Below are 56067 nucleotides of genomic sequence, written 5' to 3' on the forward strand. Positions count from 1 at the left end.
ACGCTCGGCCTCGTCCCGTTCCAGATCAACCCGCACTACCTGGACCCGGACCCGGACAGCACCCACAAGGGCGAGACCCGTGAGGAGCGGCTCACCGAGTTTCTGGAGGAGAACGACGTCCCGGTGCTCGGCCTGCGCGAGGGCTCATGGCTCCGGGTCAACGGGCGCCAGGCCCGGGTCCAGGGCGCCCGCCCCGCCCGGCTGTTCACCCGCGGCGCGCAGCCGCAGGAACTCCCGGTGGGGACGGACGTCTCTCACCTGCTCACGACCGCGTCGCGGTTCGACGCTCCGGTGCGCTGACCATCAGCACCAGATCGGTCTCGGACTGCGGTCCGTTCGCCGGGTACGACGCGGGCCGGGCCCGCGGCGCGTATCCGGCGGCCGATCCGGCCAGGACGAAGTTGCCGTCGCCGGGGGCGGCGAGCGCGTAGCGGCCCTCGGCGTCCGTCGTGGTGAGCCCGGCCTGCCGGCCGTGCCGGTCGATGAGGGTGACGTTGGCACCGGCCACCGGTGTCCCGTCCGCCTCCCTCACCCGGCCGTGGAAGCCGGCGGAGCCGGTGAAGGGGTGCGGAACGGCGGGGAGCGGGCGTCCGGCCTCGCGCGCGGCGGTGTCGCCCGCGCTGCTCGCCAGCAGCACCGGCGCGGAGGCCTTCCGCTGCGACGGCAGGAACGCCGCCAGCACGAGGCCGACCAGCACCGCACCCGTCGCGATCATGAACGACGTCCGGAACCCCTCCATGCTGGGCACCGAGACCGGGCCCATCCGCACCGAGGTGTTCGCCAGCACCATGCCGATCACCGCACTCGACACCGAGGTGCCGATCGAGCGCATCAGGGTGTTGAGCCCGTTGGCCGCGCCCGTCTCCGAGGCGTCGACGGCCCCGATGATCAGCGCGGGCAGCGAGGAGTACGCGAGTCCGATGCCGGCCCCGAGCAGCACCGCGATCAGGATGGTCTGCCAGGCGGCGCTCATCAGGCCGAGCCCGGCCCCGTAACCGATCGCGATGACCAGCATGCCGATCATCAGGGTCACCCTGGGGCCGTACCGGGCGGAGATCCGGGCGTACACCGGGGCGACGAACATCATCGTCAGGCCGAGCGGAGCCACGCACAGGCCGGCGACCACCATCGACTGGCCGAGCCCGTACCCCGTGGACGTCGGCAGCTGGAGCAGCTGCGGAAGGACCAGCGAGACGGCGTAGAACGCGACCCCGACCATGATCGAAGCGAGGTTGGTGAGCAGCACCTCGCGCCGGGCCGTGGTGCGCAGATCGACCAGCGGCGCGTCGCTGCGCAGCTCGAACAGGCCCCAGAGGACCAGGACGACCAGGGCGGCGGCGATCAGGCCGAGCGTGGTGCCCGAGGTCCAGCCCCAGTCGCTGCCCTTGGTGATGGGCAGCAGCAGGAGGACCAGGCCGAGTGAGAGGCCGAGCGCGCCCGTGACGTCGAACCGGCCCGGGGCCCTGAGCGAGGTCTCCGGCACCGCCAGCACGGTCAGGCCCATGGCCAGCACGCCGAGGCCGGCCGAGCCGAAGAAGAGGGTGTGCCAGTCGGTGTGCTGGGCGACCAGCGCGGCGGCGGGCAGCGCGAGTCCGCCGCCCACCCCGATCGAGGAACTCATCAGGGCCATCGCCGAGCCGAGCTTCTCGCGCGGGAGCTCGTCACGCATGATCCCGATGCCCAGCGGGATGGCGCCCATGGCGAAGCCCTGGAGCGCACGGCCCACGATCATGATCACCAGGTCGTCGGTGAACGCGCATATCAGCGAGCCGACCACCATCACGGCGAGGCTGGCCAGCAGCATCCTCCTCTTGCCGTTGAGGTCCCCGAGCCGCCCCATGATCGGGGTGGAGACGGCTCCGGCGAGCAGGGTCGCCGTCATCACCCAGGTGGCGTTCGACGGGTCGGTGTGCAGAAGGGCGGGCAGGTCCTTGATGACGGGGACGAGCAGGGTCTGCATCACCGCGACGGTGATGCCCGCGAAGGCGAGCACGGGGACGATCCCGCGGCCCGTCTTCGATGTCCGTGGATCAGGAAGCTCCGCGGCGGGCTGTTCATGCGTCGTTCGTGGCATACGTGCGGCCTCCGGGCAGCGGAAGAGAAGGGGCGGGGGCGGGAGCGCGGTCCCTGCGGCGGGCAGCGGTGACCACCAAGTGCGTGCATGGTGAAACCTTCCGCACGACCGAGGTATTCCGGTGAATTGGGCAAGAACAGGTCAAGGCGGCCCGCCCGGTTCGGCGCCCGCCGCAAGTCGGTGCCCATCTGACCTTCCGTCAGATTGGAACGTGTTCTACTCTTGCGCCGTTCCAGTGGCTGCGACCGGCGAGGATCCGCATGGGCATCGGAATCACCGAAGAACACGGGGCGCTCGCGCAGTCCGTACGGGGATGGCTGGCGCGGGCCGTACCGCCCGGGGAGATCCGCAAACTGCTCGACGCGGACGCCCCGACCGCACCCGGCGCACGCCCCGCGTATTGGGGCGGACTCGCGGAGCAGGGGCTGCTCGGTATCCATCTGCCCGAGGCGTACGGGGGCGGAGGCGGCGATCTCCTCGACCTCGCCGTCGTCCTCGAAGAGGCCGGCCGTGCCGCGCTGCCGGGCCCCTACCTGGCGAACGCCCTCGCCTCCGCCGTCCTGCACGCCTCGGGCGCCGGTGACCTGGTGCGCGAGCTGGCCGCCGGCGCGCGCATCGGGGCCGTCGCGCTGGGCCCGGGCACGCTCACCGCCGTCGAGCACGAGGACGGCCACCTCCTGGACGGTGAGCTGCCGCCGGTGCTCTCCGGCGCCGAGGCCGACCTGCTCCTGCTGCCCGCCGCCTCGGCCACCGGCCCGCGCTGGTTCGCCGTCGACACCGCCGCGCAGGGCCTGACCGTCCGCCCGCACCGCGCCGCCGACCCCACCCGGCCCACCGCGGCCGTCCGCGCCGACGGAGTCCTCGTCCCCGCCGCGCGTGCCCTGCGCACCGACACCTGCCTCGTCCGCGACCTCGCCGCCGTCCTGCTCTCCGCCGAGGCCTGCGGCACCGCGGCCCGCTCGCTGGACACCGCCACCGAACACGCCAAGGTCCGCGAACAGTTCGGCCGCCCCATCGGACGGTTCCAGGGCGTCAAGCACCTGTGCGCCGACATGCTCGTCCGCGTCGAACAGGCCCGCGCCCTGGCCTGGGACGCCGCCCGCGCGGCGGGCGAGCCGGAAGGCGTACGGGGCCTGGGCGCCGCGCTCGCCGCGGGAACCGCCCTGGACGCCGCGTACAGCTGCGCCAAGGACGCCATCCAGATCCTCGGCGGGATCGGCTTCACCTGGGAACACGACGCGCATCTGTATCTGCGCCGCGCCCTGGTGGCGCGGCAGCTGCTGGGCGCCGGGGACGACCACCGGCTGCGAGCCGTCCGCCTGGCCACCGGCGGTGCTCGCCGCGAACTCACCCTGGAACTCCCGGCACGGGCCGCGCCACACCGCGCGGCGGCCCGCGAGGCCCTCGCCGCCGCCCGCGGCCTCGACCCGCGAGCCGCCCGCCGCGCCCTCGCCCCCACCGGCTACGCCGCACCCCACCTGCCCGCTCCCTACGGCCTGGGCGCCGGGCCCGTACAACAGCTGGCCGTGCAGCAGGAGTTGCGCGAACAGGGCGTGAAGCTGAGCGATCTGGGGATCGCCACCTGGGTGGTGCCCTCCCTCATCGCGCACGGGACCGCGCAGCAGCAGGACCGCTACCTCCTGCCCACCCTGCGCGGCGAACTCCTGTGGTGCCAGCTGTTCTCCGAACCCGGCGCCGGCTCCGACCTCGCCTCGCTGACCACCCGGGCCGAACGGACCTCCGAGGGCTGGCGGATCACCGGCCAGAAGGTGTGGACGAGCGCCGCGCAGTGGGCCGACCACGGAATCCTGCTCGCCAGGACCGACCCGGACGCCCCCAAGCACCAGGGGCTCGGCTACTTCCTCGTGGACATGAAGAACACCGAGGGCATCGACATCCGCCCCCTGAAGGAGATCACCGGCGACTCCCTCTTCAACGAGGTGTACTTCGACGACGTCCTGCTGCCCGAGGACGCCCTCGTCGGCGAGGCCGGCGGAGGCTGGAAGGTCGCCCGCAACACCCTGGGCAACGAACGCGTCCACATGGCCGACCAGTTGACCTTCGATACCGGACTGGAAGCCCTGATCGGCCGCGCCGAAGGACTCGACGGCGCCTGCCGGGCCCGGATCGGGGCACTCGCCGCCGAGGCGCACGCACTGGCCTGCATCACCCTGCGCACCACCCTCCAGCAGGTCTCCGGACTGGAACCGGGCGCGGGAGCCTCCGTACGCAAGCTCGTCCAGACCGCCCACCAGCAGAAGGTCGCCGAACTCGCCCTCGAACTCCTCGGTCCGGACGGGGCGGTGTGCGAAGGGGCGGGGGAGCGGGCGGTGCACGGGTTCCTGATGTCCCGCTGCCTCACCATCGCGGGCGGCACCACCCAGGTTCAGCTCAATGTCGTCGCCGAGCGCATCCTCGGCCTCCCGCGGGACTGATGAAAGGGGACACCCCCATGAAGGCGTACATCGTCGGCGTCGGGATGACGAAGTTCGAGAAGCCCGAGACCCGCGACTGGCAGTACTGGGACATGGCCGCGGAGGCCGGCAACGCCGCCCTCACCGATGGATCGGTCACGTACGAGGACATCGGGCAGGCCGTCGTCGGCTACTGCTTCCAGGCCTCCACCGCCGGGCAGCGCGCCGTCTACGGACTCGGACTGACCGGAGTACCCGTCTACAACGTCAACAACAACTGCGCCACCGGCTCCACCGCCCTGATGATGGCCCGCCAGTTCGTCGAGGGCGGCGGCAGCGACTGCGTCCTCGCGCTCGGCTTCGAGAAGATGGCGCGCGGATCACTCGGCGGCGGCGGGTCCGACGGCGGCGCGGGCGACTTCAAGACATCCCCCGTCGCACGGCACTACGGGATCATGGCCGCCGCGCACGGCTTCGAGATGACCCCGCCCACCGCTCAGATCTTCGGCAACGCCGCCCGGGAGCACATGGAGCGGTACGGCACGACGGAGGCGCAGCTCGCCGCCGTCGCCGCCAAGAACCACCGCCACTCGGCGGGCAACCCGTACGCCCAGTTCCAGGACCCGTACACGGTCGACGAGGTCCTCGCCGCCAAGCCCATCCACCGCCCCCTGACCCGGCTCCAGTGCTCCCCGACCTCGGACGGGGCCGCCGCGGCCGTCGTCGTCTCCGAGCGCTTCGTCGAGCGGCACGGCCTCGGCGACCGGGCCGTCGAGATCGCCGCCCAGGCCATGACGACCGATACCGAGGCCTCCTTCGCCTCCGGGACCTGCATCGACGCGGTCGGACTTCCCATGTCGCGCGAGGCGGCACGGCAGGTGTACGAGACGGCGGGCGTCGGCGCCGACGACCTCGACGTCATCGAGCTCCACGACTGCTTCTCCATCAACGAACTCCTCACCTACGAGGCACTCGGGCTGTGCGGCGAGGGCGAGTCCGGGGCGCTCGTCGAGTCGGGCGCCACCACCCACGGCGGCCGCTGGGTGGTCAACCCGTCGGGCGGGCTGATCTCCAAGGGGCATCCCCTCGGCGCCACCGGAATCGCGCAGGCCGCCGAACTCACCTGGCAGCTCAGGGGCGAGGCCGGGGCCCGGCAGGTGCCGGACGCCCGGACCGGGCTCGCCCACAACATCGGGCTCGGCGGAGCGGCGGTGGTGACCCTCCTGCGCCGCTGAGGACCGGGCGGAGCCCCGGGTCCTACGCCGCTGGACCGATACCGGTACGGCCCGGAAACCGATGTACGGGTCGCGGGGCGGCTGGGAGTATGACGTCCATGGTTGATGTCTCGACGCCCACACGCCGCAGCGGCGGCACCCGGACCCGTACCTGGGCGGTCGTGCTCGCCGCCTGCACCGGCCAGTTCCTCGTCGTGCTCGACGTGTCCGTCGTCAACGTGGCCCTCCCGTCCATGCGCACCGACCTGGGGCTGAGCGCCGCGGGGCTCCAGTGGGTGCTCAACGCGTACTCGATCGCGTTCGCCGGATTCATACTGCTGGGCGGGCGGGCCGCAGACCTCTACGGCCGCAAGCGGATGTTCCTCGTCGGCCTCGGCCTGTTCACCGCGGCCTCGCTCGCCGGCGGCCTCGCCCAGGAGGGCTGGCAGCTGCTCGCCGCCCGCGCCGCGCAGGGACTCGGCGCCGCGGTGCTCGCCCCCGCGACGCTCACCCTGCTCACCGCGGCCGTCCCGGAGGGGCAGGCCAGGACCAGGGCCATCGGCACCTGGATGGCCGTCGGCGCGGGCGGCGGCGCGGCCGGTGGGCTGGTCGGCGGGGTGCTCACCGACGCCCTGTCCTGGCGGTGGGTCCTGCTCATCAACGTCCCCATCGGCGCGCTCGTGCTGATCGGCGCCGCACTCAAGCTCGCCGAGGGCCGGGCCGGTGGGCGCAGCCGCATCGACCTCCTGGGCGCGCTGCTCGTCACGGCGGGCCTGGCCTCGGTCGCGTACGGCATCGTGCAGACCGAGGCATCGGGCTGGACCGCGGCCGCGACCCTGCTGCCGCTGCTGGGCGGAGTGGCACTGCTCGCCCTGTTCGTCCTGGTCGAGGCGCGCACCGCGAAGCCGCTGATGCCGTTGCGGGTGCTCGGGGCGAGGGCGGTGGCGGCGGCGAACGTGGCGATGTTCGTGATCGGATCGGCCACGTTCTCGATGTGGTACTTCATGACCGTGTACGCGCAGAACGTGCTGGGCTACTCGGCGCTGGAGGCCGGCCTCGCCCTGATGCCGACCTCGGTGGCCGTCGTGGTCGGCTCCACGTGCGCGCCCCGGCTGATGGTGCGCACCGGAGCGAAGAACCTGGCGCTGGTCGGTACGGCGGTGGCGGCCGCGGGCTTCGGCTGGCAGTCCACGATGACGGCCGACGGCTCGTACCTCACCGCCGTGTGCCTGCCCGGCGTGCTGATGATGGCCGGCACCGGCCTCGCGGCCACCCCGCTCGCGACCCTCGCCACCTCGGGCGCGGCACCCGGCGAGGCGGGCCTGGTCTCGGGCCTCGTCAACACGTCCCGCACGATGGGCGGCGCCCTCGGCCTGGCCGTGCTCTCCACCGTCGCCGCGGCCCGGACGGACGGCTCCTCGGGCGCGGTGGAGCTCACGGCCGGCTACGCGCTGGCCTTCCGGACGGCGGGCGGGGTGCTGCTCGGCGGACTGCTGCTGATGGTCCTCTGGCTGCCGCGCCACGTGTCGGCACGGGACTGAGAGGCGGCGCACCGCACCCTCAGAGCCACCCCTGCTGCCGGGCCGCCCGGACCGCCTCCATCCGGTTGCGCGTGCCCGTCTTCCCGATCGCCGCGGACAGGTAGTTGCGGACGGTCGACTCCGAGAGGTGCAGCTTCAGCGCGATGTCGGAGACCGTCGCCCCGTCCACCGAGGCGACCAGCGCGTCGCGCTCCCGCGCGGTCAGCGGGCTCGGCCCCGCACTCAGTGCGGCGGCGGCCAGCGCGGGGTCGATGACGGTCTCCCCGGTCAGCACCTTGCGGATCGCCACCGCGAGCTCCTCGACCGGGCCGTCCTTCACCAGGAACCCCGCCGCACCGGCCTCCATCGCGCGCCGCAGATAGCCGGGCCGGCCGAAGGTGGTGAGGATCAGCACCCGGCAGTCCGGCACCTCATCCCGCAGGTCGGCGGCCGCGTCCAGGCCGCTGCGGCCCGGGAGCTCGATGTCCAGGAGCGCCACATCGGGCCGCGACGTCAGTGCGGCCGCCACGATCTCGTCGCCCGCGCCCACCTGGGCCACCACCTCGATGTCCGGCTCCAGACCGAGCAGCAGGGCGAGCGCGCCGCGCATCATGCCCTGGTCCTCGGCGAGCAGGACTCTTACGCACCTGGCCGGGCGGTGGTCTTGCGGCATCTCGTCCATGAGGAACAGGTTATGGGCGGTGGCCTGTTGGGGCAGCGCGGCGGACGCCCGGCACGCCCGTGGGTCCCGTCCGCCACGGGGCATACGCGCCGCGGTGGGCGGGTCAGCTCTGTGCGGTGTCGTCGTCCGTCTGCCCGGCGCCGTCAGCCGCGTCCTCGGTCGCCCCGGCGGCCCCGCCGGTCTTCTCGCGCATCTTGCGCACCAGCTCCGCCTTCTGGTCGGCGGCACCCTGGCGGTCACGGTTGCGGTGCGGTCCGTTGTTCTGGCGCTCGGCGCGGGACAGCCTCTTGCGCGGGCCGCCGCCCATGCCCACGGGGTTGTTGATGTTCTTGCTGTCGGTCACGGGTTCTCCCGGCGATGAGGTGAAGTGTCTACGGATCCGTCGGCAGGGGACGGGCGGCGACGCCGGAGGACGTCAGCGGGGGCCCGTCGCGCTCTCACTCGTGGATCGGCGTCTGGAAGAACATGGCAAAGACGTTACCCGGTTCCGTCGGCCCCGCACACCAGCCCGAGGGCTCACCCGCGCTCGACGAGCGGCGCCCGCACGGAACCGGGCCGGTCCGGCAGGGCCGGGGGACCGGCCGGACGCCCGGGCGGGAAAGGCCCGCGAGCCGTCAGCCGTTCAGCCGGCACCGGCCTCGCCGCCCGGTGTGGCGGCCGTGTCCGCCGGCAGCTCCGCCGTGACCACGAAGCCGCCTGCCGGTCCGGGGCCCGCCTCCAGTGAGCCGCCGGCCGTGGCGAGGCGTTCGGTGAGGCCCTTGAGGCCGGTGCCGCCGATGCCCGGTGTCGGCGGGGCCGCCGGGGTCCGGCCGTCGTCGGTGACCGTGAGGCGGACCCGGTCGGGGGTGCCCTGGACCACGAACGCGCAGGTGGTGGCGGTGGAGTGGCGGACGACATTGGTGACGGCCTCGCGGACCACCCAGCCCAGCAGCGCCTCCGTCTGCGGGGCGAGCGGGGGCCCCGAGCGGCGGACCGAGGGTTCGATCCCTGCGGCGGTCAGCGCGGACCTGGCCCGGTCGAGCTCGGTGGCCAGGCTGCCCTCGCGGTAGCCGGTGACCGCCTCGCGGATCTCGGTGAGTGCCTGACGCCCGACCGACTCGATGTCGGCGACCTGCGAGAGGGCCGCGTCCATGTCGCGCGGCGCGAGCCTGCGCGCGGCCTCCGACTTGACGACGATCACCGAGAGCGTGTGGCCCAGCAGGTCGTGCAGGTCGCGGGAGAAGCGGAGCCGCTCCTTCTCGACAGCGGTACGGGCCAGTTCCTGCCGGGTGGCGCGCAGCTCCATCACCGTCTCCGACAGGGTGAGGATCGCCGCCGTCACCGCGCCGGAGATGAAGGTTCCGTACCCCAGCGTCCACGGGGTCGACGCGCTGTCGTCGCGCCACACCGCGATCAGGCAGGCCGCCACGGCGAGACCGAGCAGCCCGACGGCGAGCAGACGGTGGCGCAGGATCGTCCCGCAGGCCAGGGAGAGCAGCGGGAAGAAGAGCAGCCAGCTGCCGCCGTAGCCGATCGCCAGCCCGAAGGTGATGGCGGCCATCGCGGCCAGCAGGACGTACGACACCGGACTTTCGCGCTTCTCCTTGACGAACCCGCGGAACACCACGGAGATGTAGAGGGAGTTGAAGGCGAGCAGTCCGATGCCGCCGATCCAGGGGCTGGGCGTCTCGCCCTGGAAGAGGTTGGAGAAGGAGCCCAGGCCCATCAGTAGCCAGGGCAGCAGGGCGTACGGTCCCGGCGGGCCGGGGCGGCGCCCCTCCTTGCGCAGCCGGCGCCGTTCCTTCCGCGCCTGTCGTGCGTTCGCCGGCGCTTGTCCTGGCATGGTCACTCCCGTCACACGGTCCGTGCGGACCGACGGTACGAGATCACGGCGTACGTGCCGAACAGCAGCAGCCACGAGCAGAGCACGAGGAGGGTCGTGGCGCCGGGTGCGTGGCCCTCGGTGGTCGCCCATCCCAGGTCGGCGAACCGGTTGGCGGGAGTGAACCTGCCGACGGACCGCAGCCACTCGGGCAGGAGCTCCAGCGGGAACCACAGCCCGCCGACGACACCGAAGCCCATCAGGCAGGCGACGTTGACCACTCCGGTGCCCTGCGGGGTGAGCCGGTAGCCGTTGCCCAGGCCGAGCAGGGTGAAGGGCAGCGCGCCGATCCAGAGCAGCAGGACCAGGACGATCCACTGCCAGCCCGCCATCCGTACGCCGTTGAGCAGCCCGCCGGCCAGCAGCACCGTCAGGATCGTCGGCAGCACGGTCACCGAGCCGCTGACCGCCCGGCCCACGACCGCGTGCGTGGGGGAGAGCGGGGTGACCCGCAACTGCTGGAGCCAGCCGAGCGACTTGTCGGAGGCGACCCCCGTACCGATGGCCATGGCCGAGCCGAGCGCGCCGTACGCGGCCATGCCGACCATCGAGCTGACCTTCCAGCCGTCGGATCCGTCGTCGCCGCCGATGTTGGTGAAGATCAGGTACATCATCACGGGCATTCCGGCGCCGAAGACGAGGAAGGTGGCGTCGCGCAGGGTCCGGCGGATTTCGAGCACGATGTAGCGGAACATCAGACGGACTCCTCGGCGGGAAGCGAGGCGCCGGCGGCCGGCGCGGTGAGGGAGAGGAAGGCGGCCTCCAGCGTGGCCAGGGAGACCTGGAGGCCCCGGACCAGACCGAGCCGGGCGAGCTCCACGACGGTGGCGTCGGAATCGTCCGTGTGCAGCACCGCCCGGTCCCCGGTCACCTCGACGGTGACGACACCGGGCAGCAGCTCCAGGCCCGCGGTGGGCCGCCCCGCGAGGTCGAAGGAGACCTGGCTGTGGCCGGCCGCGGCCTTGATGGTCTCGCCGCTGCCGTCCGCGACGATCCGGCCGCGGTCGACCACGACGATGCGGTCGGCGTTCTCGTCGGCCTCCTCCAGGTAGTGCGTGGAGAAGAGCACGGTGTTGCCGCGCCGGGCATAGGCCCGCATGGACTCCCAGAACGCATGCCGCCCCTCCACGTCCAGGGCGGCGGTCGGCTCGTCCAGCACGATCAGCTCCGGACCGCCGGCCAGCGCGACGGCGAACCGGACCCGCTGGATCTGGCCGCCGGAGAGCTTGTCGATCCGCCGGTTCGCGTACTCCGCGACCCCTGCCAGATCCAGCGCCTCGGCGACCGGCAGCGGCTTCGGGTACGTGGAGGCCACGAAGGTGATCAGCTCGCGGACGGTCACCCGCTGGATGGGGCGGCCGTCCTGGAGCATGGCGCCGACCAGGCCGGCCCCCACCGCCCGGTCGGGGGTGCGGCCGAACACCCGCACACGGCCGGCGTCCGGCTCGTTCAGCCCGAGCAGCAGGCTGATCGCCGTGGACTTGCCGGCGCCGTTGCGCCCGAGGAGGGCGACGGTCTCACCCCGCGCCACGGTCAGGTCGATCCCGTCCACGGCCCGCACGCGCTGTCCGGCCCGTCCGAAGGCCTTCACCACCCCGGTGAAGGCCACCGCCGTCCCGTTCCCCGTCGTCTGCTTCATGAGGACCACGCTACGGAGCGTGAGCACGCTCCGGCAGATGCGCATGTACGGACTCGGCGATGACAAATGTCATGGCCCCCGGAGCCCGGTGATCGGGGGCGAACGAGCCTCCCGGCAAGCGATCTGACGAGACGTCAGCAGTCTTCACAAGTGCTGTGCGCTGCGTTATACATAGGGCCAACCGGCTAGAACGCGTTCTAGAACGGGCGTGGTCTCCGGTCCCCGCACGACCTCGGTGCGGCCGACGGTGCGGACGGCCGTGCCGAGGTCTTCCACCGTCGAGGAGCAGCTTCCCCATGCCCATTGATGCCGAAAAGGCTCTCGCTGCCGAACCCAGGACCAGCCGGATCAGCTGGGACCACAAGGACGTCCAGCTCTACCACCTCGGGGTCGGCGCAGGTGTCCGCCCCGACCTCGCCGACCCCGCCGTCGACCCCGGCGAGCTGCGCTACACGCTGGAGTCCCGGCTCCAGGTGCTGCCCTCCTTCGCCACGGTCGCGGGTGCGGGCACCGCCATGGCGGGCGGGCTGTCCGCGCCCGGTGTCGACGTCGACCTCGCGGCCGTCCTGCACGGCGGCCAGAGCGTCAGGGTGCACCGGCCGGTCCCGGTGAAGGGCGGCGCCGTCGTGACCTCGAAGATTGCCGCGGTGTACGACAAGGTCAAGGCGGCCGTGCTGGTGCTGCGGACCGAGGCGGCCGACGACGACGGCCCGCTGTGGACCAGCGACTCCCGGATCTTCGTGCGCGGGGAAGGCGGATTCGGCGGTGAGCGCGGTCCGTCCGAGCGGACGGCCCCGCCCACGTCCGCCCCCGACCGCGTCGTGGAACGGCCGGTCCGCCCCGACCAGGCGCTGCTGTACCGCCTCTCCGGGGACTGGAACCCGCTCCACGCCGACCCGGACTTCGCCGCGAAGGCGGGCTTCGACCGGCCGATCCTGCACGGACTGTGCACCTACGGCATGACGCTCAAGGCCGTCACCGACACCGTCCTCGGCGGCGACGTGACCCGTATCCGCTCCTACCGCACCCGGTTCACCGGGGTCGTCTTCCCCGGCGAGACCCTCCGCATCGAGATGTGGACCGCCGAGAACGAGGTGCGGGTCGAGGTGAAGGCCGTGGAACGGGACAACGCCACGGTCCTCGGCGACACCTTCGTCGAACACTCCTGAACCCGAATCCGAACCCACTCCACAAGCACCGCAGGCCCGTGAGGGGAGCCGCACCATGCGCGCAGCCGTACTGCACGAGATCGGCCAGGACAAACTCGAAGTACTCGACGACGTCGAGGCGGTGGGCTTCGGGCCCGGAAAGGTCAGGCTTCGCGTCCGGGCCACCGGGCTGTGCCACTCCGACATCTCCGCGATGAGCGGGGTGCTGCCGCAGCCCGCCCCCTTCATCCCCGGCCACGAGGGCGCCGGCGAGGTCATCGACGTCGGGGACGGCGTGACCGGGCTGAGCGCGGGGGACCGGGTGCTGGTCTGCTGGCTGCCGGCCTGCGGCACCTGTCAGGCCTGCAAACGCGGCCAGACCCACCTCTGCCTGGCCGGCTTCATGAACGCGGGCACCCCCAACTTCAAGCGCCCCGGCGGGGATGTCTTCGGTTTCGCCGGCACCGGCACCTTCACCGAAGAGGTCGTCGTCGGCGCGGGCTGCGCGGTGCCGATCCCCGACGACGTGCCGTTCGAGATCGCGGCGCTGATCGGCTGCGGGGTCACCACCGGTCTCGGCGCCGCCATCAACACCGCTCAGGTGGAGGCCGGTTCGTCGGTCGCCGTGATCGGCTGCGGCGGTGTGGGCATCTCCACCATCCAGGGCGCCAGGGTGCAGGGCGCCGCCCAGATCGTCGCGGTGGACCCTGTGGCCTCCCGGCGCGAGGCGGCGCTGCGTTTCGGCGCGACGGAGGCGGTCTCGCCCGACGAGTTCGCCGACGCCAAGCAGCGGATCACCGCGGGCGAGGGCTTCGACTACGTCTTCGAGGTCGTCGGCAAGTCCGCCACGGCCCGCACCGCGTACGAGCAGACCCGGCGCGGCGGCACCCTCTGCATCGTCGGCGCGGGGGCCATGGACGACAACTTCCAGGTCAACATGTTCGAGCTCTTCTTCGACGAGAAGCGGATCCTGCCCTCCATGTACGGAGGCGGGGACGTGCTCCGGTCCTACGAGCGGGCCATCGCGCTCTGGCGGGCCGGCCGCATCGACCTGGAGTCGATGATCACCCACCGGGTGCGCCTCGACGGCATCAACGACGCCCTCGACCAGATGCGGACCGGCGAGTCGCTGCGTACCTGCATCGAGCTCTGAACCACAGCCCCCTCCTGAGAGGACCCCGAGAACCGATGTCACTTCCCCTGGACGGACTGTCCGCGATCGTCACCGGAGCCGGCCGCGGCCTCGGCCGGGCCGAGGCGCTGGAACTGGCGCGGCTCGGCGCGGCCGTCGTCGTCAACGACTACGGGCAGCCCGGCCGCGACGGTTCGGGCGAGGCGTCGGCCGCACCCGCCGAGGAGGTCGCCGAGGAGATCCGCTCCGCCGGCGGCCGGGCGGTCGCCCACCTCGGCGACGTCTCCGACCACGAGCAGGCCCGCGCCCTGGTGGCACTGGCCGTCGAGACGTACGGCCGGCTCGACATCCTGGTCAACAACGCGGGCATCCTGCGCGACCGGATGATCTTCTCGATGACCGAGGACGAGTGGGACTCGGTCCTGCGGGTGCACCTCAAGGGCCACTTCAACACCACGCACTTCGCCGCCGCCCACTGGCGGTCCCGCTCCAAGGAGTCCGGCGGCCCGGTCTACGGCCGGATCGTCAACACCTCGTCGGAGGCCTTCCTGGCAGGTTCGGCGGGTCAGCCGAACTACGCGGCGGCCAAGGGCGGCATCGTCGGACTCACCACCTCCACCGCGCTGGCCCTGGCCAAGTACGGCGTCACCGCCAACGCCATCTGCCCGCGCGCCAGGACCCGGATGACGGAGGACGTCTTCGCGGGCTTCGAGGAGCCGCAGGACGGGCGGCTGGACGCACTCGCACCCGAGCACGTCTCGCCCCTCGTCGGCTATCTGGCCTCCCCGGCGGCAGCGAAGGTCAACGGGCAGCTGCTCGTGGTGCACGGCGGGATGGTCGCGATCGTCGAACGGCCCAGGGTGGCGGCGAAGTTCGACGCGGCGAAGGAGGCGTTCTCCTTCGACGAACTGGACGAACTGATCACCCCGTACTACGCGGACCGGCCGCCGAACGAGACCTTCGCGGCGGCGGAGGTGCTCGGCCTCAAGCGCGGCTGAACGGAGGAGGGCCCCCGCAGCCGGCCGGCTGCGGGGGCCCTCCTCTCCCTCGTTCGTTCTCCCTGGGCGGCGGTCAGGCCGCCCTGCTGCCACCTTCGGAGGGGCGGCGGTGGCGGCCCTGCGGTTGCGCCGCAGAGTCGTCCGTCGCCACACCCCCTCGGTGCTTTCCGTAGCCGCCGGCTTCGGCCCGTTGCGCGTCCGCCCCCGGCGGACGCGTCTGGGTCGTGTCGGATCGCGCCTCAGACATCTGGGAAGTCACCCCGTTGTGATCGCTTGCGTGTTGGTCTCCGGGGCCCTCGCACCACCGCCCGGGAACGGTCACCGTCGGCGACCGCGGTGCGCGATTGCGTGAGATCCCCGGCCCAACTCTAGTCAGGTGTCGTACGCCCCACGAGAGGCGCCTGCCCCAGGGGAACGGGTCTGCACACAGGAAGATGCGCCAGGGTGGCGGAGGGTTGCCTACCACTTTCCGCGCAGCCCGCCGCGGCCGTGTGCCAAGCCGGCTCCTCGTCGGAGGGGGCCGTCAGGAGAGCCACCGCGCAGGGCGTGTCCGCGTTCGCGTACGGCAGTCCGAGTACGCCGTCGCGCGACCAGACGCCGCTGCCGGCCAGCCAGCCCTCGGGCGCGGCGAGGTGATGCAGCCGACGTCCCGACGGGCGCCAGATCCCGGCCCAGCTGCCCGCCGCCCCGTCGATCCGCAGGGCCACCGCGCAGCTCTCCGGCATCAGCATCTGCCCCGGCTGGACCGCGAACGGCGTCACGGTGGCATCCGGCAGGCGCAGGCACTCGGGGAAGCGCACCGGCAGACAGCTGCCCAGCACCCCCCAGCCGATCCGCTCGTGCCCCGGCGCGTCGGAGCGGATCAGCAGCAGACCGCTGTCCGGATCGGCGAGCAGCAGCCGGTCGTTGCTGTCCGGTGCGATCTGGAGCAGGGGCGTCATCTCGGCACCGCGCCCCAGGTCCACGGCGACCGCCTTCACCGGGCCGCCGCCCGCGGGCTCCCGGTCCAGGGCCAGCAACCGGCCCGCCCGGTCCAGCCAGACCCCACCGGTACAGCGCCCCGGCAGGTCCGCGATGTGCTCCGGCCCGAACGTGCCGCCCGCCACCAGCCAGAGCCCGGTGGAGTACGCACCGGCGGCCAGGGCGTACACGCTGACGCCGTCCGGTGAGGGCGGCAGCAGGGTCAGTTCGGCGCATTCGACGGCGCCCAAAGGGAGTTCACCGGTGCCGGGCCCGGTCGGGTAGAGCAGCGAGAAGGCGTGGCGGCCGGCGACCCGGCGCCGGATCAGCACGCGGCCGTCGGCGAGCGGCAGCACCTGCGCGTCGGCCTCCTCCGGGTGGTCCACCGGAAGCGGTACGGCATACGGCTCGGGGCCGTCCAGCGTCCAGCGCTCCGCGTACCAGCCCGTCCGGTCTCCCGCCCCCGCTTCGGCGGCGGCGTCACGGGCGACCGTGAGCCGCGCGGCGTAGGCGCCGTCGGCGGTGATCGTGAACGCGGGCAGGACCGTTTCGTCAGGGACCGGCTCCAGCGCTGCCGCCGAAGCGTCCGGGTCCGGCGGTGCCGTCGGCACGTCGGGGTCCGGCGGTGCCGACGGCGAGACCGGTTCCCGTGGTCCCGTCGATGCGGCCGGTTCCCGTGGGGCCGTCGACGAGACCGGGGCCGGTGAACCGGCCGACGCACTCCGCTCCGGCGGCTCCGGCAGAGCCGCGCCGCTCCCGGCCGGGGCCGGGTTCGGGTCCGGTACCTCCTCGGCTTCCGCCGACTCGTCGGACCCCGGCTCCACCGTCTCTCCGGTTCCGGCCGCCTCAGCGGTCCCGTCCTCGATGGCACAGGCAGTCATCGACTCATCACCTCCGGCAACCGAAGCTAGTTTTCGCACTCCCTGCCGAACAACGCGAGCCATGGCACTTCACACATAAGGGTGGCGATGCCCGGATTCGCCTGAGAAGACGGGGGTGGTTGTGCTCACAGAGGTGAGAGGTGTCTAAGGTTAGGCATTCCTAAGAACTACCTGTGTGATCCTCGACTGGAGCAAGTGATGTCCCTTCGTCGCCGCGGCACCGCCGCAGTCGGCCTGGCCGTAGTGGCCGCCCTGTCCCTCTCGGCCTGCGGGAGTGACGACGGCGGCTCCGGTGCCTCCGGCAAGTCCGAGGGCGGCGCCGACAAGAAGGCCGCGGTCGCGACGGGCGGCAAGGACTTCGGTGACGCGGCGAAGAAGACCGCGGCGTACGGCACCGACGCCCCGGCGGGCACGTTCCCCCGTACGCTCACGCACGCCATGGGCAAGACCGAGCTCAAGGCGGCTCCGAAGCGGGTCGTCGTGCTCGACGTTGGCGAGTTCGACAACGTCGTGTCGCTGGGTGTGAAGCCGGTCGGTTACGCCCCCTCCGAGGGCGACGCGGCGATCCCGTCGTACCTGAAGAAGGCCGCGGGCGACCCCAAGAACGTCGGCACGATCAACAACCTCAACCTTGAGGCGATCGCCGCACTCAAGCCCGACCTGATCCTCGGCAGCCAGCTGCGCGCCGCGGACAAGTACGACGAGCTGTCCAAGATCGCGCCGACCGTGTTCTCCATCCGCCCGGGCTTCACCTGGAAGGAGAACTACCTCCTCAACGCCGCGGCGCTGGACAAGACCGCCAAGGCGAAGTCGGCGCTCGGCGCCTACGAGGCGAACGCGAAGAAGCTCGGCGAGGACATCGGTCCGAAGAAGCCGACCATCTCCATGGTCCGCTACCTGCCGGACAAGATCCGCCTCTACGCCAAGGCCTCCTTCATCGGCACCATCCTCGACGACGCCGGCCTGCCGCGGCCCGAGAACCAGCAGATCGACGAGCTGGCCGCGGAGATCAGCCCGGAGAAGATCGACGAGGCGGACGCCGACTGGATCTTCACCGGTGTGTACGGCGACGTGAAGGCCACCAAGCGCGACACCACCCAGGCCAACCCGCTGTGGAAGAACCTGAAGGCCGTCAAGGAGGGCCGGGCGAAGAACGTCTCCGACGAGACCTGGTACCTCGGTCTCGGTGTCACGGCCGCGAACCTGGTCCTCGACGACCTGCGCGCGGACCTCGTCAAGTAACGACGGCCTGCGCGCGCCGGGCTCTCGTGAGGGAGTGGCGGTCCGCGCTCCCGGCCCCGGTCGGGAGGCGCGGCCCGCTCGCCGGACCTGGCCGGGTACGCGCCGGCCCGCGCCGGCCCGCGAGGGCCCGCCCGGGCGCGGTGGTGCCGAGCTGGGTGTGCACGAGTACGCGCCGGCCCGCGAGGGCCCGCCGGCGCCGCGCGGCTGTCCGGCGCGGCGCCCGCGTAACGATTCATGACCGGCCGGCCACCCGATGCCCCGGGTCCGACCGGCCATGGGATGCGGGGCACGGAGGCCAGGTAGCCTTTCCTCTGTGCCCCGTCTGTCTGAAGTCATTGCCGAGCTCGACGCCCTGTGGCCGCCCGAGCGGGCCGAAGGATGGGATGCGGTCGGCACCGTCTGCGGTGATCCGGACGCCGAGGTCCACCGGGTGCTCTTCGCCGTCGACCCGGTCCAGGAGATCGCCGACGAGGCGATGAAGCTCGGCGCCCAGCTGATCGTCACCCACCACCCGCTCTACCTGCGCGGTACGACGACGGTCGCCGCCGGCACCTTCAAGGGCCGGGTCGTGCACACCCTCATCAAGCACGACATCGCGCTGCACGTCGCCCACACCAACGCCGACTCCGCGGACCCCGGCGTGTCCGACGCCCTGGCCGGCGCCCTCGACCTCCGCGTCGAGCGGCCCCTTGTCCCGGACCCCACGGACCGCGCCGGCCGCCGCGGCCTCGGCCGGATCTGCACGCTCGACCACCCCGAGACCCTCGGCGCGTTCGCCGCCCGGGCCGCCGCCCGGCTGCCCGCCACCGCGCAGGGCATCCGCCTCGCGGGCGACCCCGAGGCCCTCGTGCGGACCGTCGCCGTGAGCGGCGGATCGGGCGACAGCCTCTTCGACGAGGTGCGCGCCGCGGGCGTGGACGCCTTCCTCACCGCGGACCTGCGCCACCACCCGGCCTCCGAGGCCGTCCAGCACTCGTCGCTCGGCCTGGTCGATGCCGCACACTGGGCCACCGAGTGGCCGTGGTGCGAGCAGGCCGCGGCACAGCTCGACGCGATTTCCGACCGCCACGGATGGGACCTGCGGGTCCACGTCTCGAAGCAGGTCACCGACCCCTGGACCACCCACCACTCTTCTGGAGCCCCCAACTGAACGCCGCGCCCGCCGACCAGATCCGACTCCTCGACGTCCAGGCCCTCGACCAGCGTCTCTCCCAGCTTGCCCACCGGCGCAACTCCCTGCCCGAGCACGCCGAGATCGAGTCGCTCACGGGCGACCTCGCCCAGCTCCGTGACCTCCTCGTCGCCTCGACGACCGAGGAGAGCGACACCGCCCGCGAGCAGACCAAGGCGGAGCACGACGTCGACCAGGTGCGCCAGCGCGCCGCCCGCGACCAGCAGCGCCTGGACTCGGGCGCGGTCACCTCGCCCAAGGACCTGGAGAGCCTCCAGCGCGAGATCGTCTCCCTCGCCAAGCGCCAGGGCGATCTGGAGGACGTCGTCCTCGAGGTCATGGAGCGCCGCGAGTCCGCCCAGGAGCGGGTCGCCGAGCTGACCGACCGGGTCGCCGCCGTGCAGGCCAAGGTCGACGACGCCACCGCCCGCCGGGACGCCGCGACCCAGGAGATCGACACGGAGACCGCGACGGTCACCAAGGAGCGCGAGGTCGTCGCCGGTTCCGTTCCCGCGGACCTGCTGAAGCTGTACGACAAGCTCCGCGCCCAGCAGGGCGGGGTGGGCGCCGCCCGCCTCTACCAGCGCCGCTGCGAGGGCTGCCGCCTGGAGCTCAACATCACCGAGGTCAACGACGTGAAGGCCGCGTCCCCCGACACGGTGCTGCGCTGCGAGAACTGCCACCGCATCCTCGTCCGCACCTCGGACTCGGGTCTGTAATGATGCAGCCGCGCCAGTTCGTCGTCGAGGCCGACGGCGGCTCCCGGGGCAACCCGGGGCCCGCCGGTTACGGCGCGGTCGTGATCGACCCCGCGACGGGGGAGACCCTGGCCGAGACGGCCGAGTACATCGGCGTCGCGACGAACAACGTCGCCGAGTACAAGGGCCTCATCGCCGGTCTCCGGGCCGCGAAGGCGCTGGTGCCGGACGCCGCGGGCGACGGGCCGCGGGTGCACGTCCGGATGGACTCCAAGCTGGTCGTGGAACAGATGTCGGGCCGCTGGAAGATCAAGCATCCCGACATGAAGCCGCTCGCGGCCGAGGCCGCCCGGATCCTTCCGGCGTCCGCCGTCACCTACGAGTGGATCCCGCGCGAGAAGAACAAGCACGCGGACCGGCTCGCGAACGAGGCGATGGACGCGGGCAGGCGCGGCAAGCAGTGGGAGCCGTCGTCCTCGACGGCGGGCCTCGACACCCCGAGGTCCTCGGTGACCGCCGCACTGCCGCCGGTCTCCGGTCCGCCCGGTGACGCCGCGGCGGGAGCGGCCAGGGCCAGGGCGGCGCTGAGCCGGCCGGCCGCAGAGCCCCGGCAGACCTCGGCCGAGACCACCCCACAGGCCTCCGCGACCGAGGCCCCGCAGGTGTCCGCCGCGACCCCGCAGGCCGGCTGGAGTGCCGCCCCGGACCTCGGCGCACCCGCCACCTTCGTGCTGCTGCGCCACGGCGAGACCCTCCTCACCCCCGAGAAGCGGTTCTCCGGCAGTGGCGGCACCGACCCCGAGCTCTCCGCCGTCGGCCGCGGGCAGGCCGAGCGCGCCGCCGAGGCCTTCGCGGCCCGTGGGACGGTGCAGGAGATCGTCAGCTCCCCGCTGCGCCGCTGCCGCGAGACGGCCGGTGCGGTCGCGGCCCGGCTGGGCCTGGAGGTCCGGATCGAGGAAGGGCTGCGCGAGACGGACTTCGGTGACTGGGAGGGCCTGACGTTCGGCGAGGTCGGGGAGCGGTACCGAGCCGATCTGGACGCCTGGCTCGCCTCCGCGAAGGCGGCCCCCACCGGAGGCGGCGAGAGCTTCGCCGAGGTGGCCCGCCGCGTCGCGGCGACCCGCGACCGCCTCGTCACCCGGTATGCCGGCCGCACGGTCCTCGTGGTCACGCACGTCACGCCCATCAAGACCCTCGTCCGACTGGCCCTGGGCGCCCCGCCGGAGTCGCTGTTCCGGATGGAGCTCTCGGCGGCGTCCGTCTCGGCCGTGGCCTACTACGCGGACGGCAACGCCTCCGTACGGCTGTTCAACGACACGTCCCACCTGCGGTAGAGCCTTCGGCTGTTCACCGACGGGTACCGCCTGCGGGTGGAGCCTTCGGCTGTTCAACGGTAAGTGCCGCCTGCGGTGGAGCCTTCGGCTGTTCACCGACACGTCCCGCCTGCGGGGAGAGCCTTCGGGCCGGTCACCGACGCGTCCCACCGGCGACAGAGCCATCCGGACAGCACTCGGCCCCATCGGCGGGGGGAGGCCGATGGGGCCGAGGCGGTTCCGGGAGGCCGGGGGATTGCCTGCCGGAACCCGGGTCACCCGGAAGCCGGGTCACGTGTCCCTGAAGGTCTCGTGCCCCGGCTGCCGGGGAGCATGCGCGCGAAACCGCGCGAGTTTGCGGGGCTCAGCCGCGCAGCGCCGCCGCCTCGGCGGCCAGCCGCTCCACCCGGTCCCAGTCCCGGGCTGCCACCGCGTCGCCGGGGACCATCCAACTGCCGCCCACGCAGCCGACGTTCGGCAGGGCCAGGTAGGAGGGCGCCGAGGCGAGGGAGATACCGCCGGTCGGGCAGAACCTGGCCTGGGGGAGCGGGGCGGACAGGGCCTTCAGATAGGCCGTGCCGCCCGCCGCCTCGGCCGGGAAGAACTTCATCTCGGTGACCCCGCGCTCCAGCAGCGCGACCACCTCGGACGTCGTGGAGACGCCCGGAAGGAACGGCACCCCCGACGCCTTCATCGCGTCCAGCAGCGCGTCCGTCCAGCCCGGGCTCACCAGGAACCGGGCGCCCGCGGCCACGGTGTCCGAGACGTTCCGCGCCGAGATCACCGTGCCGGCGCCGACCACCGCGTCCGGAACCTCTGCCGCGATCGCTTTGATCGCGTCGAGGGCGGCGGCGGTCCGCAGCGTCACCTCGATCGCCGGAAGCCCGCCCGCGACCAGGGCCCGGGCGAGCGGCACCGCGTCGGCGGCGTCCTCCAGCACGACGACGGGCACGACGGGGGCAAGGTCCAGTACGGAGGAGGTCATGTCCTCATCCTGCCGCGAACACCGCATGATGCGCAACGAGTGTTGCGCATGCTGCAACGCGAACCCGGTGTGTGTCAGTGGATCTCCGTCACCACCACATCGAGCTCCCACGCCCGCCCGGGCCGTGCGGGCGCCTGCGCCTCCACCACGTACCCGAGGTCCCGCAGGGCCGTCACCAGCTCCGCCGGATCCTTCGGCCGGGCCCCCGCCTGCAGCAGATCGCGGACCATCCGCCCCTTCGTCGCCTTGTTGAAGTGGCTGACCACCGACCGCTTCTCCACCCCGTTCACCACCTGGGAGTGCAGCACCCGCACGCTCGCCGTACGCTCCGCCACCGCGCCCTTCGGCTTCCACGCCGCCGTGTACGCGGACGACCGCAGGTCCAGCACCGGACCGTCCCCGGCCGCCTCCGGCATGACCTCCGCCATCGGCGCACGCCAGAACGCCCCGAGAGCACCGAGCCCCGGCAGCTTCACCCCCATCGAGCAGCGGTACGGCGGAATCCGGTCGCCCACCCGCACCGCGCCCCACAGCCCGGAGAAGACCAGCAGCGACTTCCCCGCCCGGCGGCGGGCCGCCGTGTCCAGGGACGCCAGGTCCAGCGCGTCGTACAGCACCCCGGTGTAGAGCTCCCCGGCCGGACGCGCACCCGCCGTCCGCAGCTCGACGTTCTTCGCGACCTCGCCGCGCAGCCCCTCGCTGAGCCCCAGCACCACGCGGGCCTTCTCCTCGTCCGCCGCGCACAGCTCCACCAGCCCCTCCAGCACGGCGGCCCGCGCCCCGGCCAGACCGGGCAACGAGAGCGCCTCGGGCTTCAGAGGTGCTCCGCGCCCCGAGGCGGCCTTTCCTTCGGAGGGCGGCAACAGCACGAGCACGGCGGTTCTCCTTCGTACGTACGGAAAAGGGGTCCTCCGGCCCGCGCGCGGATCTTCCGGCGGCAGCCCGCAACCCCTCGTGCCAGCGTACGGGGAAGCGGCGCCCGGCCGTCCCGCACCCGGGATGCCGCCCGCCCCTCCCCGCCATACGCTCGGTCCATGCCCCGCCGCCATCTCCATATGACCGGCGCAGCCGACACGCCGCTGCGCGTGGCCCTGCGCGCGCTGCGGACCGAACTCGGGCTCCCCGACGGCTTCCCGGCCGCTGTGCTCGCCGAGGCGGCCGAAGCGGTGCGGAACCCGGAACTCTCCGGACACGAGGACGCGACGGACCTGCCGTTCCTCACCATCGACCCGCCCGCCTCCACCGACCTCGACCAGGCCATGCACCTGGAGCGCCGGGCCCACGGCTACCGCGTGCACTACGCCATCGCCGACGTCGCCGCCTTCGTCCGTCCCGGCGGCGCGCTCGACACCGAGGCCCACCGCAGGGTGAACACGCTCTACTTCCCCGACGGCAAGGTCCCGCTCCACCCCGAATCGCTCTCCGAGGGCGCCGCCAGTTTGCTGCCCGGAGAGACCCGCCCCGCCGTGCTCTGGGAGATCGACCTCGACGCCGAGGGCCGCGCCGAAGCCACCCGCGTGCGCCGTGCCCTCGTCCGCAGCCGCGCCAAGCTCGACTACGCGGGCGTGCAGCGGCAGATCGACACGGGCACGGCGGAGGAGCCCCTCGCCCTGCTCAAGGACATCGGCACTCTGCGCGAGGAGCAGGAGATCGCGCGCGGCGGCATCTCCCTGGACGTCCCCGAGCAGGAGATCGTCGAGCGTGGCGGAAGCTACGGGCTCGAATACCGCGCCCCGCTCCCCGCCGACGGCTGGAACGCCCAGATCTCGCTGCTCACCGGCATGGCGGCGGCCCGGCTGATGAAGGAATCCGGTACCGGCATCCTGCGTACGCTCCCCGTCGCCCCCGACGGCGCGGTGGCCAGGCTGCGCCGCTCGGCCGAGGCCCTGCACATCGACTGGCCGCACCACGTCCCGTACGCGCAGGTCGTCCGCTCCCTCGACCCGAAGCGGACCGACCACGCGGCGTTCCTCCAGGAGTGCACCACGCTGCTGCGCGGCGCCGGCTACACCGTGTTCGAGAACGGTGAACTGCCCACCCCCGCCGTGCACGCCGCCGTCGCCGAGCTCTACACCCACTGCACCGCGCCGCTGCGCCGCCTCGTCGACCGGTACGCGGCCGAACTCTGCGTCGCGGCCGCGGCGGACCGCGAACCGCCGGAGTGGACCCTGGCCGCACTGCCCGCCCTGCCCAAGGAGATGGCGGACGGGACCCGGCGTGCCAACACCGTGGAGCGCGAGTGCGTCGACCTCGTCGAGGCGGCGCTGCTCAAGGACCGGGTCGGGGCGGTCTTCGACGCGTACGTGGTGGACGTGAAGGAACGGGAACCGACCATCGGCACCGTCCACATCGAGGACCCGGCGATCGTCGCCCGCATCGAGGGGGGCACCGCCGAACTCCCCCTGGGCGAGCGGCTGAGGGTCCGGCTCACCCAGGCGGATCCCGGGTCGGCGAAGGTGCTGTTCGCGCCCGCGTGAGCGCGGCCACGGCGGCGCGCGGATCATCGGCGTGGAACCGGACCGCGACCGCCTGCCCGCGCCCGCCGAGCGGCCGCACGAAGCCCGTCGCCGCGGTCAGCTCCACTGTCACCGTCGTCTGGCCGCCGACCGAGAGATCGAGCACCCCGTCCGGGTTCAGCCGCACCAGCCTGCCCTCGGGAAAACGTCGTTCGACCCGTGCGGCGGCGATCGAGGCGGCCGGGACCCGCAGATCGAACAGTGCCCCGTAACGAATCCTCAGCGAGCCGTCGGCGCCCACGACGTGCGGCCGCGTCACACAGGCGGCGTGCAGGGCGAGCACCAGCAGCACCCCGTACACATCCAGTACGAGCAGGATCCGGTGCACGGCCGGCCACGGGATCAGCAGCGCCAGCATCACCGTCTCCACCACGGAGACGAAGACCAAGCCGTACATCATCGCGGTCTGCGGCCCGGTGTACGGGGCGGCGAGCGTCCCCTCCGGCACGGCGTGACGCCGCCGCAGCACCCACAGCCCCAGGCTGTGCACGGCCCGCAGCTCGTGCACGACGAGGCGGCGCACCGGCACCGGCACGACGGTCCGCAACGCCGCGACCGTCGCCGCCCGCCTCCCCGCACCCCGCCGGCGCCCCGCGCGCCACAGCCGCCCCAGCACGACGGTCTCCAGGACGAGCGCCGCCAGGACCACCGTCTCCGCGCCGGCCAGCAGGACCCCCGGGACCGGTACGCCGGCCACCAGACACACGCCCACCGCCGACTCGGCGGGCAGCACGGCCGCGGCCACGAACCGCGCCGCCCGCACCCCACGCGTCACCGGGCCCTCCCTCTCAGCCGCTCCGCCAGCGCCACCATCACCCGGCGCACCACCTCGGCCTGCGCGGGCGGGTAGTCCGCCAGCAGGGCCTCGCCGAACCCGGTCATCGGCGGTCCGCCGTCCGGGACCGCCGCCAGCACCTCGTCCGGCACGAGCGCGGCCATCCGGGCGGCCAGCGGCGCGACGCGCGGATCGTCCACGGGTGCCGCGTCGAGCGCGTCCAGCTCCTCGTACAGCGCGAGCACCGCCGGATCGTCCGCCAGCTTCCGCAGCACGGCGTAGACCTCGCTGCCCCCGCCGCCCGCCATGTCCAGCAGCGCCAGATGCTCCCGGTCCCTGGCAGCGGTGGGGGAGTCGGTGGCGGGCCCGGCGGCCAGCAACTCGGCCAGCGCGGGCGACACGGGCCCGACCTCGGTCAGCGGTTCCTCCCCCAACTGCGCGAGCCGCAGCCGCCGCTCCCTGATCTCCCGCTCCTGCCGCGCCAGATCGGCGTCCAGCTCCCGCAGCACGTCCCCGAGCGGGCGACCGGCGTCACCGGCGAGGACCTGCCGGACCTCGTCCAGCCCCAGCCCCAGCTCGGTGAGCCGCCGGATCCGGGCCAGGAGCACGGCGTCGCGCACGCTGTAGGAGCGGTAGCCGTTGGCCCGGCGGGCGGGCTCGGCCAGCAGGCCGATCTGGTGGTAGTGCCGTACGGCCCTGGGGGTCAGCCCGACGAGCGCGGCGATCTCTCCGATGCGCATGGGCCCAGTAGAAACCCTGACGCTGCGGCAAGGTCAAGGCGCCGGGCCACGAGCCCCCCGGTCCTCGCCGCACCGGTCCCCCTCTCGTACGATCGCGCCTTCGGCTCCGCACCCCGGGCCCTGCAGCATGAGGAGGATCGACATGACCGATCTCGCGGCCCGGCCCGCCACCGACCGCGCCCGCCAGATTCTCGCCGCCGCGCGCACCCTGCTGGAGCAGGAGGGCCCGGACGCCCTCACGATGCGCCGCCTCGCCGGGTGCGTGGGCATCACGGCGCCCTCGCTCTACAAGCACTTCCCGGACAAGTCGTCCGTGGTGAACGCCCTGGCCGACGCGATGCTCCGGGAGACCGCCGGGGTGCTCGAAGCGGCCGAGGCCGCGGCCCCGGGTTCCTTTCCCGCCCTGGCCACCGCCTACCGCGCCCACGCCCTGGCCCACCCCCACCTCTACCGCCTCACCACCGGCCACGCCCTCCCGCAGGACCTGGAGGAGCGTGCCGCGTCCCCGCTCTTCCGCGCCCTGGCCGGTGACGAGGGACTGGCCAGAGCGGCCTGGGCCTTCGCCCACGGGATGGTCGCGATGGAGCTCAACGGCCGCTTCCCCACGGACTCCGACGTCGCGGCGGCCTGGACGGCGGGGATCGCGGCCTTCGCCTCGGTCCGCCTCTGACGCCTGCGTTCCCGGCCGAGTGTGACCCGGGCTCACTCCGCTCCCACGGACGGCGGACCAGTGACCCGCAGGGGGACGGCCACCGCCGGCACCGCACCGTCCCGTGCGGCAAGTGCCTCCCGGAGGACTTCGGCAAGCCGGTCCGCCTCCCGGAGCCCTTCGGGATCGAGCCGGCGACCTGCTCCTTCGTCCGGGCGGCCCGCTTACCCTGGCCGGTGGCCTCCGGCCGGGCGGGTAGCATGGGCGCCACGGCAGACGAGCCGGGCGGACGGCCGCGTGAGGATCTTCGGACCCTCCCGAGGAACGTCCGGGCTCCACAGGGCAGGGTGATGGCTAACGGCCACCCGGGGTGACCCGCGGGACAGTGCCACAGAAAACAGACCGCCTGGGACTTCGGTCCCCGGTAAGGGTGAAACGGTGGTGTAAGAGACCACCAGCGCCTGAGGCGACTCAGGCGGCTAGGTAAACCCCACCCGGAGCAAGGTCAAGAGGGGCCGTCGCAAGACGGCTCTGCGCGAACGTTCGAGGGCGGCCCGCCCGAGTTCGCGGGTAGACCGCACGAGACCGGCAGCAATGCCGGTCCTAGATGGATGGCCGTCTCCCCGGCCGCCGCGAGGCGACCGGGCGACAGAACCCGGCGTACAGCCCGACTCGTCTGCCGCCACCAGCGGCATTGCCCGCGAAAGGGCCTCCGACCTGTGTCGGAGGCCCTTTCCGGGTTTGCGGCAGGGCCTACCGGTAGATGTCGATGACCACGCGGTTCGGGGCGGTCAGTGTGAAGACGTTGTAGCGGGAGACCGGGCCGTCGAGCGTGATGCCGAAGGCGGGCTGGGAGTGCTGCTCGTACAGGTACTGGACGCCCTTGACAGTGGGCAGGGCGAACGGCTTCACCAGGGGGTTCGTGTCCGCGTAGTCTCCGGTTCGGGCCGGGTAGAAGTCGGCGAACAGGTACGAACTGCCGGTGATGGCCAGGTTCTTCGTCTGGCCACTCGGCGTTCCGTATCCCGGGCTCGTGCTCTGGGTGACATCGACCTGGGGCAGGGTGCCCGTGCCCAGGTCGAAGACGACGCGGTCGTAGCCGTCGTGGGTGGCCGCGCGTACCCCGTCGACGCATATGTTGTCGCAGATCTCGGCAGCGGTCTCCGCGGGCGTCGCCGAGGCCATGGGGGCGGCGACGAGCGTGGCAAGGAGGGCGGTTGCCGCCGGGGCGACAAAGCGGGCGAGAACACGTCTTGTATTGCGCATGCTTTCCTCAATCCTTCGGGATTCTTTCGGGTCAAAAGCGCCCGGAGTCCAGATCGAATACCTGCGGACAGGCCCGGGAATTTCACACACTGTCAGAAATTCCTGGGGTATCTCAAGGGCCTGCTGAGTACTGAACGGCGGGTGGCCCGTCGGGCAGTTCCGGTAAACGCCCTTTGCTTGCGGGGTGAGGGCCCTGCCATCGTCGCCAGGGCCCCCGCGTTCCCTCGTTCGCCTGCTATGCCGCCGCGCTTCCGAGGATGCGCAGCGAGTACTTCTCGTACGTCCGGTGCAGAACCATCACCACGGGCCCGGAAGTGAACACCCCGCTGACGACGTACTCCTCCTTCATTCCGGTCTCGGCGACCTTCTTCTTGTACAAGGAGTCGGTTTCCTTCTTGGCCTGTCCGAGCCATGAAGACGCCTTGCCGTGGTTGATTCCCGCCACGTCCAGCTGGGTGCAGGCCGCGAGGAAGCCGAAAGCGTCGGACTGTTTCATGCCGGTCCGGCACACAAGAGACGACATGTCCTTGCGGTCGGCGAATCCGGACGAGACCGTCATTCCGCTTCCGCCGCGCCCGTTGATGTACGTGCGCTTCTTCCCGTCGGGCATTTCCTGATCGACGGGCTCGTCCAGCTTCAGCCGCCAGTCCTTCGCGAGCCGGGCGAGGAAGTCCTTCCCGGTGTATCCGGCGGCCATCGTGCCCCCCGCGTCGAGGCTGGGCCGCTCGTCGCCTGCCACCGCGTGCTTCGGCAACTCGGTGGCAGGCGACGCGGTCGGCGTTCCGGACGGCTCGGCCTTGGACTCAGCCTTGGGCGCCGCGGCCTTCGGCTGCTCGGACGCCGTCGCTTCGGGGGTGCTCCGGCCGCAGGAGGCGGCTCCCGCCGCGCCGATGACGACAGCCATCAGCGCGACGGCGACACGGGGGGCGGTGCGCATCACAGGCCGCCGTCGTTGAGACTGCACACGCCGGGGTCGGCGTAGAGGGCCGGAGCGAAGGCGATCGCGTCGAACACCACGTTGTCGTCCCCGGTCGCGCCCTTCTGGATGTTGTCCAGCTCGATCCGGCCGCCCTTCCAGAAGGTGAAGGTGCCCATCTCGAACCAGGTTTCCTGGCCCGCACTGCGTGTTCCCTGGTTGATGCTGCAGTGGTCGCGCTCGGCGCCGGACGAGTTCTCGCCAGGGATGAAGTCGTACCCGACCGATGCCTCGGCGCCATGGCTGGGCAGGTGGACGAAGACCTTGTAGCGGTTGCCGGGCTGGTCCCCGGAAGGAAGCAGCTTCGGGTTGATCTGCCACCGGCCGGTGACCTTGTGGAAGATCTCCCCGTAGCCGTAGCTGTGCGTGAAGTACACGTGGTGGTCGTATCCGGCGCCGAGCTGGTGAAGGTCGATGTTGCCGATGTAGGGGGTTGCGCGGTAGGTGCTGTCTTCTCTTTGCATGGTGAAGTTGTCACCGACCTGAAGGGTGAACTTTCCGTCCCAGGCCCCCTCGAAGTCGCCGCAGCCGTAGGTGTCCTCGTGCTCTGCGAGGTCATCGACGATGATGGCATTGGTATAGGCGCTCGGATGGTCGATGCACGGCCCGTGGTCGTACTTGCTCTGGAGCTCGGGTTCCGACGAGCCGAGCGAGTAGCGGAGATTCTCGGTGCTGGAGTTGCTGGTGCTCTGCGAGCCGATCCATTCCACGCTCTTGCCCCAGTAGCACAGATTGTTCCAGCTCGGGCACGGGTCCGACGCGGCCGGGTCGCACACATTGGACGCGTCGCAGAACAGGCCGTACGGGGGAGTCTTGAGGACGCTCAACGGCATGTCGGGCCTGACGTAGGACTCCTGGTTGTCCCAGGTCCGCTGCGGGTTCTCCGCCCAGCCGAGGATCTTCTCCGAGTAGTTCCACTCGCCGGGGCGGGAGGCGTCGCCGTAGTCGTAACGCAGGAACGCCTCACGGTCCGCCGGGTAGCTCGGGTTGATCGGGTTGTTGAAGAAGCCCAGGCCGGCGTTGGCGCCGACGGTGTAGACGCCGGAGTTGTAGCCCCACAGCGCCATGTACCAGTTCTCGATGTAGGCCGGACTGCCGCTGTTGGCATTCATGCCCAGGTCCTTGAGCTGGTTCCACTTCTCGCCCAGGATGCGCAGACCCGCGGCGATGTTCGCCGCGTAGTCCGTGGTGACGGCGCCCGCGTGCAGGGTGTCCAGCGGATCGGGGTACGCCCCGTCCATTCCGGTCGTGACCTGGGCGATGCCGTAGCCGCAGTCGGCCAGAGTCGCGTCGGGATAGCCGTGGATGCCGTTCAGGTTCCCGAGCCAGCCGGACCTGGTGACGTTGCCCGAGTCACCGTTCATGGAGTGCCAGGACGCCTGCTTGAAGTTGGACTCCTGGGCGAGGATGCCCAGCATGACCTGCGCGGGAATCTCGCCTCCGCCGGTCAGCTGCGGCTTGGGGAACAGACCCTGCGGGGTGTAGGCGCCGAGGCCGGTGTCGTGCCAGTCCGCCGGACGCGAGCTGGTCAGCTGGCCGTGAACAGCCTGATCGACGGCCCACTCGACCTGGTTGGCGCTGGCCTGGAGAGCCTGACGCTTGGGGTCGTTGCGCTTGACGATGCAGGGGGTCTCCATCCTCTCGATCTTGCCGTGGACGGCCGCACCTGTCCCGGACAGGCACTGGGTCTCCGGCCCGCCCTCACCGCAGTTGGAGGGATCGTCGTCATCGGACATGACGAACGCGGTCGGGCCCATCGGCAGCGACGCGTCCGACGTCGGCCGCTTGCGGTCGGCGTCCACGAGCTTGGTGGCCTTCACACCCGTCTTCAGCGCGGTCGCCTTGACGGTCAGCGTTCCGGCGCCCTCGGCCCGGGCCGAGCCGATGCCCTCGGTGATGCCCTTCATCTGCTCGGAGAACACCGAGTGGGTCGCCAGGTGACCGAGACGCGAGATCCCGGCCACACGGCCGTCCACCGCGTGCTTGGCGAGGCCCGGGGCCTTGCCGGTGTCGATCCCCTTCACGTCACCGACGACCGCGTCGCCGCCGGCCACGGGGAGGAGCTTCACCTTGCCCTTCGGAGCCCGGCCCAGCTCGGTGAAGGCCGTGCCGTCGAAGCGGGAGATGACGCTGCTCCCGCCCTCGACGGTGCCGACGTCCACGGCGCCGTTCTCCGAGGCGGCCAGCGCGAACATCGGGCCGGGCACCTTGGAGAGCTTGCGGGCGGACAGCTTCGTCTTCCCGTTGTCCTTCAGGTCGACGAGGTTGCCGGCGAGAACGCCGACGGTGCCCTTCTGCGTGGGCGTGACGTGCGTCAGGTAGCCGTCGACGGTGCGGCGGGAGGACACCGATCCGGTGGCCGCGTCGACCGAGATCACCGTCGTCGAGCCGACCGACGTGTCCGTGGCCGAACTGGAGGTGAACGCCACCTCGTCGCCCGCGCCACAGCCCGGCGCGAAGTAGGCCAGCTGCACCCGGTCGGGAACCTCGGTGACCTTGCCGTCGGAGAGACGGATCACCGCGGCGAAGGCGCCGCTCGCGTAGGCACCGGCCTTGTTGGACCAGACCGACGGTGCGTAGACCGCCGCCGCGTAGTTCCCTGAACCCGTGGTGCAGACGTAGCCCGTCCACGGGCCGACGTCGGACAGTTCCTTACGCTTGAGGCGCGCGATCTCGTAGAAGGAGAACCCGTCGCTCTCCCGCGCCGCGAGGATGTGCAGACCCTCGGCGTCGCCGGTGGCCTGCACGATCTCGTCCGCCGAAGAGGTGTAGTCCGCCCCCAGGTCCTTGCTGGGGGCGGAGAACAGGCGGGATGTGTTCTCCGTGGCGGCAGGGGCCGGTGCGGTGTCCGCGGAGGCCATCGGGACCAGTGCGGCGGATGCCGCCAGCACGCTCATGATGACCAGCGGGTTCATGGACACATGGCGCATGAGGCGTCTCTTTCGCATGATGCTCCTCACATCCACTCCGTGCAGCTGCCGTGAATGGCCGGGAGGCTCGCATCGACCGGCCAGTCGTTGCTCTTACCGGGGTCCTGGATGACGTAGCTCGTCGGCAGGGGGTCGAACGTGGCGTTGACGTCGTTCCAGCACGCCTTCGCCGTCGTCTTCTTCCAGTTCTGCATCTTGGTGTAGGCGCCTGCCACACCGTCGCCGAGGCGGCCCGCGGTGTCGCCGGCCTGGATGCCGCCGTCGGGATCACGTGTCGTCCACAGCGTCAGGTACACGGAGTCGGGCGAGGTGTCGAGATCGCGCGAGACTTTCGCCCACACCCCCTGACACATCGGCGACCACAGAAGCCGCACCGAGACCGACTCGTCCGCCTCCGTCACCTGCTGAAGAATCTCGGCGTCCTCGTCACACCCCATCTCGATGGGGTCTTTTCCCGAACATGTGGCTCGAAAGCAGCCAACATCCGCTGCCGCGGGGGACGCTTGGATTCCCTGAAAGGCCCCGGCCAGCAGCGCCAGTGCCGCCGCCGTCGGCCCCCATCTACGTATGCCATGCACACACATCACCCCAGACGTTCTCTTCTTCGCGTGGAACGATCGCGGCCCGGACGGCCGTTTTCGGTCTTTTGCGTCTGTGTCGCTCCGGGCGTCGCAGAGGCAGGCGCAGCCTATGTGAAGGCGCCTGGGATGTGTGGAGTTATTGTGCCCCTCACCTGCACGGATGCCGAAGTTGGACATGTCGCCGCAGTGCACCTAAAGGGTGGTGTGCGGCCATAAGGAGATGTGCGTCAGAGGGTGTTTACGCGGCGAAATGCGGGGGGTGATCGCTGCCTCTCGGGGCGGCGATTGAGGTGCAGACGTACTACTTGTCAGTTGTGTGTTTATGGCGCCACGAGGGTGCGGAACTCCGGGGAGTCGGATCTCTGGCTCAGAGCTTGTTATGAGATTTGGCCGAAAATGAACGGCGCGCCGACGCCGGTCAATCGGCGGAGAGCGGGAGGGCGCGCACGCGGCGGGGTCCGCGGACTGTCGACTCGACATGCTTTTCCTCATCGGACCGCACCGCGGACATCCGGCCGCGGTGCTCGCCGCGGGGGTGGCCGGTGGCCGGTTCGTGAAGGAGGTCATCCATGGCTCAGGACGGAGTGGACACACCCGCCCCGAGCGGCGACCGCTCAGGACATCGCGGACGCCCCGTCCCGGATCAGCGATGGCTCAGGACGTTGATGACGCGCCCGTTCGGATCGCGTACGAAGAAGCGGCGCACGCCCCACTCCTCGTCGGCCGGGCCGTAGACGATCTCCGCGCCACCGCGCACCACCGCCGCGTGCACCGCGTCCACGTCCGCCACCTCCACGCTCAGATCCGGGGTGACGGGGCCGGTCCGGTCGGCGGTCATGATGCTGATCTGGGCCGTGGGGTGGGAGGGGGAGGCGAGCGTCATGATCCATCCGTGGTTCATGACCTCCTCGAAGCCCAGATGCCCGTAGAACGCGGCATTGGCCCGCATGGCTTCGGGGGCGTCCCCGCCTCCGTCACCCGTGCCGATCGGAATGTTCGGGACGACGCGGCGGACGGACATCGGCGACTCCTGTCGGTGACTGGCGTGAGTCACCGAGCTTACGGAGGGGAGGGCCGGCCGGCCGGGCGAAGGGCCCCGTGCCGCACAGGGATTCCGGCGGGCCGATGCGGACCGTTCGGTCTGGTTCCGGTTGGCAAGAGGCTTGAGCAGCCGGTCAGTTGGGGGCGCCGGCCTGGCTGGGTACGCTTTCGAGGCTGTGGAGCAGACGCTCACCACGATCTTCGGCCATGTCCAGCGTGGCCAGGACGGCCGGTGTCGAGATGCTCGGCAGGACGTAGTGCAGCAGGACCGAGATCCGCCGGCCCAGGTCCTCGCGGTTGGACAGGACCTGGGACATCACCTGGATGCCCGAAAAGGATCCCGCCAGCATCTCGGCCGCTTCGCCCGGATCGACGTGCGGCAGCAGCTCGCCCTGCCCCTTGGCCGCCACCAGGAGGTGTTCGAGCCGGTCTATCCAGCCACGGAACGGCATGCCGCGGTCGAGACCCTCCACGGCCTGGTCCATGGCCAGACCGACGCTGGCACGGACCAGTGGCTCATGGCGCAGACGGTAGGCGAGGAGCATGCCCTGGTCCACCAGCTCCTGGAGTTTCGTCAGCTGGGGCGGCAGCGGATCGCTGTGCAGCTGTATGTCCATCACCCCGAGGGCGAGGTCCTCCTTGGAGGCGAAGTGGAAGTACAGCGCGCCCTTGGTCGCCCCCGCACGCGCCAGGATCTCGCTGATGGTGGCGCTGCTGTAGCCGCGCTCGTCGAACACGTCGGCGGCCGCCACCAGGATCGACCGCCGGGTCTGGATCGCGCGCGCCTGCTGTGCCATCAGCTTCTCTCTAATAGTGGCGTGGGTCGGGCCACAGGGGGTTGGCTGGAAAGGAAAACCGGGCTGTCAGTATCTTACTGCGGGGCGGCTCGGCCCTTTGACTCGGATCCTCCTGGGGGAACTTCATGGTTCAGCTCACCTCACGCAGCGCTTCGATGTCGGTGGAGAGCGTCGAGCACGCCGGGCACTTCGCAGGTGCCGGCCGTGCCGAGGCATCCGCCGGGGTTCCGGTGGAGGCGGCCTCCACCGGTGGGGAGGAGCCCGGCCGCAGAGGGGAGTCACCCGACCGGCTGAGACAGCTGGTCCACCGGACCGACCCCCAGGACGTCTTTCCCACCGGACTCACCCCGCTCACCGACACCCAGTTCTCGGTGTCGGCGCACTGGCCGCGCTCCCACCGCTTCTTCACCCCCGTCGGCGGCCGCCACCAGGACCCCCTGCTCATAGCCGAGACCATGCGGCAGACGACGATGCTCGTCGCCCACGCGCAGTTCGGTGTGCCGGTCGGCGATGCCTTCGTGATGTGGGAGCTGAGATACACCTCCGCGTCCGCACGGCTCGAACTGGGCGACGACCCGTGGGACATCACGGTCGACGTGTCCTGCTCCCGGATCCGCCGTCGCGGCCGGAGCCTCGGCTCCATGCACCTCGAACTGCTCCTGCACCGCCGCGGCACCGTGCTCGCCTCCGGCGGCGGGCGGATCAGCTGCACCTCGGCAGCGGCGTACCAGCGGCTGCGCGGCCACCGCGGCGTCGTGCTCGACACCCCGATACCCCTCCTGCCGGCCGTCGCACCGCGCACGGTCGGCAGGACCTCCGAACAGGACGTCGTCCTCTCGCCCGGCACGAAACCGGGCACCTGGCTGCTGCGCGTCGACACCCGGCACCCCACGCTCTTCGGCCGACCCAACGACCACGTGCCGGGCATTCTGCTCCTGGAGGCGGCCCGGCAGGCCGCGCACGCCGCCACCGGATCGGCCTTCCTGCCGACGGCTCTCGAGGCCGACTTCCTTCAGTACGTGGAGCTCGACCGGCCCTGCCGGATCGAGGTCACACCCCTCCCGGCCGACGCCGTCTCGCCCGCCGGGGTGTTCGTCCGGGCCGTCCAGGACGGCGAACCGGCCTTCACCTGTGCCCTCCGCCCGCCGGCCCCCCACCCGGCCGGGCCCGGCGACGTCCGGAGCGAACTCTCATGACTCCCCGCATCCTCATCACCGGTGCGACCGGCTTCATCGGAAGCCGGGTGACCGCCGCCGCCCGCGCGACGCCCGGGGTCCGGCTGCGCCTGATGACCCACAGGACCGAGCTCGACGCCGCGGCCGGTCCCGGCTTCGAGACGGTGTACGGGGATCTCTCCGACCCCGGATCGCTGCGCGGCAGCTGCGAGGGCGTCGACGCCGTGATCCACTGCGCCTCCCGGGTCGGCTCCGACGAACAGACCGCCCGGACCGTCAACGACCACGGAACCCGTGCGCTGGTCGACGAGGCCGTACGCAGCGGAGTCGGCCGGATCGTCCAGTTGAGCACCGCGTCCGTCTACGGGCGCGGCCCCTTCACCGCGCTGCTCCCGGGTGCGGCCGAACCCGCTCCCGCCTCCGCCACGAGCCTCACCCGGGTCGCCGCCGAACAGCACGTCCTGGCGGCCGGGGGAGCCGTCCTGCGCCCGCACATCGTGTACGGGGCGGGGGACCGGTGGGCGATTCCCGGGCTGGTCGCCCTGCTGCGCTACCTGGAGGCGGCCCCGGCCGGCTGCGACGCCCGCCATTCGATGATCGACGTGGCGGCCCTGGGCCGGGCGCTGCTCGGCGCGGCGCTCGCCCCGAAGCCGCCGTCCGGTGTCTACCACGTCAATCACCCCGAGCCGGTGACCTGCTCGGACCTGCTGTCCACGGTGCTCGGCGAGCTCGGACTGCCCTGGGCGGGTACGGAGATCGCCCTGGACGAGGCGCGCGCCCGGCTGGCCGGTGTCCCGTACGCCACACACCACTTCGGGATGCTCACCGTGGACCACTGGTTCGCCGACGAGCGGGTCCGGCAGGACTTCGGCTGGGCCCCGGGGCCGGACTTCCGGACGTCCTTCGCGAGGCACGCCCCCTGGTACCGGGAGTTCCTCAGACGCTGAGGCCGGCCCTCACGCCTTCGCCGGGTCCGGGATGCGGGTGCCGGTCCCGCTCACCCGTACCCGCGCGTCGCCTGCCCGCAGGGTGACGGTCAGCGTGCCGGGGCGGCCCATGTCCTCCCCTTGGTGCAGGGTCAGTCCGGCGGTCTCCGGGACCAGGGACAGGGTGCGCAGGTACGCGCCGAAGGCGGCCGCCGCCGCGCCGGTCGCCGGGTCCTCGACCACGCCGCCGACCGGGAACGGGTCGCGTACGTGGAAGACGGTCTCCGACGCGCGCCACACCAGCTGGACCGTGGTCAGGTCCAGCCGGTGCATCAGTGCTTCGAGCCGCGCGAAGTCGTAGGAGAGCGCGGCCAGCCGCTCACGGCTCGCGGCGGCCAGCACCAGATGGCGGGCGCCCGCGTAGGCGATCCGGGGCGGCAGGGCCGGGTCGAGATCGGCGGCCGGCCAGTCCAGGGCGGCCAGCGCCTCCGTGACGTCTTCCGGCGCGGCGTCGGTGACGTGCGGCTCCACGCTGGTAAGGGTCGCCCGCAGCTCGGTCCCCTCCCGGACGACGCTGACCGGCACCGGGCCCGCCGCGGTGGCGAACTCCAGGTCCCCGGGGCCGTCCCGCTCGGCGAGGGCCAGGGCCGTCGCCACGGTCGCGTGACCGCAGAACGAGACCTCGGCCTTGGGGCTGAAATAGCGGATCGCGTAACCGCGCGCACCGGGCTCCGACGCCTCGGTCCGGCCGGTCAGGAACGCCGACTCGCTGTAGCCGAGCTCCGCCGCGACGGCGAGCATGCCGGCCTCGTCCAGACCGGAGGCGTCCAGGACCACCCCGGCAGGATTTCCGCCCTCGGGGTCCGTGGAGAAGGCTGTGTAGCGCAGGATCGCGTGCTCGCCAGGATCAGTCATGTGCGGGACAACCGCGCCGGGGGCCGGGGCATTCCCTCCGCGGACCCGTCCGCGCCCCCGCCGGGAGGGCGCCGTCAGCCCCGGCCCACGTACGGCATCGCCGTCGCCATCACCGTCGCGAACTGGACGTTGGCCTCCAGCGGCAGCTCCGCCATGTGGACCACCGTCCGGGCCACGTCGCCGGCCGCCATCACCGGTTCCACGGCCAGTTCGCCGTGGGCCTGGAGGATTCCGGTCTGCATCCGCTCCGTCATCTCGGTCGCGGCGTTGCCGATGTCGATCTGCCCGCAGGCGATCCGGTACGGGCGGCCGTCCAGCGACAGCGACTTCGTGAGGCCGGTCATGGCGTGTTTGGTCGCGGTGTACGCGACCGAGTGCGGGCGCGGCGCGTGTGCGGAGACCGAGCCGTTGTTGATGATCCGTCCGCCCTGCGGGTCCTGCTCCTTCATCTGCCGGTACGCCGCCTGCGCGCACAGGAACGCTCCCGTCAGGTTCACGTCGACCACCGTGCGCCAGTCGTCGTACGAGAGGGCCTCGACCGGCACCGCGCGCGGCCCGAAGGTGCCCGCGTTGTTGAAGAGCAGACCGAGGCGGCCGAAGCACTCCCGTACGGAGGAGAACAGGGCGTCCACGTCGCCCGGGCGCGACACGTCGGCGGGGACGGTGATCACCCGGGCGTCCGGTCCGGCCAGGGCCGCGGTCTCGGCGAGCGGCTCGGGGCGGCGGCCCGCGAGCGCCACCGACCAGCCCGCGCCGGTCAGCGCGAGTGCCACCGCGCGGCCGATTCCGGAGCCCGCGCCCGTGACCACGGCCGTCTTCGCTGCGGGGTTCAACGGTTTGTTGCTCATGGTGCGGCAGCGTACGCCGCCCGTCCCGGAGGACGTGGCCGGGGGTAAATGGTGTGTCGGGGCAGGGTGGTTCGTGTCCCGCGAGTGATTCCCGCGCGCGATCCCGGCGATTCCCCGGACGGCGCACCCGAAGTTGATGATCATGGTTTTCGCCGCATACGCGGAGTTTGCCCCTGGGGATCCATTCCTGCCGCAGTCCTCATCCAGGCGACGCCCGTGCGACGCGAGCACGACAACCGCCCGATGTGACGGCCCGGTGGACTTCCCCCACAACACCAGTCAGGGGAGGGACAGATGACGCACTCATCGCACCAGCAGGAGCTGCGCGACGCGGCCCGGCACACCGGTCGCCGCCGCTTTCTCACCGTCACCGGAGCCGCCGCCGCACTCGCGTTCTCCGTCGGCCTGCCGGCCGCGGGAGCGGCGAGCGCCGCCGAGCTCGACAGCCGGCAGATCGGCGAGGACCCGTTCACCCTCGGCGTCGCCTCCGGTGACCCGCTGCCCGACTCCGTCCTGCTGTGGACGAGACTCGCACCCCGCCCGTTCGAGCCCGACAGCGGACTGCCCGCCGCCCGTGTCGAGGTGCGCTGGGAGCTGGCCCGCGACGAGCGCTTCCGGCACATCGTCCGGCGCGGCACTGCCCTCGCCCACCCGGAGTTCCACCACAGCGTCCACGTGGAGGTCAAGGGCCTCGCCCCCGACCGCGTCCTCTACTACCGCTTCCGCGCCGGACAGTGGACCAGCCCGGCCGGCCGGACCCGCACCGCCCCCGCCCCCGGCGCACACAAGCGCGAACTGAGCCTGGCCGCCGTCTCCTGCCAGGCCTACCACGACGGCTACTTCACCGCGTACAAGCACCTCGCCGAGGAGGACGTCGACGTCGTCTTCCACCTCGGCGACTACCTCTACGAGTACGCCGTCACCGCGACCGGCGGGGCCCGCAACTACACCGACCGCACCCTGCCCGCCCTCTTCAACCGGGAGACGACCACGCTGGAGGACTACCGGCTGCGGTACGCCCTCTACAAGTCCGACCCCGACCTGCGCGCCGCCCACGCCGCGCACCCCTTCGTCGTCACCTGGGACGACCACGAGACCGAGAACGACTACGCGGGCGAGACCCCCGAGAACGACGTGCCGCCCGAGGAGTTCCTGATCCGCCGGGCCGCCGCCTACCGCGCGTACTGGGAGAACCAGCCGCTGCGCACCCCGCAGCGGCCGGACGGCCCGGACATGAAGCTCTACCGCCGCCTGCAGTTCGGCCGGCTCGCCCAGTTCGACATCCTCGACACCCGCCAGTACCGCAGCGACCAGGCGTACGGCGACGGCTGGCAGACCCCCGGCCCCGAGTCCGAGGACCCCTCGCGCACCCTGACCGGCGCCGCCCAGGAGCGCTGGCTGATCGACGGCTGGCGCCATTCGAAGGCCACCTGGAACGTCGTACCGCAGCAGGTCACCTTCGCCCAGCGGCGCGACGTCCCGACCGACGCCTACAAGCTCTCCATGGACTCCTGGGACGGCTACCCGGCGTCCCGGGACCGGATCCTGCGGGGCGCCGAGGCCACCGGAGTGGACAACCTCATGGTCCTCACCGGCGATGTGCACGTCGGATACGCCTTCGACCTGAAGCGGGACTTCGACGACCCCGCCTCCCGCACCGTCGGCACCGAGATCGTCGCCACCTCCATCGCCAGCGGCAAGAACGGCGCGGAGAAGCCGGCCAACTGGACGAGCCAGACGACCGCCAACCCGCACATGAAGTTCTACAACGGGCGCCGCGGCTACGTCCTCGTCTCCCTCCAGGAGCGCCAGGCGCGCGCCGACTACCGCACGGTGTCCGCCGTCACCACGCCCGGCGCCCCGGTGACGACGGCCGCCTCGTTCGTCACGGAGGTGGGCGACCAGGGCCTCAACCCGGCCTGACCGCGTGGGTCGGAGCCCCTACGAAACCGGCACCACGCCGTCCACGGGGTAGCGGACGCCGACGCGCTCACGTACCGCGTCGAGCGTCCGCATCACCGCGAGCGAACCGTCCAGCGGTACCAGCGGGGACTCCGTCTCGCCCGCCCGGACGGCCCGCATCACCTCGGCCGCCTCGAACTGCATCCCGGTCAGGCCCTGCGGCCCCGGACCGGAGGTGATCTCCCGCGCCTCCTCGCCGTCGCGGTGGAGCACGAAGCGCTTCGGGAAGAAGAAGCCCTCAGGGAAGTCGATCCGCCCGGCCGTCCCGATGACCGTGGCGGCCGTCGGGTGGTGCCCGACGAGCGAGCAGGACAGCAGCGCGTTGGCCCCCGAGTCCCAGCTCAGCAGCATGCCGGTGTTCAGGTCGACGCCCTCGGGCGACAGCAGCGCATGGGCCTGCACCCGGTCCGGCTCGCCCAGCAGCAGCTGCGCGAAGGACACCGGATAGACCCCGAGGTCCAGCAGGGCGCCGCCGCCCAGCGCGGGATCGCGCAGCCGGTGCTCGGCGCCGAAGTCACCCGCGAAGCCGAAGTCGGCCTGTACGGTGCGGATCTCGCCGATCGCCCCGTCCCGCACCAGTTCCGTCATCCGCCGGATGACCGGGTTGCAGTACGTCCACATGGCCTCCATCAGGAAGAGGCCGCGGTCCCGGGCGAGCTCCACCAGCTCCCGGGCCTCGCGCTCGTTGATCGTGAACGCCTTCTCGCACAGCACGTGCTTCCCGGCCTCCAGGGCGAGGGCCGTCGCCTCCCGGTGCGCGGAGTGCGGTGTGGCCACGTACACCACGTCGACGTCCTCGTCGGCGACGAGCGCCGCCCAGTTCCCGTACGCCCGCGGTATCCCGAACCGCTCCGCGAACGCCTTCGCCGAGGCGTCCGTACGGGAGGCCACGGCCACCACCTCCGCATCGGGCATCGCCTGCAGGTCCGCGGTGAAAGTCGCCGCGATCCCACCTGTAGCCAGCACGCCCCAACGGACAGTCCTGCTCATGCACGCTCCCACAAAAGGTGTTCGACCATTCCGGCTGAGCTGAGAGCATAGAGGCGGATTCAACAACTATGGAGATGAGAATGCCGGAGAGCGGCGTCAGCCGACCCCAGCAGATACCCACGCCCGTCACCGGGGCCGGAACCGGACTTCCCGGCAGACCCGCCCCCCTTCCCTCCGGCGCCGCCGCCACCGCCCGGCGCACCGGACTCCTCGTCACCCTGGTCCTCGGCGGACTGACCGCGCTGCCGCCGCTGTCCATGGACATGTACCTCCCGGCGCTCCCCGCCGTCACCGACGCGCTGCACGCACCCGCCGCGACGGTCCAGCTCACCTTGACCGCCTGCCTCACCGGCATGGCACTCGGCCAGGTCGTCGTCGGCCCGATGAGCGACCGCTGGGGAAGGCGCCGCCCCCTGCTCCTCGGGATGATCGTCTACGTACTCGCCACCGCGATCTGCGTCTTCGCCCCGACCGCCGAACTCCTCATCGGCTTCCGCCTGCTCCAGGGCCTCGCGGGCGCGGCCGGCATCGTCATCGCCCGGGCCGTCGTGCGCGACATGTACGACGGCGTGGAGATGGCCAGGTTCTTCTCGACGCTGATGCTCATCTCCGGCGTCGCCCCGGTCATCGCCCCCGTCATCGGCGGACAGGTCCTGCGGCTCACGGACTGGCGGGGCATCTTCGCCGTCCTCACCGTCGTCGGCGTCCTGCTCACGCTCGTCGTCTGGAAGTGGCTGCACGAGACCCTGCCGCCCGCCGAGCGCCACACCGGAGGCATCGCGGACGCGCTGCGCACCATGCGCGGGCTGCTCGCCGACCGGGTCTTCAGCGGCTACATGATCGCCGGAAGCCTCGCCTTCGCCGCGCTCTTCGCCTATGTGAGCGCGTCCCCGTTCGTGATCCAGGAGATCTTCGGCGCCTCGCCGCAGACGTTCAGCCTGCTCTTCGGTATCAACTCCATCGGGCTGATCACCGTGGGCCAGATCAACGGCAAGATCCTCGTCGGCCGGGTCAGCCTCGACAAGGTGCTCGGCTTCGGCCTCGGGGTCATCGTGCTGGCCGCGACGGCGCTGCTGCTGATGACGTCCGGGGTCTTCGGGGACGTCGGACTCGTTCCGGTGGCGGCCGGCCTCTTCGTGCTGATGTCGGCGATGGGCCTGGCGATGCCGAACACGAACACCCAGGCCCTGATGCGCACCAAGCACGCCGCCGGTTCCGCCTCGGCGCTTCTCGGCACCTCCCAGTTCCTGATCGGCGCCGTCGCCTCGCCGCTGGTCGGGATCGCCGGGGAGGCCACGGCCGTGCCGATGGCCGTCGTGCAGCTGGTGTGCGCGCTGGGCGCGATGGCGTGCTTCCTGGGCATGTGCCGGCCCCGGCAGCAGCGGGCCGTGCGGCCCTGAGACCGCCGAGGGGGCACCGGGCTGCCCGCGGGCGTCAGTCCGCCTGCGGGTAGCCGATCAGGTGCAGCCGGTCCTTGTCGTCGGTCCAGCGGAACAGCCCGACGCCCTCCGCGGCCTCCGCGCCCGGCACCCGCACGTTCGGCGACAGCATGTCCGTCGTCCCCGCGGAGAGGTCCGCCTCGACCGGGAAGCCGCCGCCGGCCAGCACATCGGCGGCGTTGCGCACGTTCGTCGCCCCGTACGCCGTGCCGCCGTCGGTCACGGACGCCAGTACGAGGGTCTTCGACCCCTCGGTGTCCTCGAAGCAGTAGCCCTTGCCGGCCTGCAGATCGAACGCGAGGTTCCCGGCCACCAGGTAGTCGCCCGACGACGAGACGACTGCCTGGGGGTACTGCCCCGGTGCGATCGCAGGTTTGTGGCACTGCACGGAGGCCAGGGCCTTGCCCGTCTTCGTGTCGTGCACCGTCCACAGCTCGTGGCTGCCGGCGAGCTTCGCGCCCTTCGCGAGCTGCCACCTGGCCAGCACCACGCCGGGGGCCACGGACGTGGGGACACCGCTCTGCTTGTCGGTGCCCTTGGGCGCCACATTCCGGCTGAACCAGCCGCCCTGGACCCAGAACTCCCGCGCCCCGCTCACCAGCAGGCCCTTCGACGTCAGCCCGCGCACCTCGGTGAGCTGTTTGCAGGCCGTGCAGCCCTTCGGATACTTCAGCGCCGTGGCGGGCACCTTGGTGATCCTGCCGGTCGCCGGGTCCACCACCACACTGGTGGCGCGGCCGTCGCCGATCACGATGCCGGGACCGGTGACGCTGATGGTCGGCACCGAGGTCCACGGCACCTCGACCCGCTGCCGGCTGCCGTCCTCCACGGAGTACACGTCGAGGGAGACGATCCGGTCCGCCGGCGCCGGAGCGTCCTCGCCGACCTTCCCGTACGCCCAGGTCACGAAGTACTCCTGGTCGTCCGTGGCCACGGTCAGCAGCTTCGGGAAGTGCAGCGCGGCCGGCGGGCGCCAGGCGTCCCCGCTCCAGCCGGCCCGCCCGGTCTCCGGGTCGATCGTCCGCAGCTGGTACTCGCCCTCGGCCGTCCGCACCAGATAGGCGAGCCGCCCGGTCGTCCGCGAGAGCGCGTAGTCGGGAGACGTCCCGATGAGCTCCCAGCCGCGCCGGGTCGTGTACGCGGACGGGACGGTCAGCTGCGTCGCCGGGCCCGCGCTCTTCTTCACCGGCTTCTTCGGCACGGCGTCGTTCTTCTTGTCGCCGCTGTCACCACCGCCGGCGGACAGCAGGAGCAGCAGCACCAGCACCACCAGCCCACCGACCAGAGCCAGGCGCACGACCCTCTGCCTCGTACTCCCACCGCCGACCGGGGTCAGGCGCCCGAACTTCAGTCTCATGGTCCCCCCGTTGGGCACGACACGACCTAGCGGCGGTCAGCGTAGCAACTGGCGTGTATGCGTTTACAGTTCGGTCCCCGGGCCATTCCGTTTCGGTCCCGCGCGGAGTCCGGGGCCGTTCGCGTCCGCCTACAATTCCTCGGTGAACGACACCCTCCCCACCGCGGAAGCCCTGCGCGCGGCCCTGGCCGGACTCCTCGACGGGCTGCCGCCCAAGCAGGCCGCCCAGGCAGTCGACCGGCTCATCGCCAACTACCGGGGGACCACTCCCACCCACACCCCGCTGCTCCGCGACCGCTCGGACGTCGCCGCGTACGCCGCGTACCGGATGCCCGCGACCTTCGAGGCGGTACGGTCCGCGCTCGACGCCCTGCGCGACGCTGCCCCCGACTGGGTGCCGGCCACGCACACCGATGTCGGCGGCGGCACCGGAGCGGCGAGCTGGGCGGTCGCCGGGGTCTGGGAGGGGCCGCGGACCACCATCCTGGACTGGGCCGAGCCCGCGCTCGCGCTGGGCCGCGAACTGGCCGGGGCCTCCGGCCTCCCGGGGCTGCGCGCCGCCGAGTGGCAGCGGGCCCGGATCGGCGAGGACCTCGACCTCGACGCCACCGACCTGGTGACCGTCTCCTACGTGCTGGGCGAGCTCACACCCCAGGCCCGCACCGCGCTCGTCGACGCCGCGGCCCGTGCGGCGCAGGCCGTCGTGATCGTCGAGCCCGGCACCCCCGACGGCTACACCCGCGTCATCGAGGCCCGGGACCGGCTGACCGCCGCCGGGTTCACGGTCGCCGCACCCTGCCCGCACAGCGACGCCTGCCCCATCGAGCCGGGCACGGACTGGTGCCACTTCTCGGCCCGGGTCAGCCGCTCCTCGCTGCACCGGAAGGTGAAGGGCGGCTCGCTGCCGTACGAGGACGAGAAGTTCAGCTACGTCGTCGCCACCCGCTTCACCCCCCGGCCCGTCGAGGCCCGGATCACGCGCCGGCCGCAGATCCGCAAGGGCCAGGTGCTGCTGGAGCTCTGCACCCGGGACGAGGCCCTGCGACGGGCCACGGTCACCAAGCGGCACGGCACGCTCTACCGCGCCGCCCGGGACATCGACTGGGGCGACGCCTGGCCGCCCCCGCAGGACACGGACGAGGGGCCCGCGGGCCCCTGATCCGCCGGACGGCCAGGCCTCTCGTTCAGAACACGCCCTAAGGGCTGTCCCGCAATTCCTGGGTGCAGCATTTCACGCTGCCGCCGCCCTTGAGCAGCTCGCCGAGATCCATCGGCACCGGTTCGAAGCCGCGCCCGCGCAGCGGGTCGAACAGGCCCGTGGCGGCCTGCGGCAGCAGGACGTGCAGCCCGTCACTCACCGCGTTCAGCCCGAGTGCGGCAGCGTCCGGCTCGGCGGCGATCAGCGCGTCCGGGAAGAGCCGCGCCAGCACGGCCCGGCTGCCCGGCGAGAAGGCGCCCGGGTAGTACATGATCTCGTCGGCCGCGTCGTCCAGGACGCTCAGCGCCGTGTCCAGGTGGTAGTAGCGCGGATCGACCAGGTCGAGGCCGATCACCGGCCGTCCGAAGAACTCCTGCGCCTCGTCGTGCGAGAGCGGACTCGACCGGAAGCCGCGCCCCGCCAGGACGTACGAGGACGTCACCGCGAAGTCGCCCTCGCCCTCGTTGACGTGGACGGGCTCATGGATCTCGGTGAAGCCGTGGCCGCGGAACCAGTCGCGGTGGGCGGCCGCCTCCGGGAACCGTTCCTCGTACGCGAAGCGGGCCCCCAGCACCCGGCCGTCGATGACGGTGGCCCCGTTGGCGGCGAAGACCATGTCCGGCAGTTCCGGGTGGGGTGCGAGCAGCTCGACGGTGTGGCCGAGGGCGCGGTAGCGGCCCAGCAGGTCCTCCCACTGGGTCTGGGCCAGCGGGAGGTCGACGGGCTTGGTGGGGTCCATCCACGGGTTGATGGAGTACGTCACCCTGAAGTGCGTCGGGGCGCACATCAGGTAGCGGCGGGGTGTGGCTTCACGAGGCAATGAGGGCTCCTCACGAATCGTCGCTGCGGCATTGGTGGCCGCTGCGGCCGGTGCGTCGCACGGGTGTGTGCGTGAGTTCATGGTGCGCCGTCCGGGCCGTGCGCGCAGTGGACCGATCGGGTGGTTCCGTACAGCTGTGTGACGTGTGACGGCCTCGTCCCCGCGAGAACGGTGGCGACCCCCCTTCAGGGGCTCCGATCACCTGGAATTCATCTGCCATTTCATGACAATAGGTGCGATATCAGTCGCGGGGGGCCATCGGCCGTCGTACCCCGCTTCCGGACTCTGGCCACCCGAAGCGCAGGATGGTGGGACCATGGGCAGGGGCAACGCTTGAGGTAAGGGGATAGATGGGCGCCGATTTCAGCCGCGGTCGCGGCTCAGAGAACAGGTTTTCCCACTGGCTGCGCCGTCGGTCCAAACCGCAGCAGAGCGATGTCGACGGCACCGCACGGGAGGCGCTGCTCCTGGCTGTCGCCGAGGCCGGGATGCCGATCGCGCCCGCCGCCCATCCGGTCGGCTACCGATGTTCGTGCGAACGCGTCGGCTGTCCCACCCCCGCCAGGCATCCCATCTCCTTCGCCTGGCAGACGCAGTCCACGACCGACCGCGCGCAGATCGAGCGCTGGGCCCGCAGCCAGCCGCAGGCCAACTTCATCACCGCGACGGGCATGATCCACGACGTGCTCGACGTCCCGCTGTCGGCGGGCACGCAGGCGCTGGAGCGGCTCCTCGCCGCCGGTATCGACGTGGGCCCGGTGGCCACGTCCGGCGAGGACCGGATGCTCTTCTTCACGGCGACGCGCGGTACGCCGGAGGACGAGGACGAGTGGTGGCCGTGCGAGCTGGACTGCCACCCCGAGACGATGGACGAGCACCCCGGACTGCGGTGGCACTGCCGAGGCAGCTACGTGCTGCTGCCGCCGGCCATGCTCCCGGGTGAGCTGGACGTGCGGTGGGTGCGGGGGCCGGAGAACCCGTTGCCCGACCCGCTGACCCTGCTGGAGACCCTGACGGACGCGTGCGCGCGGTTCGTGGGCTCGGCGGAGCAGAGCGACGTCGACCATGAATCGGTGGCCTGGCCGCTGAGCCGGTAGCCGGGGCGGGAGTGGGGGAGAGGGGTCCGTACCCGGACCCCTTCGCCACGCCGGTCCCGGTACGGCATCCGCCCGGGACCCCTTCGCGGCTGTCAGCCCCGGCAGGAACGACCCGAGCTGTCAGCCCCGGCAGGAACGACCCGATCCGCCTAGGACCCCTTCGCGGCTGTCAGCCCCGGGACGCGGTTCAGCACGATCACCTTGCCCGACCCGGCACCCTTCTTCGGCACGTACACCAACTGGCTGGAGATCCGCTCCTTCGTGAGCGTGCTCTGCACCTCACCGGTCAGCAGCGCGGCGACGTCCTGCGAGACCGTCGGCCGCAGCCCCTTCGCCGCGGTCTGCCGCTCGAAGTGCTTGCTGCTGAAGAAGACCAGCGCGCCCCCGTCGGCCGTCTCCAGGCCGAGCGTCCCGAACGTCCCGCTGTTCAGCGGCTGATCGACGTACTGGTAGGAGAAGCCGGCCCGACGGGTGTTCAGGCGGGCGTCGCGCCATTGCGAGGTGGCCGCTCCGGGGGCGAACACGTCGGGCGTGCCCTTTTGCAGGTATCCCGTGTACTGCGCGCCCAAGTCCGCGGGAGCCGCCGCCAGTTCCGGACTGTCCGCGGCCACCGGTACGGCCCGCCCCTCGCCGTCCTTCGCGAAGTCCGGGAGCTGGGAGGGGGTGACGACCGACAGGTAGGCCGCCTTCCACTGCGCGTCGGGCCCGGACTTGACGAAGACGAACAGCCAGCGGGTGTCGAGCTTCCCGCTGTCCTGGTCGCGGTTGGAGTCCGTGTCCGCGAGGAACCACCGCGGCCAGCCGGCCTTCTTCGGGATGACGTAGTGCGCGTCGGTCAGTTCCAGCGGCCGGTGGTTCGCGTTGCCGTTCGGGAAGTTCTTCTGCCGGGCCCGCAGGCCCGCCTGGTTGACCGCGCCGAGCGGACCGGTGACCCGGTCCGCGTCCAGCGCGGGGTCGTATGCCTTGTCCGCCGCGTTGTACGCGGTGGTGAAGGCCTCCAGTGCCTGCGCGGCCTCAGGCCGTGTCGCCCCCGGGACGACTTCCAGCTCGCCGTGCACCGTCACGCACCCGCTCGCCGTCATGCTCAGCACCGTCGCTGCCGCGAGCCCCGTCGCCAGCCGAACCGGCCTCAGGCTTCTCATCCGTTGCTTTCCGCGCCTTCTGATCCGTCGCACCCGCTGCGGGGCCCTCTGACCGTCCGAACCCTACCGGGGAGAGGAACAGCGCGAGGGTGGGGATCAGATACAGCGCCCACACCGTGATCTGGAGAACGGTCGGATCGGGCTGGAAGTTGAACGTGCCCTTCAGCAGCGTGCCGTACCAGCTGTCCGGCGGAATCGTGGCGCTGATGTCGAACGCCCGGTTCTGCAGACCGCCGAGGAACTCCGCTTCCTGGAGGTCGTGGACGCCGTACGCGAGGACACCCGCCGCGACGACCACCAGCATGCCGCCGGTCCAGGTGAAGAACTTCGCCAGGTTGATCTTCAGCGCACCGCGGTAGAACAGCCAGCCCAGCACGACGGCCGTGGCGATGCCCAGCAGCGCGCCGATCATCGGATGCCAGCCGTCGTCCGCCGCGTGCACCGCACGCCACACGAACAGCGAGGTCTCCAGGCCCTCACGGCCCACCGCGAGCAGTGCCGTGGCGACCAGGGCGCCGGTGCCCATCGCGAGCGCCGCGTCGAGCTTGCCGTGCAGCTCCGCCTTCAGATGCCGTGCGGTGCGGCGCATCCAGAAGACCATCCAGGTGACCAGGCCGACCGAGAGGATGGACAGCGAACCGCCCAGCGCCTCCTGGGCCTTGAACGTCATCTCCTGCGAACCGAATTCGAGACCGGCACCGAAGGCCAGACTGACGACGACCGCGATGGCCACACCGAGCCAGATCGGCAGCAGCTTGTGCCGGTTGCCGGTCTTCACCAGGTACGCGATGAGAATGCAGACGACCAGGCTGGCCTCAAGGCCCTCGCGCAGGCCGATCAGGAAGTTACTGAACACGTTTCGGTTCCCTTTCCGCTTCGAGTCCCGTTACGAGAACAGCGCCCGGCCCCACCAGTCGTCCTTGTCGCGGACGCCCGGCGGGACGGCGAAGTGCGCCGAACCCACGTGCTGGATGTACTCGTTGAGTGCGTCGTGTGCCGCCAGGCGCCGCTGCAGCGGCACGAAAGCCTTGCGGGTGTCGCGCTGGTACGCGAGGAAGAACAGCCCGGCGTCGAGCCGGCCCAGGCCGTCGGTGCCGTCGGTGAAGGAGTAGCCGCGCCGCAGGATCGTCGCCCCGTCGTTCGTGTCGGGGTGTGCGAGGCGTACGTGGGCCGTCGGCAGCATCGCCTTCAGGAACGGCTCGTCGCGCTCCTTCGCCTTGCCGACCGGGGCGCCCTCGCCCTTGTCGCGGCCGAAGACGTCCTCCTGCTCCTGGAGCCCGGTCCGGTCCCAGGTCTCGATGTGCATCCGGATGCGCCGGGCCACCAGGTAGGACCCCCCGGTCATCCAGCCGCTCCCGTCCTTCCCTCCGACCCAGACGTGCTGGTCGAGGGCGGCGGTGTCGGTGCCGGAGATGTTCCGGGTGCCGTCCTTGAACCCCATCATGTTGCGCGGGGTCTGGGCGTCGGGCGTCGTCGAGGACGTCTTGCCGAAGCCCAGCTGGGACCAGCGGATCGCGGTGCGGCCCATGCCGATCCTGGCGAGGTTGCGGATGGCGTGCACCGCGACCTGCGGGTCGTCCGCACACGCCTGGACACAGAGGTCGCCGCCGCTGCGGGCCTTGTCGAGGTTGTCGCCCGGGAACTTCGGCAGGTCGACCAGGGCCTCCGGGCGCCTGTCCTCCAGACCGAACCGTCCCTGGGCGAACAGCGAGGGGCCGAAGCCGATCGTCAGCGTCAGCCGGGACGGCTTGAGTCCCAGGGCCTCGCCCGTATCGTCCGGCGGCGCCTCGGCCAGGCCCCCGTAGGCGCCGTCGCCGACCGCGTGGCCGGCCGTCATCCGCTCGGCCGCCCGGGTCCACTCCTTGAGCAGCGCGACCAGTTCCGCCCGGTCCTTCGTCGTCACGTCGAACGCCGCGAAGTGCAGCCGGTCCTGGACGGCGGTGGCGATGCCGGCCTGGTGCACGCCGTGGAACGGCACCGCCGCGCCGCTGTCCGCGGCCGTCACGGGGGTGTCCCCGGAACCCACCGCGGCCACCGCGCCGCCGGCCGCCACCGCGCCGAGCGCGAGCCCGGCGCCGCCCCAGCCGAGCAGCGCCCGCCGCGACGGGGCGCCCCCCGAGGTCCCGGCGGCACCGTCGGATGTCTGGCGATTCTGCTCGGACATGCCCGGATCCTCTTTCCGGCCGGTTACTTCGTCACCGCGGCAGCGAGCCGCGAGAGGGGCTCGGCCAGCGCGTTGACCGCGTCGGACAGCTCCTTGCGGTCCGCCTTGCCGACCTTCTCGTACGAGGTGAACACGTAGGAGCTCTTGTCCGTGCGGTACTTGTCCAGCAGCGTGTTCAGCGCCGCGAACTGCTTGTCCAGGGTGGCGGTCAGCGCCGCGTCGTTCTTCGTGGCGATCGGCTTCAGCAGCTCGTAGGACTTCTCCGCGCCCTCGACGTTGGCCTTGAAGTCGACCAGGTCGGTGTGGCTGTAGCGCTCCTCCTCACCGGTGACCTTGCCGGTGGCGACCTCGTCGAGGAGCTCCTTGGCGCCGTTGGCCATCGAGGTCGGCGTGATCTCCGCCGTGCCGACCCGCTTCTGCCAGTCGAGCAGGTCCTTGTAGAGGGTCGGCGCGAGGGCCTTCTCCTCGGTGCCCAGCTTCTTGTCCTGCCACAGCGCCTTCTCCAGGCGGTGCCAGCCGGTCCACTTCTGGCCGTCCTCCAGGCCGTCCTCGCGGACGTCGACCTTCGGGTCGATGTCGCCGAAGGACTCCGCGACGGGCTCGGTGCGCTCCCAGCCGATACGGGAGTCGGCGTACGCCTTCTTCGCGGCCTCGACGTCACCGGCGGCGACGGCGTCCGTGAAGACCTTGACCTTCGGCAGCGTCTCGTCGGCCTGCGCCTGGACGTAGGTGCGGTAGGCGGCGACGGCCTTGTCCATCTCCGGGCTGCGCTTGGCCACCTTGCCGCCGCTGACCTCGATCTTCTGCCGGATGCCGTGGCCCTTCATGCCGGGCTTGCAGGCGATCTCGTACGAACCGGCCTTGATCTCGGCGGTGATGGAGGCCTTGGTGCCCGGGCCGATGTTCTCGCGCTCGGCGACGATGCGGTCGTCCGGGAACAGGACGTAGACCTCGGTGACCTTGGAGCCCTTGTTCTGCACGGCCAGCTCGACGTGCCCGGCCGGCAGCTCCGTCTTCGAGACCTCGCAGGAGTCGTCCTTGGCGACGACCTGGACGGCGCCCTCGCCCTTGCCGTCGCTCTTCTCGGCGCAGCCCGTGACAGCGGTCAGAGCGGCCACGGTGGCGGCAGCGGTGACGACGGAGAAACGAACGGCTCGCATGCGGGCTCCACTTGAGAGGTAGGGAGGAAGGGAGAAACGGATCGGACAAAGGTGGGTGAGGCGGACCTAACTTAACCGAGGCTTACCTGACCGGTACCCACCCGTGCAGTGATTCACCTCTCACTGGGGACTCACAGGAACGGAAGGATCACAGCCGACCCATGAGCGAGCCCCCAACGGGTCAAGCAATGGTCAAGAGGGCTCTTTCCGGGACGACGAGAGGCACCCCGGTCCGCGGATGCGGGAACACCTCGACCGGCTGCCGGTAGACCCCGCTGAGCAACGCACTTGTGAACACCTCGCCCGGCGGACCGTCCGCCGCGATCCGCCCGTCGTGCAGCACGGCGGCCCGGTCCGCGTACGCGGCCGCGAGGCCCAGATCGTGCAGGACGACGACGACCGCGTCCCCTGCGGCGGCCCGCTCCCGGCAGATCCGCAGCACCAGTTCCTGATGGCGCAGGTCGAGCGCGGCGGTCGGTTCGTCCAGCAGCAGCAGCGGCGCCCGCTGCGCCAGCACCCGGGCGAGGGCCACCCGGGCCCGCTCGCCGCCGGACAGCGCGGAGAAGGGGCGGGCGGCGAACCCGGTCACCTCGGTGGCCGCCATCGCGGCACGCACCGCCGGATCGTCCTCGTCCGCCCGGTCCGTCCCCGCCCAGGGCGCGCGCCCCATCCGTACGACGTCCTCGACCGGGAACGGGAAGGACAGCGCCGCGGACTGCGGCAGCACGGCCCGGCGCAGCGCCAGTTCGGGTGCGGACCAGTCGGTGACCGGCCGCCCGTCGATCCACACCGCGCCGCTCCCGGCGGGCAGGTCGGCGGCCAGCGCGGCCAGCAGGGTCGACTTGCCCGCCCCGTTCGGGCCGACGAGTGCCAGCACCTCGCCGGCGTGCGCCGTCAGGTCGATGGAGTCGAGCACCTGCCGCCCGCCGAGCCGGACCCGCAGCCCGAGCGCCTCGGCGACCGGATCGCCGGGGGCGACGGGCACGGGCAGCCGCCGGCCCCGTCCCGCGAAGAGGTTCCGCAGTGTCCTCATGCCCAACCACCTTGCTTACGACGGGTCCTGCGCAGCAGCCAGAAGAAGAACGGGCTGCCGAAGAGCGCGGTCAGCACGCCGAGCGGCAGCTCGGCCGGGTCGGCGACGGTCCGCGCCGCGAGATCGCCGGCGACGAGCACCAGCGCACCGCCGAGCGCACTGCCGGGTACGAGGAAGCGGTGCCCCGGGCCGTTCGCCATCCGCAGCAGGTGCGGCACCAGCAGTCCCACGAACGAGATGATCCCGGCCACCGCCACCGCGGCGGCCGTCAGCAGCGCCACGACGAGCACCAGCACGATGCGGAGCCGTTCCACATCGACGCCCAGGTGCCGGGCCGGCCGTTCACCGAGCGCCAGCAGGTCCAGCTTGCGGGCGTAGAACGGCGCGATGGCGAGGCCGAGCACCGCGCACGGCAGCACCGCCAGCACCTTGGGCCAGGTGGCCTGGGCCAGCGAACCGAGCTGCCAGAAGGTGATCTGGGTGATCTGCGCGTTGTCCGCGAAGAAGATGAACAGGCCGATCAGCGCGCCCGCGAAGGCGTTGACGGCGATGCCGGTGAGGATCAGCGTCACCACCTCCGTCCGGCCGCCCGACCGCGAGAGCGCGTACACCAGCAGCACGGTCAGCAGACCGGCGGCGAACGCGCAGACGGTGATCGTCCAGTTGCCGAGGAAGCTCAGCCCCAGCGCGATCGAGGCGACCGCGCCGACCGCCGCCCCCGCGGAGATCCCGATGACGCCCGGCTCGGCGAGCGGATTGCCGAACACGCCCTGCATCAGGGCGCCCGCGCAGCCGAGGGACGCGCCGACCAGCAGCGCGAGGACGACCCTCGGCAGCCGCACGTTCCACAGGACGCTCTCGCCGACCCGGTCCAGGGCGTGACCGCCGAGTCCGGTCCGGTGCTGGACCGAGGCGAGGACGTCGCCGAGCGGGATGCTGTACGCGCCGAGTCCGGCCGACAGCAGGCAGCACAGGAGCAGGGCGGCGAGCAGCCCGGCGGTCAGGGTGACGGCCGTCGAGCGCCGGGCCCGGGGCGGCGCCGGAGCCTGCTCGGCGTCCGTCCGCCCGGTGGGTGCCTCGTAGGCGGTGGTCACTGGGCCGCACCGTCCTCCGGGTAGAGCTGGGCGACCAGTTCACTCAGCACCCGGTCGGTGCGCGGTCCGTAGTTCAGCAGCACCCCGTCGTCGACCGAGACGATCCGCCGGTCCATACCGGCCGGGGTCTCCGCGACGCCCGGGATCTTCACCAGACCGTCGACACCGCCGACCGAGTCGAGGCCCTTCGTCATCACCAGGATCGCGTCCGGAGCCGCCTTGGCCAGGGCCTCGCTGGTGATGGCGGTGAAGTCCTTCTTCAGCCCGGACGCCTTGCCCGCGTCGACGGCGCCCGCCGCCTCCAGCAGCGAACTCGCCCCGGACTCGCGGCCGCCCAGCAGATAGACGGACGCGGAGCCGCGCAGGTAGAGGAAGGCGACCCGCGGCTTCTTCGCCCCGTCGGCCGGTGCGGGGACGGACTCGCGCACGGCGTCGATGCGGTCCCGGGTGCGCTTTTCGAGCGCGTCGCCGGACTCCGGTACGCCGAGGGCGGCGGCCACCGTGTCGATCCGGCGGCCGACATCGGCGAGTTCCTTGGCCGGTTCGACGACCACGAGCGGAATCCCGGCATCGCGGATCTGGCCGATGGCCTCGGCCGGGCCCGTCGTGGTGTCGGCGAGGACGACGGTGGGATGCAGGGACAGGACGCTCTCCGCCGACACGTCGTGGGCCCGGGTCACCACGGGGAGTTCTGCCGCCTGTTCGAAGGTGGCGGTGATGTCGCGGGCCACGACCTGCTTGCCGAGGCCGAGCGTGAAGACGATCTCGCTCAGGCTGCCGGTCAGCGGCACGATCCGGTCCGCCGAGGTGACGGTGGTGCGCTCGCCGTCCGCCGAGGTGACGGTGACGGGCAGCCGCGGTGCCGGCGTCGTTGTCAGTGGCTCGATCCGGTCCGCCGCCGGGGCCGTGGACGCCCCGGCTCCCGCCGTCTTCGCCTCGGGAGCTCCCGTGTCCCCGCACCCGGCCAGCGACAGTGCCGTCGCCAGGAATGCGGCGGCCAGGACGCCGGTGCGCCGGCGCCCGGGTTGCCCGGCGCCCCGGCCCGGCGGGGCGAAGTCCTTCTCGAAGCGCACTGGGGCACCGTCCTGTCGTTCTGCGGTGTGCAGTTGGTAAGGGATTGGCCGTGAATGTGACGGAAAGGGGTACCGGCACAGGATGTACATACCTTAGGTTAGCCTTACCTGACTTTCTAGATCCCGGAGGGGCCCTCATGTCCTCGTATCGACCTGCCCGCGCGCTTGCCGTCGCGCTTCTCGCGGTACTGCCGGCGGCGCTGCTCCCGGCCACCGCCGCGCACGCGGCGACCCGCACGGTGCAGGGCGGACGGCTGGACTGGGGCATCAAGTCCTCCTTCCAGAGTTACGTCACGGGCCCGATCGCCCAGGGAAGTTGGGGCCTGACCGGCGGCGCGGCAACGGTCGGCGGCAGCCAGTTCCGCTTCCACTCCGCTACCGGTTCCTACGATCCGGCCGGCGGCGACTTCCGGGCGGGCTTCTCGGGCGGTGTCCACTTCACCGGCCACAGGAAGACCGACGGCTCCTACGAACTCGACCTCACGATCAGCCGCCCCACGGTCCGGATCGAGGGCGGCGGCGGCACGGTGTACGCGGACATGGTCAGCAAGGACCGGGGGAGCGGCCGCGTCACCTCGACCGCCCAGGTCCCGCTGGCCACCCTGGGCCTCGCCGGGATCGACATGCGGGGCGGTTCCACCCCCGTCGCCCTCAACAACATCCCGGCGACGCTCACTTCACAGGGCGCCGAGGCCTTCGCCGGCTACTACACGGCCGGCACCCCACTGGACCCGGTCAGCCTCTCCGTGGACACCTCGGCCCCGGCCGGGAAGCCCGCGGCGTCGAAGACCCCCCAGAAGCCGGAGAGCAGCGCGAAACCGAAGGCCGCGCCCGGCAGGTTCGAGGACGCCGCCGTCGACTGGGGCGTGCGCCGCACCTTCCGCGAGTACGTCACCGGCTCGATCGGCCAGGGGAAGTGGACCCTGGCCGGGGGCGCCCAGGACGGCGGGGCACTCTTCCGCTTCCCGCGGGGCGAGGGCACGTACGACGCGAAGAAGCAGGCCCTGGAGGCGGAGTTCGCGGGCAGCGTCCGCTTCACCGGGGCGGGCGGTCTCGATCTGAGGCTCTCCCGGTTCGCGGTGACCGTGAAGGCGGGCGCGGGCACGCTCCGCGCCGACGTCCTGAGCGAGGACACCAGCCGCAAAGCCGTCCCCCTGATCACTTTCCCGGCCGGGGGCTTCGCCCCGAAGGACGGCCTCGCGGTCCTCACGGAGGCCCCCGCCACACTGACCGCCGACGGCGCCAGGGCCTTCGGCTCCCTGTACAAGGCGGGCACCGCGATGGACCCGGTCTCGCTCGTCGTGGCCGTCACGGCGACGGCGAAGCTGCCCGCACTCCCCGACCTGGGCAGCGAGCCCACGCCCTCGGCGCAGACCTCCGAGCCGCCCGCCGTGAAGCCCGTCGCGGCCGCCGCCACCGTGGCGGACGACGGCTCCCGGACCGGGCTGTACCTGGCCCTCGGCGGAGCGGG

Annotated in this window: 49 protein-coding genes and 1 other RNA gene (2 of these 50 running past the window's edge); 21 read left to right on the forward strand and 29 right to left on the reverse strand. The window is 71.9% G+C overall.

Translation table 11 applies throughout. The features are described 5' to 3' along the window. A protein-coding gene (gene pepE / locus ACGFZA_RS18360) for a dipeptidase PepE (protein WP_385284959.1) crosses the window boundary here: on the forward strand, positions 1-300 show its final stretch. The gene continues 429 nt to the left of window position 1, outside the view; only the last 300 of its 729 coding nucleotides appear in the window; its start codon lies beyond the left edge, outside the window; it ends in the stop codon at positions 298-300. On the opposite strand, the gene ACGFZA_RS18365 is transcribed toward pepE, so the two are convergent. Then, positions 263-2074, reverse strand: a complete 1812-nt coding sequence (locus ACGFZA_RS18365) for an MFS transporter (RefSeq protein WP_393680220.1) — start codon at positions 2072-2074, stop codon at positions 263-265. The two genes, pepE and ACGFZA_RS18365, sit on opposite strands and share 38 nt — an antisense overlap. Before the next feature lie 260 nt (positions 2075-2334). Between ACGFZA_RS18365 and ACGFZA_RS18370 the strand changes: the two genes are divergently transcribed. From ACGFZA_RS18370 to ACGFZA_RS18380, 3 genes are all read left to right on the forward strand, one after another. Further along, positions 2335-4509: an acyl-CoA dehydrogenase gene (locus tag ACGFZA_RS18370; RefSeq protein WP_393680222.1), complete on the forward strand. Its 2175-nt coding sequence runs from the start codon at positions 2335-2337 to the stop codon at positions 4507-4509. A gap of 17 nt (positions 4510-4526) precedes the next feature. Next, the gene (locus ACGFZA_RS18375; protein WP_393680224.1) at positions 4527-5723 is read left to right on the forward strand and encodes a lipid-transfer protein; all 1197 of its coding nucleotides are present in this window, start codon (positions 4527-4529) and stop codon (positions 5721-5723) included. An 89-nt stretch (positions 5724-5812) separates the two neighbouring features. Continuing rightward, positions 5813-7243, forward strand: a complete 1431-nt coding sequence (locus ACGFZA_RS18380; protein ID WP_393680226.1) for an MFS transporter — start codon at positions 5813-5815, stop codon at positions 7241-7243. 19 nt (positions 7244-7262) lie between these two features. On the opposite strand, the gene ACGFZA_RS18385 is transcribed toward ACGFZA_RS18380, so the two are convergent. The 5 genes from ACGFZA_RS18385 to ACGFZA_RS18405 all read right to left on the reverse strand — a co-directional run bounded on the left by ACGFZA_RS18385 (position 7263) and on the right by ACGFZA_RS18405 (position 11404). Further along, complete coding sequence (locus ACGFZA_RS18385; RefSeq protein ID WP_385284967.1) at positions 7263-7904, reverse strand: response regulator; 642 nt, start codon at positions 7902-7904, stop codon at positions 7263-7265. Positions 7905-8007: 103 nt separating this feature from the next. Beyond that, entirely contained in the window at positions 8008-8247 is a 240-nt protein-coding gene (locus tag ACGFZA_RS18390) for a DUF6243 family protein (RefSeq protein ID WP_385284969.1), read from the reverse strand. A gap of 279 nt (positions 8248-8526) precedes the next feature. Then, entirely contained in the window at positions 8527-9726 is a 1200-nt protein-coding gene (locus ACGFZA_RS18395) for a sensor histidine kinase (RefSeq protein WP_393680229.1), read from the reverse strand. 11 nt (positions 9727-9737) lie between these two features. Next, positions 9738-10460: an ABC transporter permease gene (locus ACGFZA_RS18400; protein WP_385284973.1), complete on the reverse strand. Its 723-nt coding sequence runs from the start codon at positions 10458-10460 to the stop codon at positions 9738-9740. Further along, positions 10460-11404 carry an ABC transporter ATP-binding protein gene (locus tag ACGFZA_RS18405; RefSeq protein WP_385284975.1) on the reverse strand — a complete coding sequence of 315 codons (945 nt, stop codon included), beginning with the start codon at positions 11402-11404 and terminating at the stop codon, positions 10460-10462. The genes ACGFZA_RS18400 and ACGFZA_RS18405 overlap by 1 nt, the downstream gene beginning before the upstream one ends. Positions 11405-11700: 296 nt before the next feature. On the opposite strand from ACGFZA_RS18405, the gene ACGFZA_RS18410 reads away from it, so the two are divergent. Genes ACGFZA_RS18410 through ACGFZA_RS18420 form a run of 3 tightly spaced genes read left to right on the forward strand, consistent with a single transcriptional unit; the run spans position 11701 to position 14682 of the window. Next, the gene (locus tag ACGFZA_RS18410; RefSeq protein WP_385284976.1) at positions 11701-12573 is read left to right on the forward strand and encodes a MaoC/PaaZ C-terminal domain-containing protein; all 873 of its coding nucleotides are present in this window, start codon (positions 11701-11703) and stop codon (positions 12571-12573) included. Positions 12574-12628: 55 nt separating this feature from the next. Beyond that, positions 12629-13705 (forward strand): Zn-dependent alcohol dehydrogenase, encoded by a 1077-nt coding sequence (locus ACGFZA_RS18415; protein ID WP_385284978.1) that lies wholly within the window; start codon positions 12629-12631, stop codon positions 13703-13705. 35 nt (positions 13706-13740) lie between these two features. Beyond that, the gene (locus ACGFZA_RS18420; RefSeq protein ID WP_385284980.1) at positions 13741-14682 is read left to right on the forward strand and encodes a 3-oxoacyl-ACP reductase; all 942 of its coding nucleotides are present in this window, start codon (positions 13741-13743) and stop codon (positions 14680-14682) included. Between the two features lie 368 nt (positions 14683-15050). Here the strand turns inward: ACGFZA_RS18420 and ACGFZA_RS18425 are convergent, their stop codons facing one another. Next, positions 15051-16523 (reverse strand): hypothetical protein, encoded by a 1473-nt coding sequence (locus ACGFZA_RS18425; RefSeq protein WP_393680233.1) that lies wholly within the window; start codon positions 16521-16523, stop codon positions 15051-15053. A gap of 198 nt (positions 16524-16721) precedes the next feature. Here ACGFZA_RS18425 and ACGFZA_RS18430 point away from each other — a divergent pair, with 198 nt between their 5' ends. The 4 genes from ACGFZA_RS18430 to ACGFZA_RS18445 all read left to right on the forward strand — a co-directional run bounded on the left by ACGFZA_RS18430 (position 16722) and on the right by ACGFZA_RS18445 (position 20968). After that, positions 16722-17765 carry an ABC transporter substrate-binding protein gene (locus ACGFZA_RS18430; protein ID WP_393680235.1) on the forward strand — a complete coding sequence of 348 codons (1044 nt, stop codon included), beginning with the start codon at positions 16722-16724 and terminating at the stop codon, positions 17763-17765. 313 nt (positions 17766-18078) lie between these two features. Further along, positions 18079-18915, forward strand: a complete 837-nt coding sequence (locus ACGFZA_RS18435) for a Nif3-like dinuclear metal center hexameric protein (protein ID WP_393680237.1) — start codon at positions 18079-18081, stop codon at positions 18913-18915. Then, on the forward strand, positions 18912-19655 hold the full coding sequence (locus tag ACGFZA_RS18440) for a zinc ribbon domain-containing protein (protein WP_385280634.1): 744 nt from the start codon (positions 18912-18914) through the stop codon (positions 19653-19655). The genes ACGFZA_RS18435 and ACGFZA_RS18440 overlap by 4 nt, the downstream gene beginning before the upstream one ends. Beyond that, positions 19655-20968, forward strand: coding sequence for a bifunctional RNase H/acid phosphatase (locus ACGFZA_RS18445; RefSeq protein WP_393680239.1), 1314 nt, complete (start codon positions 19655-19657; stop codon positions 20966-20968). The genes ACGFZA_RS18440 and ACGFZA_RS18445 overlap by 1 nt, the downstream gene beginning before the upstream one ends. A gap of 343 nt (positions 20969-21311) precedes the next feature. On the opposite strand, the gene eda is transcribed toward ACGFZA_RS18445, so the two are convergent. Both eda and yaaA read right to left on the reverse strand, forming a co-directional pair. Next, positions 21312-21932: a bifunctional 4-hydroxy-2-oxoglutarate aldolase/2-dehydro-3-deoxy-phosphogluconate aldolase gene (eda, locus tag ACGFZA_RS18450; protein WP_385280606.1), complete on the reverse strand. Its 621-nt coding sequence runs from the start codon at positions 21930-21932 to the stop codon at positions 21312-21314. 74 nt (positions 21933-22006) lie between these two features. Continuing rightward, positions 22007-22807 (reverse strand): peroxide stress protein YaaA, encoded by an 801-nt coding sequence (gene yaaA, locus ACGFZA_RS18455; RefSeq protein WP_385280603.1) that lies wholly within the window; start codon positions 22805-22807, stop codon positions 22007-22009. Between the two features lie 180 nt (positions 22808-22987). On the opposite strand from yaaA, the gene ACGFZA_RS18460 reads away from it, so the two are divergent. After that, positions 22988-24409, forward strand: a complete 1422-nt coding sequence (locus ACGFZA_RS18460; protein ID WP_393680518.1) for an RNB domain-containing ribonuclease — start codon at positions 22988-22990, stop codon at positions 24407-24409. Here ACGFZA_RS18460 and ACGFZA_RS18465 read toward each other — a convergent pair. Together ACGFZA_RS18465 and ACGFZA_RS18470 are read right to left on the reverse strand one after the other, a co-directional pair. Further along, positions 24360-25223 carry a hypothetical protein gene (locus ACGFZA_RS18465; protein ID WP_393680242.1) on the reverse strand — a complete coding sequence of 288 codons (864 nt, stop codon included), beginning with the start codon at positions 25221-25223 and terminating at the stop codon, positions 24360-24362. The two genes, ACGFZA_RS18460 and ACGFZA_RS18465, sit on opposite strands and share 50 nt — an antisense overlap. Next, positions 25220-25963 (reverse strand): MerR family transcriptional regulator, encoded by a 744-nt coding sequence (locus ACGFZA_RS18470; protein ID WP_385280597.1) that lies wholly within the window; start codon positions 25961-25963, stop codon positions 25220-25222. The genes ACGFZA_RS18465 and ACGFZA_RS18470 overlap by 4 nt, the downstream gene beginning before the upstream one ends. Positions 25964-26105: 142 nt before the next feature. On the opposite strand from ACGFZA_RS18470, the gene ACGFZA_RS18475 reads away from it, so the two are divergent. Together ACGFZA_RS18475 and rnpB are read left to right on the forward strand one after the other, a co-directional pair. After that, on the forward strand, positions 26106-26633 hold the full coding sequence (locus ACGFZA_RS18475) for a TetR/AcrR family transcriptional regulator (protein WP_393680244.1): 528 nt from the start codon (positions 26106-26108) through the stop codon (positions 26631-26633). Between the two features lie 256 nt (positions 26634-26889). Further along, an RNA gene (gene rnpB / locus ACGFZA_RS18480) (RNase P RNA component class A) lies at positions 26890-27291 on the forward strand. Positions 27292-27365: 74 nt separating this feature from the next. Here rnpB and ACGFZA_RS18485 read toward each other — a convergent pair. From ACGFZA_RS18485 to ACGFZA_RS18510, 6 genes are all read right to left on the reverse strand, one after another. Continuing rightward, a complete protein-coding gene (locus ACGFZA_RS18485) occupies positions 27366-27878 on the reverse strand; it encodes a hypothetical protein (protein ID WP_385280592.1) in 513 nt (170 codons plus the stop codon). 235 nt (positions 27879-28113) lie between these two features. Continuing rightward, entirely contained in the window at positions 28114-28815 is a 702-nt protein-coding gene (locus ACGFZA_RS18490; RefSeq protein ID WP_385280589.1) for a hypothetical protein, read from the reverse strand. Next, complete coding sequence (locus ACGFZA_RS18495; RefSeq protein WP_393680247.1) at positions 28815-31802, reverse strand: hypothetical protein; 2988 nt, start codon at positions 31800-31802, stop codon at positions 28815-28817. The genes ACGFZA_RS18490 and ACGFZA_RS18495 overlap by 1 nt, the downstream gene beginning before the upstream one ends. 8 nt (positions 31803-31810) lie before the next feature. Next, complete coding sequence (locus ACGFZA_RS18500; RefSeq protein ID WP_393680249.1) at positions 31811-32542, reverse strand: DUF2690 domain-containing protein; 732 nt, start codon at positions 32540-32542, stop codon at positions 31811-31813. Positions 32543-33008: 466 nt separating this feature from the next. Further along, positions 33009-33386, reverse strand: coding sequence for a VOC family protein (locus tag ACGFZA_RS18505; protein WP_385280580.1), 378 nt, complete (start codon positions 33384-33386; stop codon positions 33009-33011). Positions 33387-33540: 154 nt separating this feature from the next. After that, the gene (locus tag ACGFZA_RS18510; protein WP_385280577.1) at positions 33541-34203 is read right to left on the reverse strand and encodes a ScbR family autoregulator-binding transcription factor; all 663 of its coding nucleotides are present in this window, start codon (positions 34201-34203) and stop codon (positions 33541-33543) included. A gap of 125 nt (positions 34204-34328) precedes the next feature. Here ACGFZA_RS18510 and ACGFZA_RS18515 point away from each other — a divergent pair, with 125 nt between their 5' ends. Continuing rightward, the gene (locus tag ACGFZA_RS18515; RefSeq protein ID WP_393680252.1) at positions 34329-35399 is read left to right on the forward strand and encodes a ScbA/BarX family gamma-butyrolactone biosynthesis protein; all 1071 of its coding nucleotides are present in this window, start codon (positions 34329-34331) and stop codon (positions 35397-35399) included. Beyond that, positions 35396-36325: an NAD-dependent epimerase/dehydratase family protein gene (locus tag ACGFZA_RS18520; protein ID WP_385280568.1), complete on the forward strand. Its 930-nt coding sequence runs from the start codon at positions 35396-35398 to the stop codon at positions 36323-36325. The genes ACGFZA_RS18515 and ACGFZA_RS18520 overlap by 4 nt, the downstream gene beginning before the upstream one ends. A gap of 9 nt (positions 36326-36334) precedes the next feature. On the opposite strand, the gene ACGFZA_RS18525 is transcribed toward ACGFZA_RS18520, so the two are convergent. Both ACGFZA_RS18525 and ACGFZA_RS18530 read right to left on the reverse strand, forming a co-directional pair. Continuing rightward, positions 36335-37219 (reverse strand): PhzF family phenazine biosynthesis protein, encoded by an 885-nt coding sequence (locus ACGFZA_RS18525; RefSeq protein ID WP_385280565.1) that lies wholly within the window; start codon positions 37217-37219, stop codon positions 36335-36337. A 74-nt stretch (positions 37220-37293) separates the two neighbouring features. Continuing rightward, positions 37294-38067, reverse strand: a complete 774-nt coding sequence (locus ACGFZA_RS18530) for an SDR family oxidoreductase (RefSeq protein ID WP_393680255.1) — start codon at positions 38065-38067, stop codon at positions 37294-37296. Between the two features lie 294 nt (positions 38068-38361). Between ACGFZA_RS18530 and ACGFZA_RS18535 the strand changes: the two genes are divergently transcribed. Beyond that, the gene (locus ACGFZA_RS18535) at positions 38362-39990 is read left to right on the forward strand and encodes an alkaline phosphatase D family protein (RefSeq protein ID WP_393680257.1); all 1629 of its coding nucleotides are present in this window, start codon (positions 38362-38364) and stop codon (positions 39988-39990) included. Between the two features lie 18 nt (positions 39991-40008). Here ACGFZA_RS18535 and ACGFZA_RS18540 read toward each other — a convergent pair whose 3' ends face one another. Further along, positions 40009-41019: a Gfo/Idh/MocA family protein gene (locus ACGFZA_RS18540; RefSeq protein WP_393680259.1), complete on the reverse strand. Its 1011-nt coding sequence runs from the start codon at positions 41017-41019 to the stop codon at positions 40009-40011. An 80-nt stretch (positions 41020-41099) separates the two neighbouring features. On the opposite strand from ACGFZA_RS18540, the gene ACGFZA_RS18545 reads away from it, so the two are divergent. Further along, positions 41100-42419, forward strand: a complete 1320-nt coding sequence (locus ACGFZA_RS18545) for a multidrug effflux MFS transporter (protein ID WP_385280553.1) — start codon at positions 41100-41102, stop codon at positions 42417-42419. Positions 42420-42453: 34 nt separating this feature from the next. Here ACGFZA_RS18545 and ACGFZA_RS18550 read toward each other — a convergent pair whose 3' ends face one another. After that, positions 42454-43815: a hypothetical protein gene (locus tag ACGFZA_RS18550; protein WP_385280550.1), complete on the reverse strand. Its 1362-nt coding sequence runs from the start codon at positions 43813-43815 to the stop codon at positions 42454-42456. A 142-nt stretch (positions 43816-43957) separates the two neighbouring features. On the opposite strand from ACGFZA_RS18550, the gene ACGFZA_RS18555 reads away from it, so the two are divergent. Then, positions 43958-44974, forward strand: a complete 1017-nt coding sequence (locus tag ACGFZA_RS18555) for a small ribosomal subunit Rsm22 family protein (protein WP_385280548.1) — start codon at positions 43958-43960, stop codon at positions 44972-44974. Between the two features lie 37 nt (positions 44975-45011). Here ACGFZA_RS18555 and ddaH read toward each other — a convergent pair whose 3' ends face one another. Beyond that, complete coding sequence (gene ddaH / locus ACGFZA_RS18560) at positions 45012-45914, reverse strand: dimethylargininase (protein ID WP_385280545.1); 903 nt, start codon at positions 45912-45914, stop codon at positions 45012-45014. Positions 45915-46183: 269 nt separating this feature from the next. On the opposite strand from ddaH, the gene ACGFZA_RS18565 reads away from it, so the two are divergent. After that, the gene (locus ACGFZA_RS18565) at positions 46184-46930 is read left to right on the forward strand and encodes a bifunctional DNA primase/polymerase (RefSeq protein WP_385280543.1); all 747 of its coding nucleotides are present in this window, start codon (positions 46184-46186) and stop codon (positions 46928-46930) included. A gap of 149 nt (positions 46931-47079) precedes the next feature. On the opposite strand, the gene ACGFZA_RS18570 is transcribed toward ACGFZA_RS18565, so the two are convergent. The 7 genes from ACGFZA_RS18570 to ACGFZA_RS18600 all read right to left on the reverse strand — a co-directional run bounded on the left by ACGFZA_RS18570 (position 47080) and on the right by ACGFZA_RS18600 (position 54596). Beyond that, the gene (locus ACGFZA_RS18570) at positions 47080-48012 is read right to left on the reverse strand and encodes a hypothetical protein (RefSeq protein ID WP_393680263.1); all 933 of its coding nucleotides are present in this window, start codon (positions 48010-48012) and stop codon (positions 47080-47082) included. Next, positions 47945-48928, reverse strand: a complete 984-nt coding sequence (efeU, locus tag ACGFZA_RS18575) for an iron uptake transporter permease EfeU (protein ID WP_385280536.1) — start codon at positions 48926-48928, stop codon at positions 47945-47947. The genes ACGFZA_RS18570 and efeU overlap by 68 nt, the downstream gene beginning before the upstream one ends. Positions 48929-48958: 30 nt before the next feature. After that, positions 48959-50236 (reverse strand): iron uptake transporter deferrochelatase/peroxidase subunit, encoded by a 1278-nt coding sequence (gene efeB / locus ACGFZA_RS18580; RefSeq protein WP_385280534.1) that lies wholly within the window; start codon positions 50234-50236, stop codon positions 48959-48961. A 23-nt stretch (positions 50237-50259) separates the two neighbouring features. Beyond that, a complete protein-coding gene (gene efeO / locus ACGFZA_RS18585; RefSeq protein WP_385280531.1) occupies positions 50260-51396 on the reverse strand; it encodes an iron uptake system protein EfeO in 1137 nt (378 codons plus the stop codon). 181 nt (positions 51397-51577) lie between these two features. After that, complete coding sequence (locus tag ACGFZA_RS18590) at positions 51578-52429, reverse strand: heme ABC transporter ATP-binding protein (protein ID WP_393680266.1); 852 nt, start codon at positions 52427-52429, stop codon at positions 51578-51580. After that, positions 52426-53523, reverse strand: coding sequence for a FecCD family ABC transporter permease (locus tag ACGFZA_RS18595; protein WP_393680268.1), 1098 nt, complete (start codon positions 53521-53523; stop codon positions 52426-52428). The genes ACGFZA_RS18590 and ACGFZA_RS18595 overlap by 4 nt, the downstream gene beginning before the upstream one ends. Continuing rightward, complete coding sequence (locus tag ACGFZA_RS18600) at positions 53520-54596, reverse strand: hemin ABC transporter substrate-binding protein (protein WP_393680270.1); 1077 nt, start codon at positions 54594-54596, stop codon at positions 53520-53522. The genes ACGFZA_RS18595 and ACGFZA_RS18600 overlap by 4 nt, the downstream gene beginning before the upstream one ends. Before the next feature lie 137 nt (positions 54597-54733). Here ACGFZA_RS18600 and ACGFZA_RS18605 point away from each other — a divergent pair, with 137 nt between their 5' ends. Next, a protein-coding gene (locus ACGFZA_RS18605; protein ID WP_393680272.1) for an HtaA domain-containing protein crosses the window boundary here: on the forward strand, positions 54734-56067 show its 5' portion. 76 nt of this gene lie beyond the right edge of the window; the window shows 1334 of its 1410 coding nt (coding positions 1-1334); its start codon is at positions 54734-54736; the stop codon falls past the right edge of the window.

Source organism: Streptomyces sp. NPDC048211, from assembly GCF_043202315.1.
Lineage (GTDB): Bacteria > Actinomycetota > Actinomycetes > Streptomycetales > Streptomycetaceae > Streptomyces.

What these genes read in the sequence shown, in the direction of transcription:
- ACGFZA_RS18420 (WP_385284980.1), top strand. Translation starts at nt 13,741, where the DNA reads ATGTCACTTCCCCTGGACGGACTGTCCGCGATCGTCACCGGAGCCGGC.
- eda (WP_385280606.1), bottom strand. Translation starts at nt 21,932, where the DNA reads ATGACCTCCTCCGTACTGGACCTTGCCCCCGTCGTGCCCGTCGTCGTG.
- ACGFZA_RS18460 (WP_393680518.1), top strand. Translation starts at nt 22,988, where the DNA reads ATGACCGGCGCAGCCGACACGCCGCTGCGCGTGGCCCTGCGCGCGCTG.
- ACGFZA_RS18445 (WP_393680239.1), top strand. Translation starts at nt 19,655, where the DNA reads ATGATGCAGCCGCGCCAGTTCGTCGTCGAGGCCGACGGCGGCTCCCGG.
- ACGFZA_RS18530 (WP_393680255.1), bottom strand. Translation starts at nt 38,067, where the DNA reads ATGAGCAACAAACCGTTGAACCCCGCAGCGAAGACGGCCGTGGTCACG.
- ACGFZA_RS18485 (WP_385280592.1), bottom strand. Translation starts at nt 27,878, where the DNA reads ATGCGCAATACAAGACGTGTTCTCGCCCGCTTTGTCGCCCCGGCGGCA.
- ACGFZA_RS18510 (WP_385280577.1), bottom strand. Translation starts at nt 34,203, where the DNA reads ATGGCACAGCAGGCGCGCGCGATCCAGACCCGGCGGTCGATCCTGGTG.
- ddaH (WP_385280545.1), bottom strand. Translation starts at nt 45,914, where the DNA reads ATGAACTCACGCACACACCCGTGCGACGCACCGGCCGCAGCGGCCACC.
- ACGFZA_RS18570 (WP_393680263.1), bottom strand. Translation starts at nt 48,012, where the DNA reads ATGACGGCGAGCGGGTGCGTGACGGTGCACGGCGAGCTGGAAGTCGTC.
- ACGFZA_RS18590 (WP_393680266.1), bottom strand. Translation starts at nt 52,429, where the DNA reads ATGAGGACACTGCGGAACCTCTTCGCGGGACGGGGCCGGCGGCTGCCC.
- ACGFZA_RS18505 (WP_385280580.1), bottom strand. Translation starts at nt 33,386, where the DNA reads ATGTCCGTCCGCCGCGTCGTCCCGAACATTCCGATCGGCACGGGTGAC.
- ACGFZA_RS18495 (WP_393680247.1), bottom strand. Translation starts at nt 31,802, where the DNA reads ATGCGAAAGAGACGCCTCATGCGCCATGTGTCCATGAACCCGCTGGTC.
- ACGFZA_RS18515 (WP_393680252.1), top strand. Translation starts at nt 34,329, where the DNA reads ATGGTTCAGCTCACCTCACGCAGCGCTTCGATGTCGGTGGAGAGCGTC.
- ACGFZA_RS18415 (WP_385284978.1), top strand. Translation starts at nt 12,629, where the DNA reads ATGCGCGCAGCCGTACTGCACGAGATCGGCCAGGACAAACTCGAAGTA.
- ACGFZA_RS18545 (WP_385280553.1), top strand. Translation starts at nt 41,100, where the DNA reads ATGCCGGAGAGCGGCGTCAGCCGACCCCAGCAGATACCCACGCCCGTC.
- ACGFZA_RS18535 (WP_393680257.1), top strand. Translation starts at nt 38,362, where the DNA reads ATGACGCACTCATCGCACCAGCAGGAGCTGCGCGACGCGGCCCGGCAC.
- ACGFZA_RS18395 (WP_393680229.1), bottom strand. Translation starts at nt 9,726, where the DNA reads ATGCCAGGACAAGCGCCGGCGAACGCACGACAGGCGCGGAAGGAACGG.
- ACGFZA_RS18375 (WP_393680224.1), top strand. Translation starts at nt 4,527, where the DNA reads ATGAAGGCGTACATCGTCGGCGTCGGGATGACGAAGTTCGAGAAGCCC.
- ACGFZA_RS18385 (WP_385284967.1), bottom strand. Translation starts at nt 7,904, where the DNA reads ATGGACGAGATGCCGCAAGACCACCGCCCGGCCAGGTGCGTAAGAGTC.
- ACGFZA_RS18400 (WP_385284973.1), bottom strand. Translation starts at nt 10,460, where the DNA reads ATGTTCCGCTACATCGTGCTCGAAATCCGCCGGACCCTGCGCGACGCC.
- efeO (WP_385280531.1), bottom strand. Translation starts at nt 51,396, where the DNA reads ATGCGAGCCGTTCGTTTCTCCGTCGTCACCGCTGCCGCCACCGTGGCC.
- ACGFZA_RS18405 (WP_385284975.1), bottom strand. Translation starts at nt 11,404, where the DNA reads ATGAAGCAGACGACGGGGAACGGGACGGCGGTGGCCTTCACCGGGGTG.
- efeB (WP_385280534.1), bottom strand. Translation starts at nt 50,236, where the DNA reads ATGTCCGAGCAGAATCGCCAGACATCCGACGGTGCCGCCGGGACCTCG.
- ACGFZA_RS18470 (WP_385280597.1), bottom strand. Translation starts at nt 25,963, where the DNA reads ATGCGCATCGGAGAGATCGCCGCGCTCGTCGGGCTGACCCCCAGGGCC.
- ACGFZA_RS18520 (WP_385280568.1), top strand. Translation starts at nt 35,396, where the DNA reads ATGACTCCCCGCATCCTCATCACCGGTGCGACCGGCTTCATCGGAAGC.
- ACGFZA_RS18525 (WP_385280565.1), bottom strand. Translation starts at nt 37,219, where the DNA reads ATGACTGATCCTGGCGAGCACGCGATCCTGCGCTACACAGCCTTCTCC.
- ACGFZA_RS18410 (WP_385284976.1), top strand. Translation starts at nt 11,701, where the DNA reads ATGCCCATTGATGCCGAAAAGGCTCTCGCTGCCGAACCCAGGACCAGC.
- ACGFZA_RS18370 (WP_393680222.1), top strand. Translation starts at nt 2,335, where the DNA reads ATGGGCATCGGAATCACCGAAGAACACGGGGCGCTCGCGCAGTCCGTA.
- ACGFZA_RS18475 (WP_393680244.1), top strand. Translation starts at nt 26,106, where the DNA reads ATGACCGATCTCGCGGCCCGGCCCGCCACCGACCGCGCCCGCCAGATT.
- ACGFZA_RS18430 (WP_393680235.1), top strand. Translation starts at nt 16,722, where the DNA reads ATGTCCCTTCGTCGCCGCGGCACCGCCGCAGTCGGCCTGGCCGTAGTG.
- ACGFZA_RS18540 (WP_393680259.1), bottom strand. Translation starts at nt 41,019, where the DNA reads ATGAGCAGGACTGTCCGTTGGGGCGTGCTGGCTACAGGTGGGATCGCG.
- ACGFZA_RS18425 (WP_393680233.1), bottom strand. Translation starts at nt 16,523, where the DNA reads ATGACTGCCTGTGCCATCGAGGACGGGACCGCTGAGGCGGCCGGAACC.
- ACGFZA_RS18380 (WP_393680226.1), top strand. Translation starts at nt 5,813, where the DNA reads ATGACGTCCATGGTTGATGTCTCGACGCCCACACGCCGCAGCGGCGGC.
- ACGFZA_RS18565 (WP_385280543.1), top strand. Translation starts at nt 46,184, where the DNA reads ATGGGCGCCGATTTCAGCCGCGGTCGCGGCTCAGAGAACAGGTTTTCC.
- ACGFZA_RS18500 (WP_393680249.1), bottom strand. Translation starts at nt 32,542, where the DNA reads ATGTCCAACTTCGGCATCCGTGCAGGTGAGGGGCACAATAACTCCACA.
- ACGFZA_RS18365 (WP_393680220.1), bottom strand. Translation starts at nt 2,074, where the DNA reads ATGCCACGAACGACGCATGAACAGCCCGCCGCGGAGCTTCCTGATCCA.
- ACGFZA_RS18490 (WP_385280589.1), bottom strand. Translation starts at nt 28,815, where the DNA reads ATGCGCACCGCCCCCCGTGTCGCCGTCGCGCTGATGGCTGTCGTCATC.
- ACGFZA_RS18550 (WP_385280550.1), bottom strand. Translation starts at nt 43,815, where the DNA reads ATGAGACTGAAGTTCGGGCGCCTGACCCCGGTCGGCGGTGGGAGTACG.